Origin of the sequence: Bacillus sp. 123MFChir2 (assembly GCF_000383235.1) — a bacterium.
Classification (GTDB): domain Bacteria; phylum Bacillota; class Bacilli; order Bacillales; family Bacillaceae_G; genus Bacillus_A.
This window is the reverse complement of sequence record NZ_KB910941.1, coordinates 1-57,671: the sequence shown is the minus strand read 5'-3', so window position 1 is coordinate 57,671 and position 57,671 is coordinate 1. Positions and strand designations below refer to the sequence as shown.

The 57,671-nt window shown below is 36.2% G+C and carries 45 protein-coding genes and 5 pseudogenes (1 of these 50 running past the window's edge); 15 read left to right on the top strand and 35 right to left on the bottom strand.

What is annotated here, in order from left to right; all coding sequences use genetic code 11:
- On the bottom strand, positions 1-865 hold the 5' portion of the coding sequence (locus tag H280_RS0111450) for a hemolysin family protein (protein WP_020061267.1). The gene continues 446 nt to the left of window position 1, outside the view; only the first 865 of its 1,311 coding nucleotides appear in the window; the start codon lies at positions 863-865; its stop codon lies off the left edge, out of view.
- Between the two features lie 112 nt (positions 866-977).
- A complete protein-coding gene (gloA2, locus tag H280_RS0111445) occupies positions 978-1,364 on the bottom strand; it encodes an SMU1112c/YaeR family gloxylase I-like metalloprotein (RefSeq protein WP_020061266.1) in 387 nt (128 codons plus the stop codon).
- A 283-nt stretch (positions 1,365-1,647) separates the two neighbouring features.
- Here gloA2 and H280_RS0111440 point away from each other — a divergent pair, with 283 nt between their 5' ends.
- Together H280_RS0111440 and H280_RS0111435 are read left to right on the top strand one after the other, a co-directional pair.
- Positions 1,648-2,661, top strand: a complete 1,014-nt coding sequence (locus H280_RS0111440; RefSeq protein WP_020061265.1) for an LCP family glycopolymer transferase — start codon at positions 1,648-1,650, stop codon at positions 2,659-2,661.
- Between the two features lie 395 nt (positions 2,662-3,056).
- On the top strand, positions 3,057-4,313 hold the full coding sequence (locus H280_RS0111435) for a VanW family protein (protein WP_020061264.1): 1,257 nt from the start codon (positions 3,057-3,059) through the stop codon (positions 4,311-4,313).
- A gap of 1 nt (position 4,314) precedes the next feature.
- Here H280_RS0111435 and H280_RS0111430 read toward each other — a convergent pair whose 3' ends face one another.
- Both H280_RS0111430 and H280_RS0111425 read right to left on the bottom strand, forming a co-directional pair.
- The gene (locus H280_RS0111430) at positions 4,315-4,587 is read right to left on the bottom strand and encodes a hypothetical protein (protein WP_020061263.1); all 273 of its coding nucleotides are present in this window, start codon (positions 4,585-4,587) and stop codon (positions 4,315-4,317) included.
- A gap of 16 nt (positions 4,588-4,603) precedes the next feature.
- Positions 4,604-5,110: an RNase A-like domain-containing lipoprotein gene (locus H280_RS0111425; protein WP_020061262.1), complete on the bottom strand. Its 507-nt coding sequence runs from the start codon at positions 5,108-5,110 to the stop codon at positions 4,604-4,606.
- A gap of 620 nt (positions 5,111-5,730) precedes the next feature.
- On the opposite strand from H280_RS0111425, the gene H280_RS0111420 reads away from it, so the two are divergent.
- Positions 5,731-6,279: a TVP38/TMEM64 family protein gene (locus H280_RS0111420; protein ID WP_020061261.1), complete on the top strand. Its 549-nt coding sequence runs from the start codon at positions 5,731-5,733 to the stop codon at positions 6,277-6,279.
- Positions 6,280-6,327: 48 nt separating this feature from the next.
- Here H280_RS0111420 and H280_RS0111415 read toward each other — a convergent pair whose 3' ends face one another.
- From H280_RS0111415 to H280_RS0111405, 3 genes are all read right to left on the bottom strand, one after another.
- Positions 6,328-7,989, bottom strand: coding sequence for a M4 family metallopeptidase (locus H280_RS0111415; protein WP_020061260.1), 1,662 nt, complete (start codon positions 7,987-7,989; stop codon positions 6,328-6,330).
- A 343-nt stretch (positions 7,990-8,332) separates the two neighbouring features.
- On the bottom strand, positions 8,333-8,461 hold the full coding sequence (locus tag H280_RS25750) for an NprX family peptide pheromone (protein WP_020061259.1): 129 nt from the start codon (positions 8,459-8,461) through the stop codon (positions 8,333-8,335).
- 2 nt (positions 8,462-8,463) lie between these two features.
- The gene (locus H280_RS0111405; protein ID WP_020061258.1) at positions 8,464-9,735 is read right to left on the bottom strand and encodes a helix-turn-helix transcriptional regulator; all 1,272 of its coding nucleotides are present in this window, start codon (positions 9,733-9,735) and stop codon (positions 8,464-8,466) included.
- Between the two features lie 191 nt (positions 9,736-9,926).
- Between H280_RS0111405 and H280_RS0111400 the strand changes: the two genes are divergently transcribed.
- A complete protein-coding gene (locus tag H280_RS0111400) occupies positions 9,927-11,390 on the top strand; it encodes a nicotinate phosphoribosyltransferase (RefSeq protein WP_020061257.1) in 1,464 nt (487 codons plus the stop codon).
- 25 nt (positions 11,391-11,415) lie between these two features.
- Here H280_RS0111400 and H280_RS0111395 read toward each other — a convergent pair whose 3' ends face one another.
- Together H280_RS0111395 and H280_RS0111390 are read right to left on the bottom strand one after the other, a co-directional pair.
- On the bottom strand, positions 11,416-13,779 hold the full coding sequence (locus H280_RS0111395; protein ID WP_020061256.1) for a heavy metal translocating P-type ATPase: 2,364 nt from the start codon (positions 13,777-13,779) through the stop codon (positions 11,416-11,418).
- A gap of 23 nt (positions 13,780-13,802) precedes the next feature.
- Positions 13,803-14,180, bottom strand: a complete 378-nt coding sequence (locus tag H280_RS0111390; protein WP_020061255.1) for an ArsR/SmtB family transcription factor — start codon at positions 14,178-14,180, stop codon at positions 13,803-13,805.
- A 140-nt stretch (positions 14,181-14,320) separates the two neighbouring features.
- Here H280_RS0111390 and H280_RS0111385 point away from each other — a divergent pair, with 140 nt between their 5' ends.
- Positions 14,321-14,941: a class I SAM-dependent methyltransferase gene (locus tag H280_RS0111385; protein WP_020061254.1), complete on the top strand. Its 621-nt coding sequence runs from the start codon at positions 14,321-14,323 to the stop codon at positions 14,939-14,941.
- A 119-nt stretch (positions 14,942-15,060) separates the two neighbouring features.
- Here the strand turns inward: H280_RS0111385 and H280_RS0111380 are convergent, their stop codons facing one another.
- From H280_RS0111380 to H280_RS0111320, 13 genes are all read right to left on the bottom strand, one after another.
- A complete protein-coding gene (locus H280_RS0111380; protein WP_020061253.1) occupies positions 15,061-15,621 on the bottom strand; it encodes a class I SAM-dependent methyltransferase in 561 nt (186 codons plus the stop codon).
- A 106-nt stretch (positions 15,622-15,727) separates the two neighbouring features.
- A complete protein-coding gene (locus tag H280_RS0111375; protein ID WP_020061252.1) occupies positions 15,728-17,143 on the bottom strand; it encodes an amino acid permease in 1,416 nt (471 codons plus the stop codon).
- A gap of 89 nt (positions 17,144-17,232) precedes the next feature.
- Positions 17,233-18,366, bottom strand: a complete 1,134-nt coding sequence (gene ald / locus H280_RS0111370) for an alanine dehydrogenase (protein WP_020061251.1) — start codon at positions 18,364-18,366, stop codon at positions 17,233-17,235.
- Between the two features lie 403 nt (positions 18,367-18,769).
- The gene (locus H280_RS0111365; protein WP_020061250.1) at positions 18,770-19,369 is read right to left on the bottom strand and encodes an NTP transferase domain-containing protein; all 600 of its coding nucleotides are present in this window, start codon (positions 19,367-19,369) and stop codon (positions 18,770-18,772) included.
- A gap of 1 nt (position 19,370) precedes the next feature.
- Positions 19,371-20,327, bottom strand: coding sequence for an XdhC family protein (locus tag H280_RS0111360; RefSeq protein WP_020061249.1), 957 nt, complete (start codon positions 20,325-20,327; stop codon positions 19,371-19,373).
- Positions 20,324-20,794 (bottom strand): (2Fe-2S)-binding protein, encoded by a 471-nt coding sequence (locus H280_RS0111355; protein WP_020061248.1) that lies wholly within the window; start codon positions 20,792-20,794, stop codon positions 20,324-20,326. The genes H280_RS0111360 and H280_RS0111355 overlap by 4 nt, the downstream gene beginning before the upstream one ends.
- Positions 20,791-21,633, bottom strand: a complete 843-nt coding sequence (locus tag H280_RS0111350) for an FAD binding domain-containing protein (protein ID WP_020061247.1) — start codon at positions 21,631-21,633, stop codon at positions 20,791-20,793. Before H280_RS0111350 ends, H280_RS0111355 begins: the two co-directional genes overlap by 4 nt.
- Entirely contained in the window at positions 21,630-23,969 is a 2,340-nt protein-coding gene (locus tag H280_RS0111345; protein WP_020061246.1) for a xanthine dehydrogenase family protein molybdopterin-binding subunit, read from the bottom strand. The genes H280_RS0111350 and H280_RS0111345 overlap by 4 nt, the downstream gene beginning before the upstream one ends.
- Positions 23,970-24,469: 500 nt before the next feature.
- Positions 24,470-25,354 (bottom strand): hypothetical protein, encoded by an 885-nt coding sequence (locus H280_RS0111340; protein ID WP_020061245.1) that lies wholly within the window; start codon positions 25,352-25,354, stop codon positions 24,470-24,472.
- A 245-nt stretch (positions 25,355-25,599) separates the two neighbouring features.
- Complete coding sequence (locus tag H280_RS0111335; protein WP_020061244.1) at positions 25,600-27,471, bottom strand: glycerophosphoryl diester phosphodiesterase membrane domain-containing protein; 1,872 nt, start codon at positions 27,469-27,471, stop codon at positions 25,600-25,602.
- A gap of 502 nt (positions 27,472-27,973) precedes the next feature.
- Positions 27,974-28,459, bottom strand: a complete 486-nt coding sequence (locus tag H280_RS0111330) for a DUF1641 domain-containing protein (protein WP_020061243.1) — start codon at positions 28,457-28,459, stop codon at positions 27,974-27,976.
- A 12-nt stretch (positions 28,460-28,471) separates the two neighbouring features.
- Positions 28,472-31,414 carry a formate dehydrogenase subunit alpha gene (gene fdhF, locus H280_RS0111325; RefSeq protein WP_020061242.1) on the bottom strand — a complete coding sequence of 981 codons (2,943 nt, stop codon included), beginning with the start codon at positions 31,412-31,414 and terminating at the stop codon, positions 28,472-28,474.
- A gap of 399 nt (positions 31,415-31,813) precedes the next feature.
- A complete protein-coding gene (locus H280_RS0111320) occupies positions 31,814-33,532 on the bottom strand; it encodes a methyl-accepting chemotaxis protein (protein WP_020061241.1) in 1,719 nt (572 codons plus the stop codon).
- A 216-nt stretch (positions 33,533-33,748) separates the two neighbouring features.
- Here H280_RS0111320 and fdhD point away from each other — a divergent pair, with 216 nt between their 5' ends.
- From fdhD to H280_RS0111290, 5 genes are all read left to right on the top strand, one after another.
- The gene (gene fdhD / locus H280_RS0111315; protein ID WP_020061240.1) at positions 33,749-34,546 is read left to right on the top strand and encodes a formate dehydrogenase accessory sulfurtransferase FdhD; all 798 of its coding nucleotides are present in this window, start codon (positions 33,749-33,751) and stop codon (positions 34,544-34,546) included.
- Between the two features lie 433 nt (positions 34,547-34,979).
- Positions 34,980-35,486 (top strand): GNAT family N-acetyltransferase, encoded by a 507-nt coding sequence (locus H280_RS0111310; RefSeq protein WP_020061239.1) that lies wholly within the window; start codon positions 34,980-34,982, stop codon positions 35,484-35,486.
- Positions 35,487-36,264: 778 nt separating this feature from the next.
- Positions 36,265-36,942 carry a response regulator transcription factor gene (locus H280_RS0111300; RefSeq protein WP_020061237.1) on the top strand — a complete coding sequence of 226 codons (678 nt, stop codon included), beginning with the start codon at positions 36,265-36,267 and terminating at the stop codon, positions 36,940-36,942.
- Between the two features lie 69 nt (positions 36,943-37,011).
- Complete coding sequence (locus H280_RS0111295; RefSeq protein ID WP_020061236.1) at positions 37,012-38,388, top strand: HAMP domain-containing sensor histidine kinase; 1,377 nt, start codon at positions 37,012-37,014, stop codon at positions 38,386-38,388.
- A gap of 397 nt (positions 38,389-38,785) precedes the next feature.
- A complete protein-coding gene (locus H280_RS0111290; RefSeq protein ID WP_020061235.1) occupies positions 38,786-39,301 on the top strand; it encodes a GNAT family N-acetyltransferase in 516 nt (171 codons plus the stop codon).
- A 72-nt stretch (positions 39,302-39,373) separates the two neighbouring features.
- On the opposite strand, the gene H280_RS0111285 is transcribed toward H280_RS0111290, so the two are convergent.
- From H280_RS0111285 to H280_RS0111255, 7 genes are all read right to left on the bottom strand, one after another.
- The gene (locus H280_RS0111285; RefSeq protein ID WP_020061234.1) at positions 39,374-40,318 is read right to left on the bottom strand and encodes an alpha/beta hydrolase family protein; all 945 of its coding nucleotides are present in this window, start codon (positions 40,316-40,318) and stop codon (positions 39,374-39,376) included.
- Positions 40,319-40,323: 5 nt separating this feature from the next.
- Complete coding sequence (locus H280_RS0111280) at positions 40,324-40,869, bottom strand: helix-turn-helix domain-containing protein (protein ID WP_020061233.1); 546 nt, start codon at positions 40,867-40,869, stop codon at positions 40,324-40,326.
- A gap of 327 nt (positions 40,870-41,196) precedes the next feature.
- A complete protein-coding gene (locus tag H280_RS0111275) occupies positions 41,197-43,179 on the bottom strand; it encodes a methyl-accepting chemotaxis protein (RefSeq protein WP_020061232.1) in 1,983 nt (660 codons plus the stop codon).
- 563 nt (positions 43,180-43,742) lie between these two features.
- Positions 43,743-43,997: a hypothetical protein gene (locus H280_RS0111270; RefSeq protein ID WP_020061231.1), complete on the bottom strand. Its 255-nt coding sequence runs from the start codon at positions 43,995-43,997 to the stop codon at positions 43,743-43,745.
- Positions 43,998-44,296: 299 nt separating this feature from the next.
- Complete coding sequence (locus H280_RS0111265) at positions 44,297-45,865, bottom strand: flotillin family protein (protein ID WP_020061230.1); 1,569 nt, start codon at positions 45,863-45,865, stop codon at positions 44,297-44,299.
- A gap of 50 nt (positions 45,866-45,915) precedes the next feature.
- Positions 45,916-47,148: an RNA-guided endonuclease IscB gene (iscB, locus tag H280_RS0111260; RefSeq protein ID WP_020061229.1), complete on the bottom strand. Its 1,233-nt coding sequence runs from the start codon at positions 47,146-47,148 to the stop codon at positions 45,916-45,918.
- Between the two features lie 224 nt (positions 47,149-47,372).
- The gene (locus tag H280_RS0111255) at positions 47,373-47,915 is read right to left on the bottom strand and encodes a hypothetical protein (protein ID WP_020061228.1); all 543 of its coding nucleotides are present in this window, start codon (positions 47,913-47,915) and stop codon (positions 47,373-47,375) included.
- 364 nt (positions 47,916-48,279) lie between these two features.
- On the opposite strand from H280_RS0111255, the gene H280_RS0111250 reads away from it, so the two are divergent.
- Positions 48,280-49,542, top strand: a complete 1,263-nt coding sequence (locus tag H280_RS0111250) for a hypothetical protein (protein WP_020061227.1) — start codon at positions 48,280-48,282, stop codon at positions 49,540-49,542.
- Positions 49,543-49,586: 44 nt separating this feature from the next.
- Here the strand turns inward: H280_RS0111250 and H280_RS23495 are convergent, their stop codons facing one another.
- On the bottom strand, positions 49,587-50,045 hold the full coding sequence (locus H280_RS23495) for a GNAT family N-acetyltransferase (RefSeq protein ID WP_020061226.1): 459 nt from the start codon (positions 50,043-50,045) through the stop codon (positions 49,587-49,589).
- A 208-nt stretch (positions 50,046-50,253) separates the two neighbouring features.
- Positions 50,254-50,400 (bottom strand): annotated as a pseudogene (locus tag H280_RS25745) (sporulation protein YhbH); the annotation flags it as partial.
- Between the two features lie 250 nt (positions 50,401-50,650).
- Here H280_RS25745 and H280_RS0111235 point away from each other — a divergent pair.
- Positions 50,651-51,553 carry an Rpn family recombination-promoting nuclease/putative transposase gene (locus H280_RS0111235; RefSeq protein WP_020061225.1) on the top strand — a complete coding sequence of 301 codons (903 nt, stop codon included), beginning with the start codon at positions 50,651-50,653 and terminating at the stop codon, positions 51,551-51,553.
- A gap of 497 nt (positions 51,554-52,050) precedes the next feature.
- Here the strand turns inward: H280_RS0111235 and H280_RS25735 are convergent.
- A pseudogene (locus H280_RS25735) lies at positions 52,051-52,209 on the bottom strand (sporulation protein YhbH); the annotation flags it as partial.
- A 209-nt stretch (positions 52,210-52,418) separates the two neighbouring features.
- Here H280_RS25735 and H280_RS0111225 point away from each other — a divergent pair.
- The 3 genes and pseudogenes from H280_RS0111225 to H280_RS0111215 form a co-directional block, all read left to right on the top strand.
- Positions 52,419-52,670: pseudogene (locus H280_RS0111225) on the top strand (Rpn family recombination-promoting nuclease/putative transposase); the annotation flags it as partial.
- Between the two features lie 592 nt (positions 52,671-53,262).
- Complete coding sequence (ltrA, locus tag H280_RS0111220; protein WP_020061222.1) at positions 53,263-55,059, top strand: group II intron reverse transcriptase/maturase; 1,797 nt, start codon at positions 53,263-53,265, stop codon at positions 55,057-55,059.
- Positions 55,060-55,063: 4 nt separating this feature from the next.
- Positions 55,064-55,393, top strand: a pseudogene (locus H280_RS0111215) (Rpn family recombination-promoting nuclease/putative transposase); the annotation flags it as partial.
- 92 nt (positions 55,394-55,485) lie between these two features.
- On the opposite strand, the pseudogene H280_RS0111210 reads toward H280_RS0111215, so the two are convergent.
- The 3 genes and pseudogenes from H280_RS0111210 to H280_RS0111200 all read right to left on the bottom strand — a co-directional run.
- A pseudogene (locus H280_RS0111210) lies at positions 55,486-55,785 on the bottom strand (IS66 family transposase); the annotation flags it as partial.
- A 34-nt stretch (positions 55,786-55,819) separates the two neighbouring features.
- On the bottom strand, positions 55,820-57,151 hold the full coding sequence (locus tag H280_RS0111205) for an ISL3 family transposase (protein ID WP_269208750.1): 1,332 nt from the start codon (positions 57,149-57,151) through the stop codon (positions 55,820-55,822).
- Positions 57,147-57,566: a transposase family protein gene (locus H280_RS0111200; protein WP_231401778.1), complete on the bottom strand. Its 420-nt coding sequence runs from the start codon at positions 57,564-57,566 to the stop codon at positions 57,147-57,149. The genes H280_RS0111205 and H280_RS0111200 overlap by 5 nt, the downstream gene beginning before the upstream one ends.
- Positions 57,567-57,671: the final 105 nt, after the last annotated feature.

Here is a 57,671-nt window from a genome sequence, read left to right as displayed (position 1 = left end):
TTGTATATGCCATAATTGATTTTGCTTCTTGTTTTTCTCCATCCATGTAACGAATAAAGAAATCCTTCACATTCACCATTCCAAGCACTTCATCTTTATCTTCCCCGAATACTGGATATCTTGTATATTTTTCTTGCCGAATTATTTCAATATGGATTTCAAATAAATCTTCCGCATATAATCCAACAATTTCTGTTCGCGGCACCATAATCTCTTTCGCAAGACGATTGTCAAATTCAAAAATATTATTTACATATTTAAACTCTGCTTGATTAATTTCTCCGCTTTCATAACTCTCTGATAAAATGAGGCGAAGTTCCTCCTCTGAATGCGCTACTTCATGTTCAGAAGCAGGTTTTAATCCAAATAAACTTGTTACAAAACGAGCTGCATGATTTAATGTCCAAATAAATGGATACATAATGCGATAAAAATACATCAACGGTTTTGAAAACAGTAGGCTGACTTGCTCTGCTTTTTGAATGGCAAATGTTTTTGGTGCCAATTCCCCAACTACAACATGTAAAAACGTAATAACAGCAAATGCAATAATAAAAGATACGGTATTCGCAATTGGAGGAGAAATATGAAACGTAATCAATACAGGCTCTAATACATGTTTTACGGTTGGTTCACCTAACCACCCCAGTCCTAGTGCTGTAATGGTAATCCCGAACTGACACGCTGACAAATACTCATCTAAATTAGAAGTTACTTTTTTCGCCGCTATTGCTCCCCGTTTTTTTTCTCCGACAAGTTGATCAATGCGGCTACTGCGTACTTTCACAATCGCAAATTCAATTGCAACAAAAAAGCCCGTTAACGCAATTAAAACTGCAACTAGTATTAAATTCCCTATTTCCAAATATCTCCCTTAGCTGTAAGCAGCTAAAGTTACACCTCCCGTAAGATAAGTTTAACTCTTTTTAATTTCCCTCATTTCCTCACAAGAAAACCTGTATAAATTTCACAAATTTTTATCTCTCATATAGTTCAAGGGGCAAACCATCTGGATCTTGAAAAAATACAAAGCGCTTTCCAGTAATCTCATCAATTCGAATGCTTTCCGTTTGTATACCGTGCTGCTGTAAATGCACCACAGCTTCTTCTATAGATGAAACAGAAAACGCTAAGTGTCTTAGTCCTGCTGCTTCAGGAAAGCTTGTACGCTTTGGAGGGTTTGGAAATGAAAATAATTCAATTTGATATGTATCCCCTACACACAAATCCAACTTATATGATTTTCTTTCTTCTCGATATACTTCGCGTAAAATTTGAAAACCAAGTACTTCTGTATAGAATTTTTTTGATACTTCATAATTAGAACAAATAATGGCAACGTGGTGAACATCGGTAATATTCATCTTCTCTCTTCCTTTCTTGTATATTCTCCTTTGAAATGAAAAACCTATATACAAAACCACTTATAAATAGCGTTACTATGGAATTCCCCATATTTTTTGTTTTTTGTACAAATAACAAAAAGTACAACATATCTTTATAAAGCGATATGTTTCATATATTTCATTTTCATGTCAATTAAAATTTAATAGTGAAAACTCATTTTATTTATGTACAATAGGAAGTGTGTCTTTTTTAAGATTATCAGAAAATATCTGAATTGATTGTTTAAAGGAGAAATTATTAATGAAACCTGATTTAGAAACGATAAATAGAGCAGCACGAAAACGCTCTAAGAAAAAACGTGTATTATGGTTTGTTCTGATTCCTTTATTCCTTTTGATTATTGGAGGAGGCAGCTATTGCTTCCATATATATAATAAAGCACAGGCTGTTGCTAATGATGCTTACTCAGAATTAGGACGTGGCGATAAATCGGACAAACGCGAAAAAGCAGTAAAACCGATGACTGATAATATTTCAGTCTTAATTATGGGTGTCGATGAAAGTGATACACGAGCAAAAGAATACGGAACTGCAACTCGTACAGATGCATTGTTACTTGCAACGATTAATAAAAACGATAAATCTGTGAAACTATTAAGCATTCCTCGTGATTCTCGCGTATATATTCCATCAAAAAAGAAAGAAGATAAAATTACACACGCCCACGTATTTGGTGGCGTGGATAGTACAATTAATACAGTAGAACGCTTTTTAGATGTTCCTGTTGATTATTACGTAAAATTTAACTTTAAATCATTTATAAAAATTGTTGATTCTCTTGGCGGTATTGACGTAGACGTACCAGTTTCATTTACTGAACAAGACAGTAAAGACCAACCAGGTGCTATCCACCTTGAAAAAGGTCATCAACACTTAAATGGTGAACAGGCGCTTGCACTAGCAAGAACGCGTCATATTGATAGCGACTATATGCGCGGTCAACGTCAACAACTTGTTTTAGAAGCAGTTGCTAAAAAATCATTATCTGTAAATTCAATTAGTAAACTTGGCGAATTACTTGATTCAGTCGATCATGATTTAAAAACAAACTTAACTTTCGACGATATGATGGCCATTACGAAAAATTCAATGGACTCTGGTTTGAAGATTGATAAATTGCAAGTAAAAGGCGACGACAAATATATTGATGGTTTATACTATTACGTCCCTAACGAAAAGAGTGTTCATGAGATTTCTAAGGAACTACAAAATCATCTTGGTGTTACAGGTAAATTAGATCATAAGAAATTGTAAGAAAAACAGCTGTTGTAATACAACGGCTGTTTTTCTTTTGCCTTTCAATAAAATGAAACTTCCATCAGCGGGAGTTCTACTGTCCACGAATAGCGGAATAAAAATAACATAAAAACCACTTTTTTTAGGGCAGGAGACCAGAGCAACTGGCCATGCATAGCAGCGACTTATATGTTTAAAAATCAACTTGTATTTATATATCTAAATGTCATCCCCATCTTTTGGTGATGAACCTAATTAAAGGGAATTATATTACAAAAATGTAACATTTTTTATCAAAATATTACACATACAATAAAATTAATAGTATACTAATGTATAAGAATTACTACTTTTAACATTTATACATTAGAAATCATACTTATACTTTAAAATTTCTTTTCGGAGGGAAATGAATGAAATTACGCAATTTAATTATTGGTTCTGCGATTGCAGGTGGAATCGTCCTTTGTATTGGTGGTGTTAGTGCTTATCAATATGTTTCCAAATTAAATCATCAATTAGATACATACGTTTTACCTCACACAACATTCGAAGGTATTTCCATAGACGGCAAAACGAAAGAAGATGTTCAAAAGATCATTCAACAAAAAGTTGATGAGTTAAATAAAAAATCTGTGAACTATGCCCTGCAAGATGACAAACAGACATATACTTGGCAGGAATTAGGGGTTGAATATAACGGTACGGATGTTACAGATAAAATTTTCAAAGAACAAAAAGGCAATATTTCTAATCGTTATAACATGCAAAAACAAGCTGAAACAGGTGAATTAAAACGTGACTATAAGCTAGAGCCTTCTATAAACACCGCAAAATATGATGCATTTATTAAGGAAAAATATAATGATTCCTTAGTAGAGCCTGTTAATGCCAACTTATCTATCTCTGGAACAACCATTAATATTAGCGAAAGTAAAGATGGCGAAAAAGTTGATAAAGAGAAATTAAAAATTCTCACAACAGAAGCTATTACAACAAATAAGCAAGATATCCAAGTTCCAATGACAGCTGTGAAACCAGAACGCTCAACAGAGGATGTGAAAAATATGGGGATTCAAGAAGTAATCGCTGAATACTCTACTCCTTTGGCTGGGCGAAACTCAAGTCAAACATTTAATGTACAACGCGCTGTGAATACATTAACCGGAGTATTTGTTGCACCTGATGAAACATTTAGTTTTAACGGTCGCGTTGGCATAACGAATGCTGCACATGGTTATAAATCAGCAGCTGTATATGTAAACGGAAAAGTAGAACAAAGTGCTGGGGGCGGTGTTTGCCAAGTAAGTAGCACATTATATGGTGCTATATTACGAGCTGACTTAGGAGTTGTAGCGCGAAGTAACCACTCTTTACCGGTTCATTACTTACCTCTTGGTCAAGATGCAGCAGTTGCTGACTATGGTCCTGATTTAAAATTCAAAAATAATACGGGTAAATATATTTATATTCAAGCATTTACAAGTGGCAGTAATGTAACTGCTCGTATTTTCGGTACAAATACAGGTAAAAATGTAGAGGTTTCTTCAAAAGTAATTAGTGAAACTGATAAAAGCATTGTGGCTGTAACATATAAAAAAGTAACCCAAAATGGGCAAGTGCTTTCCAACGGTCAAATTTCAAAAAGCACATACAAAAAGGCGTCGTGATTCACGCCTTTTTGTTTTGTAATATAGAAATAAAGTTACTGATATGCCCTTTTACTTCTTCTATTGTCCACATACGATTTCCATACTGTTCAACTTCTTGCTGTACTTTCTCCCAATCTGCTCTTTGCTCTATTTGAACAAGTTCTTGTAGCAACTTTTCCTGCATTTCTTGTTCTTCCTGCTCTTTAAATTGTTGCATAAGATGCACCATTTCTTCTTCATATATACTTAATGTACAGTACGCTCTAAGAAAATATTGAAATGTTGAATACATAAATTCCCCGCCTTTCTTATTTCTCAGAAGGATAAGAAGTAACAATTTTAAAACCGAGCTGGCTCCCTTTATCTTTCTGCAAAACAGTCACTGTATTCTGAAGCCCATCCTTTACACGCATATCCTTTTTTAATACCGTTTTTCCAACTGCAAAGTTATGCTTCGTATTCAATACAAGACGATTTTCCTTGGATTCTTTCAACCATTTTTCAATTTCTTTTTCATGCTGCTTGATCGTATCTTTTACTGCTTTTGTTGCCGCTTCTTTATCATAATATGTACTTGCAGCAGACACATTATCTGTACGTAATCGTTCTTTCAGCTGCTCATCTGTTTTCCCAACGTGACGTTCTATCGTATGACCATTTTTCGGTGGTCCTTCCATTTCATCTAAAATTTTGTCACTAACGTTTATAGCTGATGCTGCTTGATTATCTTTCGGCTTCGCTTGACTTGAACATCCACTTAATACAAGTATCATCATAAGCATCATGCTTATAACAACATTCCATAACTTTTTCATCGTATCACCTCTTTCATGATTATTGTATTATCTTTAGAAAAAGTCAATTCTATTGTATATATAAATACAAGTTGGTTTTTTAACATATAAGTCGCTGCTATGCAGAACAAAACATGGCCACTACTTGCTGTCTATCTTTGTTTTAACTTTGCACGTGGCAGGAAAAGGAACTGACCGCTTCTACGCACGGCCAGACGCTCAGGGCCATCTAAAAAGAAAGGGGATTTATGTCAGTTTTTTAATTTGGATTTATATATATTCTGTTATCCCCTAGCCATTCTTTCTATTAAAATATGACTTTTCTTTAAATAAATCCATGATCTTCCACAATTCTATTGTCTTACTAAAAAAACTATGGTGTAATGCTATATAATGTGAAACTTCCATCAGCGGGAGTCTTACTACCCGCAAATAGCAGAATAAATCCAAGTTAATTTTTTAACATATAAGTCGCTGTTATACAGAATAAAACATGCTCCCTTTGTTTGAACTTTGGATGTGGCAGAAAAAGGCCCTGACCGATTCTATGCATGGCCAGGCACTCTCGCCCACCTAAAAAAGGGGGATTTCATTTTTGGGCTTAAATTTACATCTAAAAAAGCAAAGGAAAACTAATTCATATGTCAGAAACAATTCAGTCTTTTCTCATAGATCATCAAACAATGGCTATCCCACTTAGTATCTTAATCAATATTCTTATTAGCCTAGGAGCAGTTATTCCTAGTGTTTTTTTAACAGCCATTAACATTTCATTATTTGGAATAACAACAGGAACGCTCATCTCCATTGCTGGCGAAGCATTAGGAGCGATTATCTCCTTTTATTTATATCGGCTTGGTTTTCAAAAAGTTGCTCAAAAAAATATAGATAATCATCCAAAAGTAAGGCAACTTCTTTATGTACAAGGAAAAGAAGCATTCTTTCTCGTTTTATCGTTTCGCCTCATTCCCTTTATTCCATCTGGCATCGTAACACTATTTGCATCCCTTGGAACGATGTCTATATTAACTTTTAGCATCGCTAGTACTCTTGGAAAAATACCGGCGTTACTCATTGAAGTATATTCCACCTATCAAGTGATGAATGGAACAAATGAAGCAAAGTGGATTATTACAATTGCCGGCTCTATTGGTTTGTTTTATTTGTGGAAAACATGGAAGAAAAAATGAAAAAAGGAGCATTATGCTCCTTTTTCACTATATAAAGGGGAGTGATACCTAATTCACACCAACTGCATCATATGATTTCTTCACAGCTGTTACTTCAGCGGAATTTGCACCATATAAATCAGCAGCTGCTTGTACTAAACCTGCACGCGCTTGACTGAATGTTGTCGATTGCGTGAAATATAGTGTATTTGCACGATAGTAGATTGCCCCTACTTTATCTTTGCCAATACCATTCACTGTTACGCCATAATGTGTGCCACCGTTTGCTAATAAATACGCCGATTTATTGATAATACCGCTGTTTGTATGAACACCGCCATTATCGCTTGTTCCTGTATAGCGTTTAGAATAATGATCAGGATCTCCATATTTTGTTGGATCGCTCATTGAACGAAGAGCATCCCCAGATGTACCAGGTGTATAAATGTCTTCTCCAACTTCCCAATCTGGATTACGGTTATCATAGTATTCTACTAATGTTCCAAAAATATCAGAAATTGCTTCGTTTAATGCGCCAGACTCATTTTGGTAAATAAGATCAGAACTTCTCTCTGTCACTGCATGCGTTAACTCATGCCCGATTACATCTAAACTTCCAGATAACGGAGCAAATGTGTATCCATCTCCATCTCCATATACCATTTGTGATCCATTCCAGAAGGCATTGTTATAATTATTTCCATAATGAACCGTTGATTTTAATGCTCCACCAGCATTATCAAAAGAATTGCGGTTAAACGTATTTTTATAATAATCGTACGTTATTCCTGCATAATAATGTGCATCAACTGCCGCTGCATCACGACTAGCATTAAAAATATTATCTGCATCTAACCATAACGTTCCTGGAAGAGTTGTACGATTTTTCCCATCATATGTGTAAATAGTTGCACCGCGTGTATTGTCCTGTAAATAATAGCTAGATCCAGATAATGTTGTATTAATAGATTTTGTATCACCTAATACCCCTTTACCTGTTCCAACTTTATTTGTTCCTGTTACAGGTTTAACCGGTGCCTTATTATCCACATTCGCATTATGAATTGTATTGTATTTGTTCAATACCTTTCCATTCTCTGCTTCAATGAAATAATAATAGTTTCCTGGCTCTGGATCTAAGAAATTTAATTTTACAACATATGCGTATGTTGTTTCCTCACCATTTTGATATACATATAAGTCCGCTGATGACTCTACATCATATTTAGGATTTAGTCCCAAATCTTTTTGTGCAGCTGCAATTGCTTGTTTTCCGTCAATTTTATTTTTATTTTTCAGCTTCTCTTTCTTATCTAAATCAGGAGCAACTGTTCCTGATACAACCTTTAATGCACCATCTTTTCCAATATGAGCTAGTTGAGTAGACGCCCACACAGGTATACCTTCATACATTTGTTGCATGCGTACAACTGTTGTTTCCCCTACAGGATCTTTTATAACTTGCTGTACTTTAAAGGATTCTTCTGCACTTTTCCCCCCTAGTTTATAATCCTTTTTCGCAGAATTTAAGTAATCAAACACAACAGATTCTGCTTTTTTCCCAGATGCACCTGTTAAATCACCTGATACAAATTCTGGAGATTGTACCGTCTCATTGTATTTCTTTGTAGAGAGTACATTCTTTGAATCTGCAAAGGCAGAGCTTGTCCCTCCGAACGCTGTCACTGCCATTCCAGTTGCTAACACGAGCGCTAAACTCTTTTTCTTCATCTTCTCTTCCCCCTAACAATTTTTTTAAAGAGAGTAGATTTATAGTAGCATTAAGTTTCCACTATTAAAATACTGAAAATTAAAACAATTAATTTCTCAAGTATTTGCAAATTTTACATTACAATTATTTAGAACCCCCTTTTCAGCAGGATAAAGGGTTTCACAGTTACTCCATACAATTTCAATACTCATATTCACTTTGTTTCATGAAATAAATCGTAGTATTATTAATATCTTAATATTTTATTTCTCAAGTTTTGATGCACAATTAAAAACAAAGATAAAAAAATGACTCGAAAACCCGTTTTGTAACGGTTTTTCGAGTCATTTTTTAATAATTACCTTATACATTTACTGTTTCAACTATGTCAGCAGCTTGTCCAAAAACATCTGGTTTATTCGCGTATTGAGGATTAGCTATAACAACTAATGCCACCATTGTTAAAATCATACCGATTACTACTTTTTTCATCCTTATCCCTCCAGTATGGTTTCGAGCGCTTCAATTGCTAACTTATAATAATGATTGCTTTCTTTGAATCGTAAGGAATTATCGAAATACTTAGCGAGTTCTATATATACTTTCTTTAATTCTTTTTTATTTCCTGTATTTTTGAAAAAAGGGATTGCTTCTGTTTCTAAAAATACTTTATATACACTTGGTTCTGTAAAGTGCTTATAACGAAGCATAAGAAGTAAGTACAATTCTGTATTACCTCTTTCATCTTTCTTGGCAGAAGCAATACCCTTGTCAATCCACTCTTTTGCTTCTTCTAACTGTTCAAGGTGAATACATTGCAACGCCATCTCATACAACGTATCAACATAATTTACAGCATCTTCTTTTTGATATTGTAAACTTTTTGTATAATACTTTTTAGCATCTTCATACTGTTTCTTTCTATAATGTACATTGCCAATATTACTTAATACCATTGCCCTCAATATATCTTTTTCAGAAAAAGAATCCGCTTCACGCAGTATGCTCTCATAAATTTTTAACGCTTCATCATACTGTCCTTTCTCACTATAGCTTAACGCAACGATGATTTGACAATTGATCACATTTCGAAATTTATACTCATTTCGAAATCCTTCCATAGCAATATTAGCAAAATGAAGTGCCAAATGTGGAACTTCCAAATGAGTATATGCAAGTGCTAAATTATAATAAATTCCAGTTTCATAATAATCTTGTTCTTTTGCCATTATCTCTGTCTGAATTAAAAACCGTAATCCCTCTTGCCATTTATGCTGAAGGCAATAACACAAAGCCTGACTATACTGATATAACAGTTGCTGAAATGGAGAATATTTTTTATAAAGTTTTTTTAGCTTCTCCAACTCCTCTTTAAGGGCTGGTATATTTCGCTTCATAATTAAATATCGTGTATATAACAATTTATAATAATTCACAATTTCAAAGTCGACAATTTGTTGCATTTCTGCTTCTAGTTCTGTATATAACTCTTCAACTTTATGTTTATCTAAGTGAACTAGTGCCGTTAACCACTCCTCTAACTTTTCTTTTACCTCAGCTTCAATGTCTCTTAAATCCGACACTGCAATCTCGAGTCTCGTACATAATAACTGCAATATTTCTTCTGAGGCTTCAATTTTCCCATTTTCAATTTTACTTAAATATGAGACGGAACAAATGCCTTGGCAGAGTTCTTCTTGTGTCATTTTTTGTTGGAGTCGTTTATAAAAAATTTGCTTACCCATCTTTTCTAGATTTTGTTGCATAGTTCCCTCCTCCATTCTAAGTTATACCCTAGTAATTTAATAATACATAAAATTCACAAAAATATAAATTGATAAATAAAAAGATTCCGAATGATTTTTCATTTTCAGTTTTTCACATTTAAGATTAGATAATTAGCAACAAACTGCCAAAAAGAGGTATACTATAACCAAAATATGGAGGTGTTTACGTTATGGTACATTATGAAGACGATAGCTACGCCTTACACACAGACTTATATCAAATTAATATGGCTTATACATATTGGAAAGATCATATCCATAACCGCCGCGCAGTATTCGATTTATACTTTCGTAAGCTGCCTTTTGAAAATGGTTATGCAATTTTTGCAGGACTCGAAAAGATTATCGAGTATGTGAAGAGCTTTCAGTTTACAGAAAGCGATATTGCTTATCTAAAGGAACTCCAGTTTGAAGAAGGCTTTTTAGACTACTTACAAAACATGAAGTTTACTGGCTCTATTCGCAGTATGCAAGAAGGCGAAGTTGTCTTTCATAACGAACCTCTTTTGCGTATAGATGCACCACTTGGAGAAGCACAAATTATTGAAACCGCCCTTTTAAATATTGTGAACTACCAAACATTAATTGCTACAAAAGCAACGCGGATGAAACATGCTGCTGGTAATGATGAACTTCTTGAATTCGGTACACGCCGCGCTCATGAGTTTGATGCAGCGCTTTGGGGAACGCGCGCAGCATTCATCGGCGGCTTTTCTTCAACAAGTAACGTTCGAGCTGGGAAACGATTTGGTATTCCTGTTGCTGGTACGCATGCTCATTCATTTGTACAAGCGTATCGTGATGAATATGTAGCCTTCAAAAAATATGCAGAAACACATACAAAATGTGTTTTTCTCGTTGATACATACGACACGTTAAAATCTGGTGTACCAAATGCGATTCGCGTCGCAAAAGAATTTGGTGACCGCATTCACTTTTATGGCATTCGCCTCGATAGCGGAGATATGGCATACTTATCGAAAGAAGCGCGTAAAATGTTAGATGCTGCTGGATTTACCGATACAAAAATTATTGCTTCAAGTGACTTAGATGAATACACAATTTTACATTTAAAATCACAAGGTGCAAAAATTGACGTATGGGGTGTTGGAACAAAACTGATTACATCATTTGAACAACCGGCACTCGGCGCTGTTTATAAATTGGTTTGTATTGAAGATGAAAATGATACATTGAACGACACAATTAAAATTTCGTCCAATCCTGAAAAAATTACAACCCCAGGATTAAAGCGTATTTATCGCATTATCAATCGTATCAATCAGCATGCAGAAGGCGATTATATTGCCTTAGAAACAGAAGAACCACAAGAAGAAGAACGCTTAAAAATGTTCCACCCTGTTCATACGTATATTAGTAAATTTGTTACGGACTTTGAAGCAAAAGAGCTGCATCATGATATATTTGTGAACGGACAGCTTACTTATGAATCACCTGACATCCTTCATATTCAACAGCATGCAGAGAACAGCTTATCCTTCTTATGGGAAGAGTATAAACGGACACTTAACCCAGAAGAGTATCCTGTCGATTTAAGCCAAGCGTGCTGGGATCATAAAATGAATTATATTCAAACAGTGCGAGATCAAATTGCAAATTCGATGAAAAAATAAGGAGAGAAGCATCGCTTCTCTCCCTTTACAAACCTTTCACTCGTAATACACGCATCGCATTTAACACTGCCAGCAAAGTTACCCCAACATCTGAGAAGACTGCTTCCCACATTGTTGCAATACCGAATGCCCCTAATAAAAGAACAACTCCTTTTATCCCTAAGGCGAAAATGATGTTTTGCCATACAATGCTGCGCGTGCGTTTTGCAATTTGAATAGCCGCTCCTATTTTCGAAGGTTCATCTGTCATAATAACAATGTCAGCTGCTTCAATTGCGGCATCTGATCCTAGGCCACCCATCGCAATCCCAACATCTGCTCTTGCTAATACAGGTGTATCGTTAATACCGTCTCCAACGAACGCAATTTTTTCTTTCGGATGTTTTGTCGCATCAATTTTTTCAATTTCTTCTACTTTTTGCTGTGGCAACAGTTCTGCATGGACTTCGTCAATTCCAAGCTCTTTTCCAACTGCTTCTCCGACTAATTTGGAATCGCCCGTTAACATAACGATTCTTTTTACACCAAGTTGTTTTAACGATTGAATTGCTTTCTTCGCGTCTTCTTTAATTTCATCAGAAATGACAATGTATCCAGCATACAGACTATCTACAGCTACATGTACAAGTGTTCCAACCGTTTGCGGTTGCTGGAATGGAATATTTTCTTTGTTCATTAACTTTGCGTTTCCAGCAAAGATTTCTTTTCCGTTCACTTTCACAACTGTACCATGACCAGAAATTTCTTTATAATCTTCAATCATCTGTTCATTAACTACTTTTCCATATGCAGATCGAATGGACTGTGCGATTGGATGATTCGAATATACTTCTGCAAATGCTGCATACTCTAACAATTCTTCTTTCGTCACAAATTCACTTGGCTGCATATCTGTTACTTTAAAGACACCTTTTGTTAACGTACCTGTTTTATCAAATACAATATGCTTTACATCATTTAATGCTTCTAAATAGTTACTGCCCTTTATTAATATTCCGCTCTTAGATGCTGCGCCGATACCACCGAAGAAACCAAGTGGAATCGAAACAACCAATGCACACGGACAAGAAATAACAAGAAAGACGAGCGCTCTATAAATCCAATCTGAAAACGTTGCTCCCTCTATAATAAGCGGTGGAACAAAGGCTAGTATTGCAGCTGTAACGACGACAGCTGGTGTATAATAACGAGCAAATTTTGTAATAAAGTTTTCTGCCTGGGCTTTACGACTACTTGCGTTTTGCACTAAATCTAAAATTTTTGAAACAGTAGATTCACTGTACTCTTTCGTCACTTCAATTATTAAGACACCATTTTGATTTACACAACCGCTTAATACAGCGCTGCCGACCTCTACTTCACGAGGTACAGATTCTCCTGTTAACGCCGATGTATCTACCATCGATATTCCTTCGATTACTTTACCGTCTAACGGTACTTTTTCACCCGGTTTGACGATAATAAAATCACCAATTTGCACATCTTCTGGCGATACTTGTTTCGTTTCATTTCCTACCTTTAAGTTTGCATAATCAGGTCTAATATCCATTAATGAACTAATCGACTTACGGGAACGATTCACCGCAATGCTCTGGAACAGTTCACCTACTTGATAAAAGAGCATTACCGCGACAGCTTCTGAATAATTTTGAGTCCCAAAAGCACCAATCGTTGCAATCGCCATTAAGAAATTTTCATCAAACACTTGCCCGCGTACAATATTCTTTACAGCACGTAAAACAATATCACCGCCAATAATCATATAGGCAATCACGAAAAGTGGAATTGTGACCATTTGCGGCAATGAAACTAATGCAGCAATAGCAGTTAAAATCGCCCCAATCGATAACCGCCAAATCATTTTTTTCGTATTCGCTCCTCCGTGATCATGACTATGATGATGTTCGGTTTTCTCTTTTTCACGCACTACGTTCACTTCGGGTTCTAATTTCTGTACGACTTCTTTTATAAGTGCAACAGTTGTCTCTATCTCTTGTTTATTTGCGATTTCTACTCTTAATTTTTTAGAAACAAAATCAACAGATGCTGATGTAACTGTAGGCATTTCGCCTACTTTTGTCTCAATTTTCATCGCGCAGTTTGCACAGTCCAAACCTTCTAATATAAAAGTTTCTTTGGCCACTTTCGTTTTTTGTTCTTCTCTCACATGAATATGCGGTTCTAATTTATTGACAAGTTGCGTTGCTTCCATGACAACATGTTCTTCGTTTTGTTTCGCTGTTTCTACCGTCATTGTTTTCGTAACGAAGTTCACAGAACATGATGATACATCCTCTAATTCTCCTACACCTTTTTCAATTTTCATCGCACAGTTTGCGCAGTCTAATCCGTCTAACACAAGTTTCCGTTTTACCAATGCTTCCCCCATATTTCTCCCTCCTTGTGCTGCTTCTATTTTTCCTCGTTTACATGCTCAAATGCTTGCTCAAAAATATGAATAACGTGATGGTCTGCAAGTGAATAGTACACCACTTTTCCTTCTTTACGATTTTTCACAAGCTTCGCTTGCTTTAATACACGTAATTGATGGGAAATAGACGACTGCGTCATTCCGAGTAAATATGCTAAATCGCATACGCACATTTCCGCTTCAAACAAAGCATGTAAAATACGTGTGCGCGTACGGTCTCCTAATACTTTAAATAACTCTGCTACTTGACTTAAGCTATCATCCTGCGGAATCGTTTGTTGTACTTTTTCAACAACCTCTTGATGAATGACATTTTGTAAACATGTTTCTTCATTAGTTTCTACTTTTTGTTCAGTCACAATAGCTCACCTCTTCACTTGAACATATGAATAACTGTTCATATATGTTATACTTTCATTATATGAGTGACCGTTCATATGTGTCAATAATTTCTGCTTTTTATTTTTTTACATTGTATATAGAAATGGAGGGAAACGTTATGAAAAATAAGCAAAATCAAAAAATTTATAAAGTATGGTCTACCTTTTATGATTTGTTCATACAAAACCGTTTCTTTATTAAAGCAAGAAAACGTGCTTTTTCTCTTGTACCTTTTACAGAACATCAAAAAATATTATTAGTTGGCGTCGGTACAGGGCAAGATATCCCACTTCTTCCGAACAATACCCTCATCACTGGAATCGACCTCTCAAATCATATGTTAGCGCAAGCGAAACGGAAATATCCTTATCCTCATGTTGTATATCAACAAATGAATGCTGAAGAGCTCACATTTCTAGACAATTCATTTGACGTTGTTATTTTAAATCTCATTTTAAGTGTTGTTGAACATCCTCATATTGCACTTTCAGAAGCATTACGCGTTATAAAAGACGGAGGAAACATCATTATCTTAGATAAATTTCTTTCTGAAGAAAAACAACTATCTCCATTTAGAAAATTAATGAACCTATTTACTGAGAGACTTGGAACGACTATTAATCGCAAGTTGAGTGTTATTATTGGAACATTACCGCTTACCGTTCAATATGAAGAACCATCTATTTTTCATGGTAATTATCGGATTTTGCTTTTAAAAAATGAAAAAAGGAACCCTTGATTTATACTAAAGGGTTCTCTTTTATGCGTTCAGCATATCGAATATCACCGAAGAGTCTTTATATCATGTCGAATCGTCGATATATTCAAGAAATCGCTGATATATCGGCGATTTTTCATTTATTTAGACTTAACTGCATCGACAATCAATGAAACAAAACCAAGTTGTCCATCTTGATTGCGATGATCGAAACGCTTGGAACGATAAATAAAGCCGTCTTTTTCATTCCAGTCATTATGATGAAATTCTCCGTTTTCATCACAATACTCTAGTAACTTCACTTCAAAACCAGCTTCTTCAAACATTGAAGTCATCGTTTTATAGTTATGGACAATTTTGTGGCTCGCTGCCGGATGATCTAATGGACCTGGTCCGCCGACTTGTACGCCTGCTTGATAATCTTCATCTGGGAAAAACGCATCTGGTACCGCGGAGCGAAGATGGCCGCCTGGCTGTAAAAATTCATAACAAATTTTTGCTGCTTCTACTCCCTCTTCATATGTTAAATGCTCCCACACATGCTCTCCCAAGATTGCTGCGATAGAGTTTGGAGCAAATTGTTTCGTCCAATCTTCCCTTTTCAGTAAATTTAGTTCATTTTCTTGTGTATGTAACCACCCTGGATTATTGTTATATCCTTCTGCCCCTACTACAACTTTTACTTCTTCTTTTACATTCATTCTTTCTCCCACCTTTCGACATACAAGTTTCTACAAAATTTCCCAAAATTCCTTCAAAAGCATAAAAAAGCCTTACGCGCTCCCCAACGCATAAGGCTTTATCCCTTTAATTTGCTTGTTTTAAATGATCTTGCGAACTTTTATCTTGTTGCAGGTGGCTATGTTTCTTAGAGTATACGAAGTATACGATAACTCCTAGTACAAGCCAAGCACCGAAGTATAACCATGTTGTAAGTGGTAAATTAACCATTAAGAACAGACAACATGCGATTGAAATAATCGGCAATACTGGTACAAGAGGTACCATAAAGCCACGTTGTAATGTCGGATGTGTTTTACGAAGGATCAGTACAGAAACGCCCACCATCGCAAACGTTAATAACGCTCCAATATTAGCCAAATTTGACAATTCTTTTAAATCGATAAATCCGGCAATTAAAGCACTTCCGATACCTGTTAACCATGTTGAAAATACCGGAGCTTCTGTTTTTTTGTTAATTTTCGCAAATGATTTTGGAAGTAAACCATCACGGCTCATCGCAAAGAATACACGTGTTGTCGCATAAATATAAGCAAAAATTACGGCCATGATACCAATTACTGCGCCAATGGCAATCACACCAGCTACTTTATCTTGCCCAACAACTTCTAATACGTAAGACATCGCTTCTGGTACATTTAATTCTTTGTATGACACCATTCCTGTCATAACAAGACAAACTGCAATATAAATAACTGTACAAACAGCAAGTGATGCAATAATACCAATCGGTAAATCACGCTGTGGATTTTTTACTTCTTCAGCTGAAGTTGCTAACGCATCAAATCCTAAGAAAGCAAAGAATACTGCAGCTCCTCCGGCAAAAATCCCATTGATACCATACGGTGCAAATGGCGTCCAGTTTTCTGGTTTTACATAGAACACACCAACTGCAATAAACAATACAACAATACTAATTTTAATTAATACCATTGCATTATTTACACGTTTACTTTCTTTCGTACCGCGAGATAGTAACCATGTTAACACTAATGTAATGCCAACCGCTGGTAGGTTCACAATTCCGCCTTGAGATGGAATCGTTAACAATTGTTTCGGAATCTCTATTCCTAATCCACTTACTAAGTTATTAAAGTAACCCGTCCAACCGCCAGCTACCGCTGCTGTTGTTAACACATAAACTGACAATAATGTCCATCCCATTAAATGTGCAATAAATTCTCCAATTGTTGCATATGCATACGTATATACACTTCCTGATACAGGAAGCGCTGTGGCAACTTCTGCATAACATAATGCTGCAAAGCCACAAACAATTGCTGCAATCATAAACGAGAAAATAACAGCTGGACCAGCATCTCTTGCTGCTACTAATCCAGTTAATACAAGTACTCCTGTACCGATAATTGCTCCAATTCCTAACATCGTTAAGTCAAATGCCCCTAATGTTTTTGTCAAAGTTTTACTTTGACTTTGGCTTAACAATTGTGTCACGGATTTCTTTTTGAATAAGTTGGCCACGACCCTTGCCCCCTTCTAGTTAAAAAGAGCTAAGAGGCACTTCTCTTAGCTCTCATCTTGTTGTATGAAAATATTGTTCGATATTTAGATTAGCAAGATACTGCTTCTGCTTCTAATAATTCTTTTGCTGCTTTATATTCTACACCGTGTGCTTCTGCAACTGCTTCGAATGTTACAAAGCCTTCTAATGCGTTAATACCTTTTAATAATGCAGTATTTTCTAAACAAGCTTTTTTGTAGCCTTTGTTTGCGATTTGTACTGCATATGGTACTGTAACATTTGTTAATGCAAGTGTAGATGTACGTGGAACCGCACCAGGCATGTTTGCAACTGCATAGTGAACTACGCCGTGTTTTTCATAAGTTGGGTTGTCATGTGTTGTAATACGGTCAGTTGTTTCGAAAATACCACCTTGGTCGATCGCGATATCAACTACAACAGAACCTGGCTCCATAGACTTGATCATTTCTTCTGTTACAAGTTTTGGTGCTTTCGCTCCTGGAATTAATACTGCGCCAATTACAAGATCAGACTCTTTTACAGCTTGTGCAATATTGTAAGGATTAGACATTAAAGTTGTCACTTGGTTACCGAAAATATCATCTAATTGACGAAGACGATCTGCGCTTAAGTCGATAACTGTTACGTCAGCACCTAAACCAACTGCAATTTTAGCAGCGTTTGTACCAGCTTGTCCACCACCGATAATTGTTACTTTACCGCGCTTAACGCCTGGAACACCTGCAAGTAAGATACCTTTTCCACCTTTGTTTTTCTCAAGGAATTGTGCACCAAGTTGTGCTGCCATACGACCTGCAACTTCACTCATAGGTGCTAATAATGGTAGAGAACGGTTTTCTAATTGAACTGTTTCGTAAGCGATTGCTACTACTTTATTTTCAATTAACGCTTTTGTTAATTCTGGCTCTGGAGCTAAGTGTAAGTAAGTGAATAGAACTAAACCTTCACGGAAATATTTATATTCGCTTGCAACTGGCTCTTTAACTTTCATTACCATTTCCATAGACCAAGCTTCTTCAGCTGTTTCTACGATTTTTGCTCCTGCTTCTACATATTGCTCGTCAGGAAAACCTGATCCTAATCCTGCACCCTTTTGAATGAATACTTCGTGATTGTTACGAATTAAATGTACAACACCAGCTGGTGTCATAGCTACACGGTTTTCGTTGTTTTTAATTTCTCCTGGTACTCCAATACGCATTTGAAATGCCCCCTTATAATTAACAGAAAAAAGTAATTCTTTTTTCTTTTTTTAATAATGAATAACTTATGAATTTATTCTAGCATAACTTCCTACTCATGAAAACGCTATCATACGAAAAAATAAAAGTTTTTATATTTAAAATAGTGGAAATAATAGAAACTATTTTTATTACGATATATGTATTCTTATTCTATTTTGTCACGCTACACTTATTATTTCTAGAAAGTTTTTTAGCGAATAAATATTATACAAAAACCACATATACTCTCTATAAGTTAGGAATTAATGACTTATGATGTTCCTGCTTCATGTTTTTGCATATTAGTCTCTGCTATGCAGAACAAAACATAGCCAGTTGCTCTCGCCCATCGAAAAAGAAAAGGGTTTTTATGTTAGTTTTTCAATTTGCATCTATATATTTTATCATTTTCTGATAATCACTCCAGCTATCCACATCATAAAAAAGGGCCGGTTCTTCATACGATATCGTTATGCCCTCTACCTGTTGAAAAATAGCGCGCGCTCCTTGATCGCCTTCTAATGTTTGTAAGATAGGAAATGTTTTCTTCGCAAACAAAACAGGCGGTCTGACAATGCCGCGATGCTTTGCTGCGACATAATAGACCGTTTTATGTTGCTTATAACAATCTATTAATTCATTAATTATCTCTATTTTGATAAAGGGCTGGTCAGCAAGTAAGACAACAATCCCATCCGCTTTCATATGCATGGCTTTCTTCAACCCGCAGCGAAGTGAGTGTGATTGTCCTTGACTAGAATCAGCACAAGAAAGAATGTGTACGTTCTTATGTCGTAATGATTGCAGGGCCCAACTCGCATCATTTGCGACAATAATGATACCTGCGAGATTGGAAGACAAAGCTGTTTGGAGGGCTACCTTACCAAGTGGTTCATTATGGAAAGGAAGAGAAAGCTTATGAATTCCTGGTCCCATTCGTCTACTATTTCCCGCCGCCAAATATACACCAATGATTTTCATCTCACTTCCCCCGTAATTGTCCGATGATTTCAGCCATGATGCTAATGGAAATTTCACTTGGACCTTGTGCACCAATTGAAATTCCAACAGGAAAATGGAGATAATGAGGAATTGGTTTCCCTTCTAATAAGCGCTCCGTACGATGACGAGGGCCTAAAATACCTATATAACGAACTTTTTTTCCTAATAAGAGTGACAGTAATTGCCGATCTCTTTCAAAGTGATGCGTCATAATGACAAGAAAATCACTTTGATGTAGTGAAAGGTCTTTGATCATTTCTCCCGGAAACCCGACTATACATGCATCAGCATTTGGAAATTGATCCGTATTACATAAACCTTCCCGCCAATCACAAACTGTTACGAAGAAGTTCGTTTCTTTCGCAAAACGCACGAGCGGCTTTGCATCTTCTCCTGCCCCAAAAATAAACAGACGGGGCTTCGGTATAAAATGTTGGCTATAATATTCATCTTGTAACCCATTTTTCAAGTCAGTTGCCTGTGGAATCGTTCCTTCCCAATTCCCAAGCGTATTCCCATTATTAAATATAAGCGCAGTTTGCTCTAGCGAAAGGTTTTTCACCATCCAAGCAGAGGAACCATCAGTAAGGTGAATATACAAATCTTGTAAAATAACTTTATAGGTATCATCTATATGTTCTACTAATACATGAATGACACCATTACATCCTACTCCCCAAGACAAATCATCTTCTGCTTTCGTGTTGAATGTATGAATCGCCCACGTTTTATGCTCCATAGCATGCGTCGCATAGTAAAAAAGCTCTTCTTCAATGCACCCTGCACTTAGCATTCCAACTTTTGTACCATCTTCTTGAAAAAGCATCATCGTTCCTTCTTTTCGATATGCCGATCCTTCAACATGAATAATCGTCGCTAACGCACAGCGTGTCTCACAACATAACAACGCTTCTAATACATCGTATACAGAAGTCATTTTGACTCCCCTCGCTGCTTTTGCAGTGCAAACTTTACAGCTTCTTCAATCTCTTGATAACTCGTACACCGGCAAATGTTAGAACTTAACCATTCTTCAATGACGTGATCGTCTGCATCAGGCCTTCCTGTAACAAGTCCGTGGCAATTCATAATAAACCCCGGTGTACAGTATCCGCATTGGAACGCCCATTTCTCTTCAAAAGCTTGTTGAATAGGAGCTGATTGTAACCCCTCAATCGTTGTAACTTGCTTTCCAATCGCTTCAACAGCCAGCATAATACAAGACTTAATCGGTATCCCGTCAACAAAAACTGTGCAAGCACCGCAATCACCATTTTCACAGCCTGGCTTTGCTCCTGTTAAATCCAGTTCGTGACGTAATATATGTAATAGCGTATCAGCCATTCTTGAGGCGGCCTCTCGCGTTTCTCCATTTACATGTAGAATAAGTTGCACGTTCCTCATCCTTCGTCCCCCTCTGCAAAATTTCGCAATAGATCTTGCAGTACAGATTGAAATACAAATGTCCGATAAGCACGCGAACCTCTTATATCATCTAATACAGGAGCTGGAATATGATTTAGAGCACGTTCGATTCTTTTCTCAAATGGAATCTGCTTATTATTCAAAGCTGCTTCTATCTGAAATGAACGAAATGGAAAAGCGCATAAACCGCTGCACGCCATCCGAATTTCACTGCCATATTTTATTGCCGCAACTGTCACAAGGGGATAATCAATCTTTTCCAGTTGACGCTTTTTCACACTATAATACGGCGCTGTCACATACTGCCGCTCTGTAATGATTTGTACAAGAAACTCACCCTTTTGTAATTGCAATTTTTCCGCAAAAGCTTGATGTGCAGGGACATAGCGAATGCCCTCTATTCCTGCAATGACAAATGTACTATCAGCTAATAAAAATGGCAGCACAGCCTCCCTATATCGAATCCTCCCTGCAACATTTCCGCCAATTGTAATTTTGTTCCTTGCTGTGCGATCTGCGGCCCGGCCTGCCGTTTCCCCAAGGAGCGGAAATACTTTCGCTTCTTGAACATTTGTTATCGTTAATGTTGCACCAAGTAAAAGTTTGTCACCCTGCCATTCACAAACATTACATTCCGAAATATCTTTTATATCAATAACAGCCTTTGTTCGAATGCGCTGTGAGCGTCCCATCGTAATAATTTCTGTGCCGCCTCCATAGTAGAGCGGCTTCTTTTCCTCTTGATCTAGCTCATGAAATAACCGAATTGCCTCTTGAATAGAATCTGGACGATAATACTCAAAATCAAATGGTATCATTCCATCCCTTCTCCTTTTTGCTTCTCTTTCCAAATTAATTCTGGCGTAAGCGGTAAATTCCGCAGTGAAATACCAGCTGCAATAGATAAGCTATTCGCTAAAGCTGCCGGCATGCCAATTATTCCATGTTCCCCAAGTCCCCTAGAACCAAATGCAGCTTCTTCATGTGGTACTTCTACAAAATCGACTATATACTTTGGCTGTTGGCCATAATGGATGACTTTATAAGAACGAAACTGATGATTCAAATTTCTTTCCTTCGCATCATAATGAAATGTTTCTCGCGTTGCAAAACTAAGCCCCATGCTCATGGCTCCCATAATTTGCACCTCTGCTCCCTTTCTATTTAAAATGGTTCCTGCATCGGCAACTGTTACAGCATGCAACAAGCGGTATGTATAATCTTTAGGGTTATACTCCACTTCCACGGCCTGCGCTCCTACTCCCCATTCTGGTCCTTGTCTACCTTTCCCTGTCTCATAATCAATGTCTGTAATTCCTTCAATCACGTAACTCCCTCTTCCGACCACTTCTGTTCCTTTTACATGTCCATTTGCATCTACATATCCAAATGCAATTTTAGAAAAAGGTACGTATAGGTTCGGATTCGTTTTGACATAAACTTGTTTTCTTGCAATCTCTAATTCTTCTGCGGTGTACCCAAGTAAATTTGAAGCCGTTTGGCAAAGCTGCCTCATTGCGTCTTTTGCAGCCATTACAACAGCATTTCCAACAAGTAGTGTCGTCCGGCTCGCTGCTGTTTTCCAATGTTTTGGAGCGACTTGTGTATTGACTTCCATCATGATATGGACATCATCAGTATTCATATTCATTTTCTCTGCAACCATTTGCGCTAGCACCGTTTTTGTTTCCTGCCCAATTTCAACAGCGCCGCAATTAATATTGACACTACCATCACCGTTAAAGGTTAACACAGCACCTGCACCGGCATTATTTGGTGTAGTCGAATTTTTCCAGAAGCAGCTAACCCCTTTAGCACGTACAATACCATTTGATAGAACAACTTTATTTCCCTCTTCCCAATTGATAAGCGATTTTAACTTTTGCAAGCACGCCGTCACATCTCCGGTGTTACTTCGCGTTACAGGTACTTGTGTCGGTGTTGTATCCCCTGGTCTAATCGCATTTTTTAGACGAAACATAAGCGGGCACATCCCTAACTTCTCTGCAAGTATGTCGATTGTTCGTTCCATTACAAACGTATACTCTGAATGTCCAAAACCTCGAAACGACGTTGCATATGTATGGTTCGTATACATACCAAGTGAATCACACCATACGTTTTCAATCCCATATGGACCCGTGCAGTCCAGCCCAGCTGCCTTACTCATCGTTACCGCCCGATCAGCATAAGCACCGCCGTCAAATAAATACAAAATTTCGGCTGCTTGCAGCTTTCCATCTTTCGTGCATCCAAGCTTTACTTTTGCTTGTAAACCGATATGAACAGGAGATGTTATAAAATCTTCTTCTCTACTATTTCGAAGAGTAACACGTCTTCCCCCTACTGCTTTTGAAGCAATGTATGCTAAAAACTCAAGTTGCACCGCTGTTTTGCCGCCATATGCTCCTCCGACGAGCGGCACGTGTACAATGACTTTCCCTTCATCAATTTGAAACGCTTTACTTAACTGCCTCTTTATTTCAAAAGGAGCCTGTGAAGTAGAATGAACAATAACATCTCCGTTCGGCTTTATTTCTACCCTCGCACACCGCGTTTCCATCGCTGCATGATCAGATTGCCGAAAAGAAAATGTTTCACAGGCAGTCACGTCACTGCTAGCAAATCCTTTTTGAATATCACCCTTACGAATTTTTGTCCAGTTTGCAATATTTGTGTGCGGCTTTGGATATACTTTTTCTTCTAATTTATATCGTTCCACATGTTCATGGACTAATATGTTCGTGTCATTATAGGCTTGCAAAGGGGAACGAATAATTGGAAGCTCTTCGTATATAACGCGGATTCGTGCTGCTGCCTCTTTTGCAATTGCTTCTGTATCCGCTACAACAAGCGCAACAGGTTCGCCAAAATACCGTACTTTCTCAAAAGCTAACGGAGGACGATCAATAATACTAGAACCGACAAGAATCGGATAATCCGCTCCCGTTACCACAGCATGTACACCTTCTACTTTCTTCGCCCCGCGAATATCTATACTCTTAACATAAGCATGCGCATATGGGCTCGTAAGCAGTTTTACATATAGCGTACCAACCTCTATTTCATCATTGATATACTTCGCTCTTCCCGTTACTTTATCAGCACCCTCTTTTCGCTTCACACTTTTTCCTATGACACGATACCGTTCCATTCCCTGCCTCCTTTGCTCTCCTCTCCTACCATCCTATTTACACGACTAACAATTTAGTACAGATCTCTCCGTACAAAAAAAATGGAGCGAACTCAAAAGAGATGTAGATTTCTTTTGAATTCGCTCCTTCTTATCTGTTCAATAATATATCGACACTTCGACAATATTCAACATTCCAAATGTACAAAAAGGAGATAATGTTGGTTTGAAATAAAGATGTATTGTTTATAACAAAGATAAACGTGGAAAAAGAAAATGGAGAAATTCCCATATTTGATTTCAATAATAGGAGTATTGTTATTAGTTATCACAATATTTCTTAATAAGCCACGTAGATAACGCTTTTATATGCTGCTGTTATGAGATTTGAGTAAATAATACATATAGATACGCTATAGGAGACTCCAATTTTTTTCAAGACTACAATAAGTAAAAAAAAATACAATAAGCCGCCCATATGGACAACTCATTTACATAATTCTCGTTAGCGGAAGTTGTTTTTAAAAATATGTTGGATGGTTTAGCCATTCTTCAATATCAACGGAACCTTGAACTGATAGCAAACGATATAAATATCTATATGGTTTTCTAACATAAGTTAAATCAGGAATATCCTGTACAGATATATATCCTCTAATAAAGTCTTCAGCACTCTTTTTATCCAATACATATTCTAAGGCAATAAAATCTAACTCTCTAGGTGCTACAGCATAAGCTTCTGTATCTACTAATCCGGTAATTTCAGTTCCATTGCTTAAAAATTGTGTGGGATCCATGTCGACTAAAATAAAATTACTTTCTGTTGGAGTAGGAATCCTTTTTAATAACAATTGCATTTCAGGAAGAACCTCTAGTATTTTTTGGTTATTGTTATAAAATCTCTCAGTTAGCTGTTGCATTATGTTTATAAGTGTACTGTGAAAATCGTAAATAGATGTTTGATGAGTCCCTAATGGATTACCTATGTAATTAAAGCTTTTTTGATGGATGAGTGCTAATCCTTTCCCCAAGCTTTCTAATATGGAAGATGGTTGATTCAAAAAAGTATGTATCGTATGCCCATTTAACTTTTCTACTACCACGTATTCCTTATTATCTATAGTCATTTTTCGTAGAACCCTTGGTACAGGAAATGAACTTAGTTCCGCTAAGGAGTTATTAATAACTTCTAAACTAAATACATTTCGAGGATCAATCCCAAATAGCTGTTTACACCCCCACCAGAAGTCATTATGAGGTTCTTGAATCATTTGTGAGGAACGTACAATGACTTCCTCAGTTTCTGTCTTAATTAACAAAACATTACTGGCGTGATTTTCATATCCAGGATGTAATTCTGTTATCGATTGGATTGAACTATTAAATAAGATTTGTAACTTTTCCATGAATGAATGCTCCTTTTTTATATAAATTTAACATAGGAAGAGTATGAATACCCTATTCATACTCGGTTGACATAACGTAACATTATCAATAGCAAGAAAAAGCCGGATACTTACTCTCACAAAGAATTCGTCTTTTCCTTTTCTATGACTCTATTCATTTTTTATACATCCCTATCCTGCGTGGGTTTCAGGGTTCCCGTTTGTTACTGGATTAGCCGAAAAACTGTATAAAAATTTGCATACTCTTAGTTCCATCTTCCTACAAATAGCTTTGAAAATAAGTCTGCCGTTGTTTCCATAATTTTCTCAACCATATCCGTTTCATTTTCCTCTTGTTCTTTGAGCATTTTAATCGTTTCTCTTGCATCTTCTGGATAGTCTGTAATAATTCCATCCACATTCAATTTATAATACTTCTTTAAGCTTTCCATATCATTTACAGTCCAGACGTAAATCGGTCTATTTAATTTACGGGCCGATTGTACTAAGCGCTTATTCAACATATATTCTTCCGCTACATAAAAGTCTGCCGGAACATTTTTTAAATTTGCTGCATTTGCATATAGGACATATCCTACTTTTATATCTGGATTTGCACGTTTAAATTCTTTAATAAGTTGGTAATGCAATGTTTGAATAACACACTGCTTTTCAAATTCATTTTTTTCAATCGTTTTTAAAACCTTCTTTACAAAATCCTTTTCATCTTCATTTCCATGGAGCTTCACTTCTATATTAAGTTTAATCTTCCCTTTCGCAAGTTTAATAATCTCATCAAGTGTACTAATTTCGCCTGAGAATTCACCTTGCCTTAGCGTAAGCTTTTTAAGTTCATCCATCGTTAAATCTGACACATGTACATTTGCATTCGCAAGACGTTTTAATTTCAAATCGTGTATAACGGCTAATTCTCCGTCTTTCGTTTCCAGTACATCGATCTCCGCATAATCTGCTTTCGCATCAATCGCTCCTTGTACTGATTCTTTTGTATTCTCTACTCCCCTAGATATATAACCACGGTGTGCCATAATAATAGGTTCTTTATAAGAGTTCGTAATAAAGGTTACAATAAAAGCCAAAACCATTCCCATTACAACACCCACGCAAATATATACACCAATAAATTTCAATCGATGCTTTTGAAAAAAGCATTTCTCTGCTTTTACTTTCGAATAATCAAGGCCCTCTTCTAATAAAACAGCTTCAAGGGGAACTTTTTGTAAATATAACCTGATCAGCGCCATAATATAAAACGGAGTAACAATAAAGCTAAATATATAAAGTGTACTCGTTAAAAATGCAGATAGCGTCGATTGTGCTAATAAAGCAAATGTCCCTTCTGGATTTGTAAATTCATATATCCCAAGCAGTAATAATAAATAAACACCTGTAAACATTAGAAAAACAATGCCTATCGAAATAAAAAATCCAATGAAAAAGAACAGGACTTTCAAAAAGTTTTCACTTACTAACGTGGCACTTTGACGAGCAGCTACGCGAAACGGCTTTTCTTCTAAAACAATGATAGGTAACACAAAAATCCAACGAAGATTGACATAGGCAACTATGGCGAAAAAGAAATAATATCCAAATTGCCCCATTGTTGTTTTCAATAATTCGCCTGTAATAAAATTAGGAATCTGGATTTCAGGAAGAAGTGCAGATTTATAACCGATGCTTAAAAGGGGCAGTAAAACGACAACATACAAAATAAATCCTGGCAAACAATAGGTAAAAAAAGAAGGTAAATACGTTACCGTTTTATATAAAATAGGACGCAGTTTCACCTTTTGTCGCTTATGTGCAAAATATGAAATAATAATTAGCACTGCAAATTCGATAAAAATAAGAAAAAGTGCTAACACAGATAAAATGACAATCACTGCAATTCCGTAGGGTGTTTTTAAAAATGCAAGCAATTCATCATTTGTCGCATTGGCATATCCCCCCCAGTATAACAGCTTATTAAAAATAATACGGAATAATGGAATAAAAGCAATTACGGCTAAAAGTTTATACATGAGTTGAAACGATAGTACATTTCCAAAGGCAAATCTTACTGTCTGAAAGGAATGTTTCATTACCCCTGGTATAGATAATTTTTTACGATATAGCATAGGTACCTCCATATTTCGAAACAATATTTAAGTTTAAAAAACATAAAACCCTTTTTTAGGGGGGCGAGAACATCTGGCCGCGCATAGGTGCGGTCAGAGCCTGTTTCAGCCACATGCCAAGTAAAAGCAAAGAGAGAAAAACAGTAGCATGCTCCCTTTTTTCTACATAGCAAAAATCTTTAAATCGAAATATATTTATATATAAATTAAAAAACAACATAAAAACCACTTTTTTAGGGGAGAGACCAGAGAAACTGGCCATGCATAGAAGTGGTCAGTTCCTTTTCCTGCCACGTGCAAAGTTTAAAACAAAGGTAGAAAGCAAGTAGCGGCCATGTTTTGTTCTGCATAGCAGCGACTTAGATGTTAAAAAGTCAACTTGTATTTATATATATTGAAAAATGAAAATAGTTATATATTAAAATTTCATCTCTTTCATCATAATATATTCTACTAAACATGTAAAAGAGCGATAGATTCTAAATCCACCGCTCTTTTTTTATTAGTTCTTCTTTTCTAGTTCTTGACCAAATGCTTTCAAAAAATTAAATCCAAATGTAATCGCTCGGTTTATGTCTGGATCTCGTAATACTTTAAAGAAATCCATCACACCTGTTCTCTTGCCTTTTGCCAGTTCATCTGTTGCGTATTGTAAACCTGTAACTAAGCTAGATGTTACTTGCTTGGTCACTTCTGGGTCTACTGAAGATAGCGCTTCTCCTGCACCCATCACATTATTTAATGCATTTTTTACTGGTTCACGGTTTAGTTGTTCAATCGTAATTTTCGAAACATCTTCTTTCGCTGCCAGCAAGCTTACGGCAGCATCTAACAAACCAGCTTTCTGAAGCTGTGCTAACAAATGAATCGTTTCTTCAATTGCTTGTTGATTCTCTCCTAACTGTTGTAATAATCCCTCTGAAACTTGTTGTTTCTTTTGTTCCTCTGTTACAACTGTTTTTTGAATCATCGTAATTTCTTTTGCCACAATGCTCGCCCCCTAGTTTTCATCCACAAGTGATACGTATTGTTTTCGTTGCCATTTCTTTTGCACTTCGACACCATTTTGCGGATGACGCTCTTTATTTCGCGGATTGGAAGCAGGAAGTGGGCGATTTCCTTTTTCACGCAGCACACGCATTTTGACGCGCGTTTGTTTATATGCTGGTGTACATGTAAAAAGATCGGTTGCCGTTCCTGTTAAAATATTAATTGCTTCTTCATTTACTGTTGCATGCATCGGTAAGTATAGTTCGTTTCCAGTTACCCGATCTGTAATAAGCGCTGGAACCCTTATTTTTCCAAACGGTGATGCAAGTTCAACAAGACTTCCATCCTTTACATTTCGCTCCATCGCTAGCTCCGGGGAAATCTCCACAAATACCTCTGACATTTTCGATAAAATGCCTGCCGATTTCTTTGTCATATTCCCTTCATGGAAATGTTCGAGCATGCGGCCATTATTTAATAATAAATCATATTCTTCCGGCGCTTCGACTGGCGGTACCCATTCATCAAGTGATAGACGTGCCTTTTTATCAGGGAAATTAAATCCATCTACATATAATAACGGTGTATCATCTCCGTTATGACTACCCCAGCATAAGCTATTCCATCCTTCTAAACGATCATAGGTTGCCTGCGAATATAAAGGAGCAAGTGATGCGATTTCATCCATAATTTCACTTGGATGCTCATAGTTCCAATTTGCACCTAACGCACGAGCTACCTTCTGCAAAATCCACCAGTCTGGTTTTGATTCACCAAGCGGCGGCATAACTTCGTATAAACGCTGAATTCGGCGTTCTGTATTTGTAAATGTGCCTTCCTTTTCTAAGCTCGGTGCTGCTGGTAAAATGACATCTGCAAAACGAGCTGTTTTCGTTAAAAACATATCTTGTACAACAAGGAAATCAAGGTTTTCTAAAATGTGCTGCACATGATTCGCGTTAGAATCGACTAATGCCATTTCTTCTCCCATCACATACATACCGCGTAATTTCCCTGCTTCTGCTGCAATCAGCATCGCAATGTTATTTAATCCTGGCTCTTTCGGAATCGAAACGCCGTATGCTTTTTCAAATTTCGCACGCAGTGCATCATCAGCTATCGCTTGGTAACCAGGCAACCAGTTTGGTAATGTTGCCATATCACAAGCACCTTGTACGTTATTATGTCCGCGCAGCGGGTATGCGCCTGCACCGCGGCGACGATAGTTCCCTGTTACAAGAAGTAAATTAGAGATGGCAGCAGATGTCGTACTTCCACCTGTATTTTGCGTTACTCCCATACCCCAAAGTATACATGTGCCATCTGCATCACGAATCATTTTTGCCATTGCTATTAATGTATCTTTTGAAATGCCTGTTACACTTTCTGTATAATCAAGCGTATACTTCTCTATCATTGTTTTATATTCGTCAAAGTTCTTTACGTTTTCAGCTAGAAATGCTTGATCATGCCAATCTTGATCAATGATATATTTTGTTACACCTGCTAGCCAAACGTAATCTGTACCTTGACTTGGGTGCACAAATAAATCAGCACGTTCCGCCATTTCATGCTTACGCAAATCAGCTACAATTAATTTTTGCTCATGCAGTTTATGGGCACGTTTCACACGCGTTGCAAGAACGGGATGACCTTCTGTCGGATTTGCCCCAACAATAATGATAAGCCCTGCCTCTGCAATATCTTTAATTGTTCCTGCATCACCGCCCATACCTACAGTTTTAAATAAACCATCTGTCGCTGGTGATTGACAGTAGCGAGAACAGTTGTCCACATTATTTGTTCCATATACTTGGCGCGCTAACTTTTGCATTACATAATTTTCTTCATTCGTTACTTTAGAAGAAGAAATAAATCCAAACGCCTCACTGCCGTATTGCTCTTTAATATGACTCATATTTTCTGCAACAACTTCTAGTGCCTCTTCCCAAGTTGCTTCAACAAACATGTCTCCTTTACGGATAAGCGGCTTTGTAATCCGTTCTTCACTATTTACAAAATCCCATCCGAATTTCCCTTTTACACACGTTGAAATCCCGTTTACCGGTGCATCTGATGACGGTTGTACTTTTAAAATGTGACGATCTTTCGTCCATACTTCAAATGAACAGCCGACACCACAAAACGTACAAACGGTTTTCGTTTTATTAATTTTCGTTTTACGCATCGCTGCCTCTACTTCCGAAACAGCTAAAATACTGCTATAACCCGGTTCTACGTCTTTTACAAAATCAATCATTGGATTTAGCACATCTTGTTTTATCCCTGTCATAAAACCAGCTTCTCCAAGCATCGATTTTTCCATTAAGGCATTACATGGACAAACCGTTACACATTGTCCGCAACTTACACAAGAAGAATCATTAATGTTTGCGCCGTCATCCCAAATGACACGCGGGCGCTCTAAACTCCAATCCACCGATAAGGTTTCATTTACTTGTAAGTTTTGGCATACTTCTACACATTGCCCACATGCAATACATTGATTTGGATCGTAACGATAAAACGGATGGGACATATCGACTTCCGAAGCGCTCACTTTCGGTTCGTACGGATATTTCTGTTCTTCAATTCCCATCATATGCACTGTATTATGGACTTTACAATTTCCGTTATTATTATCGCAAACAGTACAATATAATAAATGATTCTCAAGTAGCCGGTCCATCGCTTCTGTTTGGGCTTCAACCGCTCGCTTCGACTTTCTCTCAATATACATGCCTTCTTCAAGATTTGTTGAGCATGCGCGCATCAGCTTTCCATTCACTTCAACAATACATGTATCACATGTCTGAATTGGATCAACTTCTGGTACGTGACAAATTTGCGGGTGTTCAAGCTCTCTTTCGTTTAATAACTGCAATATCGTTTTCTCATTAGATGAAATATACTCTGTACCATCGACAGTTACACGAATTTTGTGTTCTGACATCTTTACCCTCTCCTTACAACCAACCATACAACACCTTTTGAATACGTTTTCAAAACAGTGTTGCTATACGCTCTTTTTCAAAACAGAAAAAAGTTCTTAGAAGTAGATTCTTGATGTATAAAATAAACTTACAATTGATGTATATGACTACGATTCTATTATATCGTAGAATATAAATAATAACCAAGGGATGTATGTGAATACAAAATGAAAAATGGCATGAAAAAACCTTTTCTTTTTTGGGGAGGGAGCGCATGCCCATCAACTTAAGAAATTGGTTGTTCCCCAAAACAAAAAAATGAATTTCGGTACTTTAAAAATCACAAATTTTTCGTTTTGGGGGTACTTTAAAATCTTAGCTTGATAGCAATGTGGCGGGGCCCCATTTATAAATACTTTTTATTCTTTAATTTTAAATTGTGAAATTAATCCTTCTAATTCTTCGATTTTTTTCCTTATTCGCATCGATTGATTTGTTATTTCTGTAATGGATGATGCTTGTGTTTGAATGGCTTGTACGGTTTGATTTGTATCTTTCGCTACTTTTGTAGAAGTTTCTGATACTGCTGATAGTGAAGCGTTAATTTCTTCAGTTCCAGCAGACATTTCTTCTGTTGTAGCTGATACTTCTTGGATTTGACGTGTTATCTTATGAATATCTTTCATAATTGTTGAAAAGGCTTCGTCTGCTTCATTAGCAGCATCTCTTCCTTGTGTAGCTTCTTCGTGTCCTTTTCTCATGATTTGAACCGTATCTTTTGTATCTTGTTGGATGGATTTAATTAAATTATTGATTTCATTTGCGGATTGCTTGGATTGTTCAGCTAAATCTCTCACTTCAGCTGCAACAACTGCAAAGCCTTTTCCATTTTCTCCTGCACGTGCAGCTTCGATTGCAGCATTTAAAGCAAGTAAGTTTGTTTGTTCCGCAATATTCGTAATCGCGTGTAAAGCTTTATCGATGTGTTGTGTACGCATAATAAGGCGTTCTATTACTGCAGATGTTTCTTCGACAACTGTATGAACATTATTCATTTGCGTAATAGATTGTTTGATTACTTTACTTCCGTTATTTACACGATCTGTTGTGGTAACAGATACTTCAGCAACAGTTGCTGCTGATTCAGCTACTGTTTGAACGCCATTTGTTAGGTCATTCATTGCTGTTGAACTTTCATGAATATTAATAACTTGTCCTTCTATTTGTTTGTTTACTTCATTAATTGTTTGAACAGCTTCGTGAGATATGGTAGATGCTTGTTTTGTATTCTGTAACAAACTATCGGTAGAGGAAGTAACTTCGTGTGTTGTTACTTGTATTCTTTCGATTAATTGTTGTAAATTATCTAACATGTTATTAAAAGAGGTAACAATAGCTCCTAATTCATCATTTGCTTGATACGAAGTACGTATGACTAGATTTCCATCCGCTACTTGATTTATATCATGTTGTAATAAATCAATCGGACGTTTAATCGCTATTTTAATGATATATCCAATACATGTAATAATTACAGCCGCAATAACGGAAATAATAATAAACATCAGTATTGTAGTATCTGCACTGTTCGTATTATTTTTTTGTAATTGTTCTGCCTTGCTACTATTATAGTGCACAAGTTCGTGAATAGATTTAGTTGTACTTTGCATAGCGGGTTCAGTGTTTTTTACATAATAAGTATAAGCTTCTTCATTTTTATTGTTTAATGCTAAATTTTGCGCTTCTTGCGCTCGAGTTCTGTATTCTTGAAAGTTTTTTTTGAAATTCTCGTACAATTGCTTTTCTTCTTGTGACTTGACCTTAGAGTCCAATTTTTTTAATAACTCATCATTTTCTTTTTGCATTTGAGCTATATTATTTATTAATTCTTTGTTTCTTGTTTCATCAGTTGTAATCATAAGTTCCATAAAATTACAATTACGGTAGTAGAAATTAGATTCTATAGATTCTATCCAAAAAATTGGAAGTAACCTTTCATCATACATATCTGTAGAAGTTTCGGCCGTTTTCTTTAAAGAGATAACCCCTATAATGGATAAGAGAATACATGCAATACTAGCTGTAATCATTAATGTATTCAACTTCGTACCAATTTTACTGTTTTTTAGAATTGACATCAAACCACATCCTTACTAATTTATATATTACGTTATATATCTTATAATATAAAAATTAGTAAAGCTGTTGATCGATTTATATACAAAACGAATGCTTTTCTTTTTTTTATGCCTTATGATAAACGTGGGAGAATAATTATTGAACTACCCCCACCTATCGTTTCAGAGAAGTGAGGTGGAGGTCTTCTCGCCAAATATAATAAAGGGGAAAGTCATATGGAGTCTGTTCAAAGCACATATACAATGGTTCGTTATCAGGGTGGAACGTTTCATCAAAAAGATGATGAGGTTGTAACAGAATATCCACTTACAATTAAACTAAATGGTGAAGAATATGTAACAATTGTCTGTACACCTGATCATATTGAAGATATGGTCGTTGGCTTCTTAGTATCAGAAGGTATTATTCCTTCCTATAAACATATTGAACAATTATGGATTCAAAAAGAAAAAGGATTTGCGCATGTCACAACGACGCAAACAAATCCACTCTATCAAACTTGCTATAACAAACGATATGTGACATCGTGCTGCGGCAAAAGCAGACAAGGGTTTGTCTTTGTAAATGATGCCGCAAAAGCAAAAACGATGCACGATATTCATATTACCTTAAGGCCTGAAGATTGCTTTCGTCTCATGAAGGACCTGCAGCAATCCTCTATCACTTTCAAAGAAACAGGCGGTGTACATAACACTGCATTATGTGATGAAAAACAAATTCTCGTTTCACGAATGGATATTGGTCGTCACAATGCTTTAGACAAAATTTACGGATATTGCTTACAAAGAAACATTCCAATAACAGGAAAAGTAATTGCCTTTAGCGGACGCATTTCATCTGAAATCTTACTTAAAGTTGCAAAAATCGGCTGTGAAATTGTCCTCTCCAAATCCGCTCCGACAAAATTAGCACTAGAACTTGCTCATGATTTAGGAATTACTGTTGTTGGCTTTATTCGCGGTGATTCTTGTAATATTTACACACACCCGGAACGAATTGAAGGGTATCAGTAAGCATAAATAGAGCGCTCAAAAGGTTTCTCATATGAGAAATCTTTTGATATAAATTCACTTTATTTTTCGATATCTTTGTCTAGCTCCCTTTGTTTAAAACATGGCACGTGTCAGAAAAGGGCATTGACCGTTTCTATGCACGGCCAGTTGCTCTCTCCCTCTCAAAAAAGAAAGAGAGTTTTATGTCATTTTTTACTTATATGAATCCAATTTACTTTTTTACATATAGATTGCTACTATGAAAAAAAGGAACCTGCGCATGTGGCAGAAATAAGCCATGACCATTTTTATGCATGGCCAGTTGCTCCCGCCCACCGAAAAAGAAAAGGGTTTTATGTTAGTTTTTCAATTTGCATCTATATATACCTATTGAATAGTTAATAAAGTTAATATATAATTTCATTACATAAAAACCATTAGGGGGTTAACTAATATGAATATTCGTGTATTAACAAAAGAAGATGCAAGTATATATTTACAACTTTGCATAGAAGGTTTAACGCAAAATCCAGAAGCATTTGGTTCCTCTTATGAAGATATTATGAAACAAAAAGATCCCGTTGCTGCTATTGCAAAACGGTTAGATAACCCTGAAAAGTTTACGATAGGTGCTTTTCAAGAAGAGGAATTAATCGGTATTGCCACTCTTGAAATAAAACCACTTGTCAAACAGGAGCATAAAGCGAAAATTGGCTCTGTATACGTTTCTCCAAAAGCACGCGGTCTTGGTGCTGGAAGAGCGTTAATTGAAACTATCATTGAAAATGCCCCTAGATTAGATATAGAACAGATTATGCTTAATGTGGTTACTGGAAATAAACCGGCAAAGAAACTATATGAATCACTTGGCTTCCAAACATTTGGTGTAGAAGAACGTGCTTTAAAATATAACGGACAATATTGGGATGAAGAACATATGATGTTATTTCTCAATGCTTAAATCTTCTTTTAACATGAAAATACTCACTCTCCTGCAAATGAAGTGGGTGTTTCTCATGTATCATTATTTTTACATTACAAAAACCTCGCACTATGTAGTGCGAGGCTTTTCATCTATAACAAACCAATTTATTTTATAACAACCAAAAAAACTTTCTAGCACAAACAACGATAATCATCATTGATACCGCAATGCAGATTATAACTACATTTCGTTCTTGTTTCTGCTTTTCAAGATCTTTTTTGTTCACTATCTAAATCCCCTTTTATCTACAATCAAAAAAAAGACGTGAGATAGAAATTTTTCTTATCCGATGCGAGGTGAATACGAAAAATGTTCTCTATCCCACGTACACAATAGAATGGAATTTGCCATTTTGAAATCAAAATGACATGACGTTATGTCGCAACATAGGGTATTTTTGTGCTGCTACATTGCCTATTATAAAAGAAAAATGTGCAAAAGTAGTGCATTTTTTATGGCAATTGTCCTTTTCTTTACCATATGAACAGTGTTTTTTGTAAAGTTCATGTAGAATAATAATAGGAGGAAACTTCTATTCGTGAAAGTTTGACTCTCCTATCTTTTCCTTCTACATAAATTCATTTTAAATTTTTGGCATATAAGTCGCTGCTATGCGGAATATAACATGATCGCTACTTGCCTTGAAACTTCGCATGTGGCAGGAGAAGAAAGAGGTTTTTATGTCGTTTTTAAAATTCAGATATACAAACATTAATACAAGAGTAAATAATGAAAACTTGAGGTGTACATCGTTATGGCCAAACTATTATTAGTAGATGACGAAGAACGCATGCTTCGCTTATTAGATTTATTTTTAAGTCCGCGTGGACATTTTTGTATGAAAGCAACGTCAGGTCAAGAAGCACTTGAACTCGTTCAGCAAAAAGATTTTGATCTTATCTTATTAGACGTAATGATGCCAAACACGGATGGCTGGGAGGCTTGCTTTCAAATTAGGCAAATCAGTAATGTTCCTATTATTATGCTAACAGCACGTAATCAAAATTATGACATGGTGAAAGGACTCACATTAGGTGCTGATGACTATATTACAAAACCATTTGATGAACAAGTATTAATTGCTCGTATAGAAGCTGTCCTCCGTCGTACGAAGAAAGAAGGATTTATAAATTTTAACGGCATCGAGTGGGATAAAACGAGACATACCGTAACTGTATATGATGAAAAACTCTCTCTCACACCAATTGAGTTTTCCTTACTTGGACTCTTTTTACAAAATATAAACCGTGCTTATAGCCGCGATGAGCTTATCGAACTCATTTGGGGATTTCAAACAGATATTGAATATCGTACTGTTGATTCTCACATTCGTAATATACGTGAAAAACTTCGAAAAGCAGGATTTCCTATCGAAGATTATCTAGAAACTGTTTATAAAATAGGTTACAAATGGAAAAATGGGCCCTCGTAAGGATAAAGTGAAATTTCCGTCAGTGGGGGTCTTACTGCCTGTTAGTACAGAAAAAGGTTGTGAATCATAATGAATAAACTTTCTATAAAGCTTGGGACGTACTTTTTATTATTAGCTTTTTGCATTGAATCCGTACTCTTTGTATCCTTTCATACAACATTGGCACAAATGCGTGTAGATGAAGAAACTGCGGCCTTATTAGAAAAAGGAACTTGGTATCGTAACATTATCGAAAAACGCTATAGGGAAGGCATCTTTGAACGCGTAGCAGCAATGGAATCAAATTCACCTTCTCATACAAAACTTGTCATAACAGATGCAACAGGTCATATTATCGACTCTTCTGATCCTGTTACAGAAGATATACGCAAACAGCTTAAACAAAAGATTACATACATTCCTAGAGATGGCATGATCACAGAAGATAACTGGAAAGAATCAAAACATATTTCAACAGCCAGCCCCATTGTAAAACATGGAGTCGTAATTGGCTATGTCCATATGTTTTTAGAAACTGCCTCTATAAAAGCGATGATTTGTCGATTAACACAACAATTCGTTACCGTCGGTGCATTGACAGTAGCTCTTACAACAATTTTAGTATTTTTATTTTCAAGGGTTATTACAAATCCACTTATAAAGATGAAAAAAGCAACTGAAAAATTGATGAAACAAAATGAACCCATTACGTTAGATATTAAAAGTAATGATGAATTAGGCAGCTTAGCAAAAACAATCGAACAGCTTTCTAGTGAGTTAATATATATGAAAAAAGAACGAAACGAGTTTCTCGCCAGCGTCGCACATGAATTACTCACTCCGCTTACATATGTAAAAGGATACACAAAAGTTGCCAAAAGAGAGTCTTTATCTAAAGAAGAACGGGAAGAATATTTACAAATCATTGAAGAAGAAACAGAAAATATTACGGAACTCGTCCAAGACTTATTTGAACTGGCGCAGCTTGAACAACACCAATTTTCGATAAAAAAACAGCCAGTTTCACTTTTACCATTCGCCGAGCGTATGGTCGAAAAAATAAAACCATCTCTTAAAAAAAAGCAAATCGATATCTCTTTATATTGCCAAGAAGATTTATATGTGTGCATCGATGACCGCCGCATGGAGCAAGTTATGCTCAATTTATTACATAATGCACATCAGCATTCTCACGAGAATACTCATATTACAGTACGAGTATTAAAAAAGGAGCATACTTTTCTTATACAAGTGCAAGATGAAGGGGAAGGAATTCCATGTGAAGACTTATCACATATTTTTGACCGTTTCTATCGGGTTGATAAATCGCGGACACGAGCAACTGGAGGAAAAGGTATTGGTTTAGCTGTTGCAAAAGAAATTGTAGAATCACATGGTGGGTCTATACAAGTAACGAGCGAGATCGGAGTCGGAACTACATTTACGATAGAACTGCCTATTAAATAGCTATCATAAAACCTTTTTCTTTTTAGATGGGCGAGAGCGTCTGGCCGCGCTTAGTAGCGGTCAGGGCCTTTTTTTACCACATGCGAGGTTTTAAACAAAGGGAGCATGCAAGTGGAGGGCATGATGTTTTCTACATAGCAGTAACTTATATGTTGAAACATAAAAATTGATATATTACCCACTTCCCCTTTTATGGGTGGGTGAGAGCGTCTGGCCATGCTTAATAGCGGTCAGGGCCTTTTTCTGCCACGGGCAGTGCAAGCCACATGTTTCTCCATAGCAGCGACTTTTATGTAGAAATATTAAAACATTTCATATATCAAGCCTATTTTTTGAAAGTATTAGGATTTTAATATAAAATATAACATTACCACCAAAGAATTGGAGGATGATACAATTGGAAATTCGTGTATTAACAAAAAAAGACGCAGAAATTTATTTAGCACTTCGTGTCGAGGGATTAAAACAAAATCCAGAAGCGTTCAGTTCTTCTTATGAAGATATTATTAATAAGGAAGATCCTGTTGAATATAAAGCGCAAATATTAGACCAAAACGAAAATTACACGCTTGGTGCTTTTAAAGACGACGATTTAGTTGGCGTGGCAACTTTAGAAACAAAATCATTTTTAAAGCAAGAACATAAAGCAAAAATTGGTTCTGTTTATGTCTCTCCAAAAGCGCGCGGAATGGGCGCCGGAAAAGCTCTGATGCAAGCAGCAATTGAAAAAGCAAAAGAATTAGAAGTAGAACAACTTATGCTTGATGTTGTCGTTGGCAATGAAGGTGCAAAAAAGCTTTACGAATCGTTAGGCTTTAAAACATTTGGTGTACAAGAGCGTTCGTTAAAATATAATGACCAATATTGGGATGAAGAGCATATGATGCTGTTTTTACATGAAGAAAATGAATAGAGAAAAGGGATCCCTTTTCTCTATTTTCATTTTCGTTTGTCTTTTGATTTAATATTTATTCATTCTTTTTCCCTATGGAAGGTTATACTTTGCCAACCATTCCTTCATAACATTCAATAATTCCTCTTGAATCTCTTTATTCACAAGCCCCTTATATTCTTTCATTAGCCCTAACATGGTATGATTTTTCTCGATTTCTCGTAAAATATGATTCATATTAGGGATGATATGCCACTCGGCCTCACCTGCTACATATTCCGCAATATCTCTTGCCTGTTCTGGCGGTACTTGTATATCACGGTCTCCCGTAATTGCCAAAACCGGACACGTTACTCTCTCTAAATACTCTACGACATTATATTGAAATTGTTCACGTAGCCACTTTGCATTTACCTTTACCCCTTTGATTCGCAAAGCAGGCTTTGATGATTGTTGTATTTTTTCCATCTGCGCTTCATTTTGTTTCTGAATACGTTGTGGAAGTTTTAAAAAACGGTATAGCCATCCTCGAAATCCGGATGCTTCTTCTAATTCTTTCACTACCATTTTCATTTGCTTTGGCAGTAATGTTTTCGAAGGTTCAGCTGCACCGCTAAGTAAAATTAAATTAGCAACGGATTCTCTTACATAAATTGCTGGCGCAAGTAATGCTCCTTCACTATGACCTACAATGACGATTCGCTTTGGATCAATTTGTGGATGCTCCTTTAAAAAACGTACGCAAGCAACACCATCATCAATTAAATCTGTAACACCTGTTTTATAATAATCACCTTCACTTTTATGCGTACCACGCTTATCATAACGCAAAGTCGCAAATCCTAATGAAGTGAAATAATCCGCTAAGTCTTTATATAAACGTAGCGATAAACCGCGAACATTTCCATCTCGGTCTCCTTTTCCCGTTCCACCAATCAATAAAATAGCTGGATATGTCGCTGCATCATATGCTGGAATTGTTAGCGTTCCTTGAAGTGAAACTGCACTTTCAATTGTAACGAACAATTCTTTCCCCATATCGTTTATTCTCCCTTCTTATTTCTTTCAGGAATAACAATTGTTGAAATCGTTCTTCGCTTTCGCTCTGGAGATGGTTTACGCTCCATTGCTTTTAAAAATACTCCACTCATTTCCTGTGCAAACTCTTGAAACTCCTCATCACTCATATAAAAACTTGCTTGTCGATACCCGGCTCCATCTTTTTCAAAATCAACATGATCTTGCTGCAAATAATCTTTAAAACTTGCCATAACCTGGGTGGTGAACATCATAAAATACTGCATATGTTCTTCTTTCGTTACGTCTTGCAAATCCTTTTGTGAAACGCTAGCCATACTGAAATTTAAGGCATATAACTTTTCAATCGTTCCTCGTATTTGCGTTTCCTGAGCAACTTGCAATAAATGCGCTGTCGTTAGTTTATCTAAATGACGATATAACGTCGCTTGTGGAATATGCGGTAACTTTTTCGCAAGCTGCTTGGCTGTTAATTTCTCTCCTCCGATAAACTCTTGAATCAGTTGAAAACGAATCGGATGAAACAGTATATCAAGCTTTTTTTCTTTCATATAGCAAAACCTACTCCCTTTTATTACATCTTATGATTATATTATCAAATATGATAACGAATGTATATATAAATACAAGTTAACTTTTTAACATCTAAGTCGCTGCTATGCAGAACAAAATATGGCCGCTACTTGCTTTCTACCTTTGTTTTAAACTTTACACGTGGCAGGAAAAGGCCCTGACCGCTTCCATGCATGGCCAGTTTCTCTGATCTCCCTCCCTAAAAAAAGTGGTTTTTATGTCATTTTTTCAATTTGTATTTATATATATTTGTTAACAAAAAAATAAGTAAGACAATCACAATTGCCTTACTTATTTCTAGTATATTACACTTTAAACTTTTCAATCATAATTTGTAATTCTTCTGCCATTTTTGCTAAGTTTTGAGCAGAAGAACCAATTTCCACCATAGAGTTTACTTGTTCTTCTGAAGAAGCAGCTACGTTTTGCATACTTGCTGTATTTGTTTCTGCTGCTGCTGCAATTTCATCAATTGCATTCGTGACTTCATTTGCATCTTCTGACATATTTGTTGCCGTTTTTGCCATCGTATGAATTTGATATACGATATCATTAGTAACCTTTAATATTTCTGCAAAATTTATTTTTGTCTCATCAACAGCTTCAAGACCAGATTGTACTTCTATTTTTACTTCATTCATAGATTGTACAGTGCATTCTATATCATCTTTAATCTCTGTAATCAGTTTGGCAATTTCTCCTGATGATTCTCCTGATTGCTCTGCTAGTTTTCTAACTTCTTCTGCTACAATTGCAAATCCACGTCCTTGTTCGCCGGCTCTTGCTGCTTCAATTGCTGCATTTAAAGCTAATAAATTTGTTTGCTGTGCAATATTTTGAATCACTTCTAAAATCGCACCAATTTGTTTGGACTTTTCATCCAATAATTTAATAATCGTATCCGATTGTGAAACAGACTGATGAATAGATTGCATTTGCGTCGCTGTTTGTTGTACTAATCTTCCACCCTCTTCTGCCTTTTGTCTTGCATATGCTGAAGAATTTGAAATCGTTTGTGAACTATCTGTTACATTTTGAATAGCCGTATTTACTTGTTGTAATAGCGACGCTCCTTCTTCAACTCCTTGACTTTGTGACTGCGCACCAATGGATACTTGCTCCATCGCAATTGTAATTTGATCTGTCGCCTCATTTGCTTGTCGTACACTTGAAGTTAACTCTTCCGCTGAAGCAGCAACACGCTCTGCTGAGTTACTCATTTTAGAAATTACATCGCGTAAAGAAGCTGACATCTCATTAAAGGAAGCTCCTAATCTTCCAATCTCATCTTTAGAATGAATTACAATTTCTTCTGTTAAATCGCCTTGGCTAATTTTTTGTGCAGAAGTAACAATCTTTCTTAATGGATTTGTTATTGATTTGATAATGAAGTAAATAAGAATGGCACCTAACAGCATAGAAATGACAACTACAATGACTGTTTTAAAGAATACCGGTTCAGCTGCCTTAGTAATTTCTTCTTCATACACAACACCGATGATTTTCCAACCTGTTTTATTATTTGTATTGAAGGAAAGGATCTTATTCTCTCCTTTATCATCGTATGAAAAATACCCTTTATCTTTCTCATATGCAGGGTTAATGAAGGCTTCTGTAACTTTAGAACCACCTTTTCGAGTTGGATGACTGACAACTTGTCTGTTTTGATCTAAAACTACTGCGTATCCTTTTTCTCCAAGTTTAAACATTTTTGTCGTTTTTAATATGTTCTCAAGATTTAAGTTAACGCCAATAACACCTTTTCCATCTTTCGTCTTCTTCGCAACTGTTACTACCATGTTTTTTGTAGAAGAAGACTCATATGGTGCGGTAATAATTACTTTATCCACAGATTTCATAGCATCTTTATACCATGGGCGATCCGTTGGTTTATATCCTTCAGGCATTTGCATATAAGGCTCTCTTAAAAACATCCCATCTTGCGTGCCGATATAAAGCCCTTCTACTTCCGGATGAATCTTTATATATTGCGTGAATTTCGCTTTTACGTTTTCTACATTTCCATCTTTATACGTATCCTCTGTTAATATATCCGCAAAGTAAGCAGCATCCACAGATTTCGCATCTAAATTTTGCGTAATAACGGTATCTAAAACATTAATATTTTCATTTGCTTTTGCAATAATTTGATGTTCAAAATTTGTTCTTGCCGTTTGATATGACACACCGCCAATAATAACGCCAGGTACAATTAAAATAAGAAGGAAAGATATCATCAATTTCCTTGTTATACTTATGCTGTCCATTCGTTTCAATAAACTCCTCATACATAACAACTCCTTATCTTTTATTTTTTTAAATAACAAAATCACACCCTATACTCCATCTATCTAAATATTTAAAACTTACTTTAAATTTTATACATTATATCACTATAAAACAATATACAAATGTTTTTTATTAATATTCCGAAAATTTATGTTTATAAAATAAGAACATATGAGGAGATTAACATCGCAGCTATCTCAGTAGTGACATACTCTTGCATGTGGCAAAAAAAGTACCTGACCACTTCTACGCTTGGCCAGGTACTCTCGCTCTTCCCTATGGTTTATGTTAATTTTTCAATTTGTACTTATATATTAATATACAAAAAACGACATCTATATGATGCCATTTTAATTTTCCGACATATAGATTGCTGCTATGCAGAAAAAAAGGAGCTTCCACTCGCTTTCTGACTTTGTTTAAACTTCGCATGTGGCAGTAAAAGGAACTGACCGCTTCTATGCATAACCAGATGCTCTCGCCCACCTAAAAAAGATGGTTTTATGTCAGTTTTTTAATTTGGATTTATATATATGATGCCGTTTTTCATAATCTACTTTCTTTATTCACAGCCAGTAATCAACCAATCGTCTTCTAATTTACACAACAATGTTTGTTCATTTACTTCCTGGCCTAACTTTACTTCGACAGCTAATATATTACCGCTAAAACCAACTGCGGCTTCTTCTAATGTTCCATCACTTTTTTTAATAACAAATAATTTTTCCCACTCATATACGTAAGACGATTGTTGAATAAGTATTTCTTCAATCACTCCATTGCATGGGCTATAAACATTTTCAATTACATCTTTCATCTAAACTTTTCTCCTCATTACATTTCAGTGTTATATTTCTCACCTATTCTAACATTGTTATGAAAATCAACTCATATTTTAAAAATTCTTTTATTTACATATATCTATTTTAATTTTTCAATATACAAATTGCTGCCATACCTTGTAATTTTGAAGATAGGCTACTTGCCCATTTGCCAATAAAAAGCTTAAAAACAAAAAAGAACACATATTATATATGAATAATATGTGTTCTCCTCTATCTAATATGAAATAAAAGCGATTCCCAGGAATTCCTTTTAAATAGTTACAAAAAATCCCTATAGGGTTTCATTATTTTCCAGATTTTTCCATTCCGGACTCGGAATAGCAGCCTTTATCTCTCCGCTCTGCTGCATTGCACCTTTCCCCGCAAAACTTTCTAACAACTCTTTTAAATCAATTCCCGAAGAAGCCTTCAAAGTTTCTTGCATCGTTGCCATTAAATCAGTCGCATAGCCGGCAACTTTACCAGCACCGCTGTTTTTTCCACCGCCGCCAGTATCAACAACAGTAATTTTATCGATATTACTAAGCGGGCTTGCAATCTCTTTTGCATAGCTTGGTAACATTTTTAATACCATATCCATAATTGCCGCTTGGCCGTATAATTCAAATGCCTCAGCAATTTTTTGTTTTGCTTCCGCTTCCGCAAGACCTTTCAATTTAATAACATCCGCCTCTGCTGTACCTTGCGCTTTTTGTACTTCTGCTTTTGCTTGCCCTTGTGCCTTTTCAATTTCGGCTTTCGCTAAACCTTCTACTCGTACTTCTTCTGCACGCGCTTTTGCTTCTGCTTCAATTTTATATTGCTGGGCATCTGCTTTTTTCATTTGTTGCACTTTTTCTGCCTCCGCCGCTTGCTCAACTGCATAACGATCAGCATCTGCTTTTTTCTTCACTTCTGCATCGTATTGCTTTTCACGACGAGCAATTTCTTTTTCTTCTAATTCAATTTGTTTTTCACGCTCAATAATTTTCACTCGCATTTGCTCTTCTGTTACACCTTGCTGAGCCTTCGCTTGCTGTAATTCATAGGAAAGATCAGCATCAGCACGTGCTTGTTCTTGTTCCCTTTTATATGATTGCACCTTTAACTCTTTATGTTTCTCTGCTTCCGCAATTTGCGCATCACGCTGATACTCTGCTTCTTTTGCTTCTTTTTCAGCACGAGCCTTTTCAATCCGTGCTTCTTTTTCTCGTTCTGCGTTTGCAATTTGCGCATCACGCTTCACCGTTGCAATTTGCGGCTGACCAAGTGCATCTAAATATCCGTTTTTATCACTAATTTCTTTAATGGTAAATGATACGATGCGCAGCCCCATCTTCTTCAAATCAGTGGAAGCAACTTCGTGTACTTTCTGCGCAAACTGCTCCCTGTTACTATACGCATCTTCTACTGTCATCGAAGAAAGAATCGCTCGTAAATGTCCTTCTAAAACTTCCTTCGCCTCTACTTTCAGTTCTTCTGTTTCTTTTCCTAAATATTGCTCTGCTGCTGTTGATACTTCCTCAATTGTAGAACCTACCTTAATTATCGAAACACCATTTACTGTTACTGGAACACCTTGCTTCGTATATGTATCGCGTGTTCCCACTTCTAACTTATAGTTTAATAAACTAAGAGGTTCGGCTTGTTGCATAATTGGTACAACAAACGTACCGCCGCCGCGAATAATTTTAATCTTCTTTCCATCATCTGTTGTCACAACATTTTTCCCGCTGCCGAGTCCACTTCCTGTTACAATTAACGCTTCATCGGGACCAACAGTACGATATTTTGTAACAAAGACTAAAATCAAAATCGCTAATATTGCTAATAAAACACCACCAATAATTAATGGAACCATAGTAACTCCTCCTTCAAAAAATATACATAAAAGTATTCATGTGTGGTCATTCATAGGAAATACAACCCTCTAAATCTCCACTTTAGTACACTTTTTCTTGCATTTACTCTTTTTAGATGTTTCTCTTTTGTTTGGATATTAATTTGTAACTTATCTGGGTACATTGCAGAAATATAGCCAACATGAGTTACCTTTTTGGTGTCTGTGTATTGTACAATATCTCTATGTTTAAACCCATAAGTTTCAGAATGTATCGCTTTCGTTTTCTTTCTGATTGGTTTAATGACCCAGTCTTTTATGTTTGTATCATGGATCTCTAACCCACAAATAACTAAAGCGTCATTAGAATGTGCCTTTTCAATACTCCAATCTATTCTCCTATTTGCAGTATCTCCACCACTTGTTAAAAGCAAAGTACCATACTGAGATAAGTGTTGTTGTAACCAGTTTTTACCTTGCATAACGTGTTGAGCAAAGTCTAGCCGTAAACTCTTTCCGTTAATCAGTTTTTGATACTTATCAACAAACTTTTCTTCTTTACCTTCTGTCTTTTGGTGACATTTACTACACAGTGTAATCAGGTTATCTAATGTATTAGAGCCTCTTAACCTCCTAGGGACAATATGATGTACTTCTAACATACAGTTTGATTTTCTGCATTCCATACATTCATATTTGTCTCGTATAATTACAGCCTTTCTCATGTTTTCATCTAGCCGATTGGATTTTTGACATTGCCAGTTGTATAACTTCTTGTCATCAGTCAATGCTCGTATGTCTATCGCAACATCTTCTAAGTGAATACTTGCAATGTCTATCCATTTTGAAATCTTATTTACAAACCTAATAATCGTTTGTCTCTTTTGAAGTATACTAGGTGCGATTCTTCCTTCTCTTCTACTACTTGCACGATTACCAAATTTTGCTTGACGATACCGTTTGTGATTTCTTTTGTATCGTCTATATCCTCTTCTTTGCTCCATTAGCTTTGATACATCTTTTCGATGTTCAATAGTAGCTTTAAAGATTGGTTTGTTTTTTGTTTTACATTCTTGTACTAACCCAACCCCAACATGTAAACTACCATCGTCTATCCCCAACCTAATTTTATAATCTACATCTTCCACTGACTTATGAAGTTGAATTACCATTGGGTATTTTGCAACAAGTTTTGCTCTTTTCTTCCTAATTAAGTACCATCCATTGTTGACACTTGTAGGAGCTAATTTTCCTCCTTCTACATCCAATACAAAACAATATTCTTTGTTTTTATTTTTAGTCATCTCTGACCAGTCATCCTTCCACACTCTTAGAGCAACGGACTAAAGCGTGTATCCGAGGGTAAGTCTTCAACTTACTCATCAATCGTAGTTCATCATGCAATTTAACTTTCGTCAAAACGCACTCACTTAGGCTTGAAACCGAATCAATAGTAAGTATACGAGCATATTTGCCCACGTTTGTATACTTTTTTATATAAAAATGACTACTATTGATTTAGTCCTTATCATTTCGGTTTCTTTAAAGAAACCGCTAAATTTTGTACATGTAAAACACCATCTTCCACTGCTTCAACAATGACATCTGATCCTTGTAAAATATCTTTCTTTCCTATCGTTTTAGCTGGCATCGCATTGCTACCAAATTGAGAAGCTAACAAAACCTCTCCTAGCCCTTCTTTCGGAATCGTAATAATCACTTCTCCTTTGCAGCCAATAAACTCTTCCATACGGTGCATTGTATTTTGCTCCGCTTTAGAAATTGGCGCCAAAACTAGCATTTTCATTGTAATTACACCAACAAGTGCGAGGAAAAATGAAATAACAAAAATAGCAACACTACTCCAAGGAAATATATATTCTAATATGTAACCAAATCCACATAGCATTGCCAGAAAGCTAAATAAGAGTGTAAAAGGCGAAGTAGCTCCGCTTGATATACTAAAAAGAGATTCTAAAATATCACCGAAAAGCAAATAAAGAATGGCAATAGCTCCAGTTATAACAAGTCCATATAAATAAATGGTTTCAATTGGAACGTTAAATAACATACTGCTTCACTCCTTTCAACATAAGTGAAACTTGTTATATTTAATATGTATTCCCTCCCCCTTTTAGATGTCTTAAATTTCAGTCATTTAAACTTTTGAAAAAGGAGTCTTATTACAGACTCCCAAAAAAAGAACAGGAGAAAGCTATAGTGACAGCCTCCTCCTGAAAATCAACTAATATATGGTATATTTATATAATACAAGATTTTACACAAAAAGTAAAGTCATGTATATATTGGAAGCTATTTCTCTTACAATATCCCACTAATGAAGAAAATAGACAGTGGATTTTGATGCATGTATGGACAAACAAATAATCCTTTCTCATGTGAACTGAATATCTTAATCACATAGGAGGGAAAGCATGAAAGAAAAACAACTCATTCTTACTATACTTGGAAGCAGTGGCGGCGCTGCTCGCGCATTTTTATCTCTATTACATCATGCCGTGAAAGACATTCATAATCCGTTATACTCTCAGTTGCAAAACTGTTCCATTCATTTAATTGATATAAAACAAAAACCAAAATCTTATTTTCAGGATATGTATCCTGCGTTATACGAAAGTTTTACATTCCATGTGTTTGATCTAAGCGATAACACATTATTTCGAAATCATCTACAGAAAACGGGGACAAGCATAGTCATTGATGCTTCCTTAGCAGATGCAGTAGAAATGCTAACATGCTGCAATGAAGCTAATGTACATTATATTAATACAGCATTACAATCACCGGCAATCGATGCGAATGAGCATATTAAACGCTTCAGTTTATTAGAAAGACAAAATTTCTTTGAAAAGCATAAACCTACCTTCACACAAATGACAGGTATTATTTGTTCCGGTATGAATCCTGGCGTTGTCCAATGGATGGCCGTTAAGTTAATGAAGCAAAATCCTGAGGAAATCCCCCTAGCTTGTTTCATCGTCGAACACGATACAACTTTCTACCAGGATCCAACTCTTATTAAAGAAAAAACTGTATACTCGACATGGTCGCCTGCGGGATTTTTAGAAGAAGCTATTTTAAACTATCCTCTTTTTATGAAACATCAAACTCCGATGCTCTTCTGTAACACTGCTTATGAACAAGAATTTAAAGTAACGTTAGGAGATAAACAGTTTTTCGGTTGTTTAATGGGACACGAAGAAGTAATTAATCTCGGAAAATTGTACGATATGGAAGTCGGTTTTTTATATCGTATTAATGATTATATGACGCAAGTAATTCATGATAATCAACAGAACATTGATGAACTATGGAACTGGGATCATCACGTATTAAATCCAGAAACTGGACAACTCCTCGGTGAAGATTTAATCGGTGTATTACTTGTCTATAAAGACAAAGAAGTCTATATGTACAATACAACTGCCACCCAACATGTGTACACACAATACGGAACAAACGCAACCTACTTTCAAGTCGCATGCGGCGTTTACGGTGCACTTGCTAGCCTCTTACTCGACAATTTACCACTTGGCTGTTACTTTGTAGACGAACTTCTTTTAAATACAGATTCAAAATATGGTGATTATCTTTCTTATTATATGAAAGATTTTGTAATAGGGGAAAATCATGCGACAGATGGGTTATTATTTGATCGTATAAACAAGATTGAGTAGGTTTTCTACTCAATCTTGTTTCGTTTTGCTTAGAAATTAACTATTTAATAAAAGAAAAAACTCCTTTTCAAAACCTGTATCTCCCAAAAATCTAAAGCTAATCTATTCTCTACATCCACATTCACGTGAACGAAAGAAATCCCTTCTTGATTCAACCATCTCATTAAATGTTCTACTACATTTTTAGCAATTTGCTGTCTTCGATATTCTTTTCTTACATAAATCTCATCAATTTGACCATATAGTGTATTGGTAACTAGGTCTTGTTTAATAGAAGCTATGCCATAACCAATCATGTTTTGGCATTCATCAGTTACTACAAAAACAGCGCCATATTTTGATTGGACAAATTGTTCTAATTGCTCATAAATGCCCATTCTATCGCTTTCGTCTAATTCACATTCTGCTGTTTCTATAGCATTCATATTCCATAATTCTATAATATTTTTTATAAACTCCTGATAACCTAATCCTTTATGAAGTTGTTCGATACGTATGTTCACTTTAATTCCCCCTTTATAAGCTACTCTAAATTATATTTTAATAAATTCTGTGTTGTAGTATAAAGATGGAGTTAGTTGAGAACATGAGATTCCAATATAAAAATTTTCATTTTATAAAGTATGATTTGCTAAATTGAACTGGGTCTGATTCAAAGTTGCACTTAAAGAGACTCAGTCATTACAAACAAAACCCCCCATACTTAGGGGTTCAAGCCATCTTCTCATTCGATTCTTCACGGAAAAAGCTCTTCATCGCATGAAACACGTCAGCTTTTTGTTTTAAAATATAATAACGAAACTTCTCATCTTTTACGTTTTTATATGCTGACATGAGTGTACTGTGGCGGTTGGGTTGAGTCCTCCATCATATACCCTTAATGTTGTTACTGGTTGAACATAGCATCTATATTCATTGTTGGGAAAATAATTGAAGAAGAAGTTCCTTTTCTCGTAATTTCTGAAACCATACTTCTTAAATATGAATATAAGATAGCAATTGCATTCACTTTATAAACTGAATTAGGCTCACAACAATAGTATTTGCATAGGTAAGGAATTATCTTATAAAATAAAGAAAGAAATGACAGACAGGGAGAGGAAAACCCATGTCCAACCAATTAGTAAATTTACGAATCGATTTTGCTTTTAAACAGTTATTTGGAACCAAAGGAAATGAAGAAATTTTAACAGGGTTCTTAAATGCCATTTTAGAGGAATCTTTGGATGCCCCGATTACATCTCTACAATTGGAAGACCCGCATCTTCATAAATCGTACCAAGATGATAAGTTATCCATTTTAGATTTACTAGCAACACTTGACAACGGAACACAAGTGAATATAGAAATTCAGCTCCGAAATACACATGATATGATAAAACGATCTTTATATTATTGGAGTAAGCTCTACACATCTCAAATGCAAGAAGGGATGCCCTATCGTTCACTTCGGAAAACAATCACCATTAACTTATTAGATTTTTTATTATTTGCTGATGACGATTCATTTCACACTATTGGCCAATTATGGAATACAAAAACACAACAAGTATTAAGTGACGATATCGAAATCCATTTTGTAGAGATTCCAAACTTAGTGAAACAATGGCGTGAAGAAAAAGTAAATCCATGGGAAAATACATTTGTCCGTTGGATGTTACTGTTGCCGGCTCACGAAGATGAACATTTAACCCAAGTATTGGAGGAGATTGCGATGAACCAAGATCCAATTTTACAAAAGGCCATGAATAAATGGGAAAATATGAGTCATGATTCTTCTTTCCGAACAGCTTATGAAGCTCGTGAGAAAATACTTCTAGATGAGCAAGCTAAAATAGCTCATGCACGAGAAGAGGGATTAGAAGAGGGACTAGAAAAAGGGCTAGAAAAAGGAATTGAACAAGGAAAAATGCAATTAATCCGTGGTATGCATAAAAATGGTATGCCGTTAGAAGACATTGCAAAATTCACTGATCTAAGTACAGAAGAAATACGAAAATTACTATTGTAATACACATAATAAAAAGGCTTTGCGAAAGTCCGCAAAGCTTTTTATTATGTGTATATAGTCACTGAACTCTCAGCCATATAGTCCTTAAAAATCCACCTGCAACCTATATTTTTATACTCTACATTGAATAAAAAGACTTACGTGAGGAATCGGGAAACCTATCATATCATGCCTGTGAAGACTCAGACAGAATAACGTATCCTTTCATTTTAGGGATAAATTTTTTACTTTGTTGCTTATTTATCTTCTTATCCCTCCATCTAACTATACAAACAAACCATCTTCATCCCAATCACCGAACACGTTTATTTCTCCAAATTACCGTCCATAATAATAAACAAAGACGAACCCTGTATTCTTAAGATTCAAGCTCTTTCCCAAGGGTATCAAACTCGGTGATTAGGGTAGAGTGGTATATAATAGTACTTATTTCCTGCAAGTTAATTAACTGATTTCCCTATATATTACCACGACAAAAAACCCCTACACTTAGGGGTTCAGGCCATCTTCTCATTCGATTCTTCACGGAAAAAGCTCTTCATCGCATGAAACACATCAGCTTTTTGTTTTAAAATATAATAGCGAAACTTCTCATCTTTCACATTTTTATATGCTGACATGAGTGTACTGTGGCGGTTGTACTGGTTGAGTCCTCCATCATATACCCTTAATGTTATTACTGGTTGAACATAGCAGCTATATTCATTGTTGATAAAATAATTAGCGAAGAAGTACCTTTGCTCGTAATTTCTGAAACAATACTTCTTAGCCATGAATATAAGGTAGACTCACAATAGTAGTATTTGCATATGTAAGGAATTATCTTATAAAATAAAAAGAAATGATCGTCAGGGAGAGAAAACCCATGTCCAACCAATTAGTAAATTTACGAATCGATTTTGCTTTTAAACAGTTATTTGGAACCAAAGGAAATGAAGAGATTTTAACAGGGTTCTTAAATGCCATTTTAGAGGAATCTTTGGATGCACCGATTACATCTCTACAATTGGAAGACCCGCATCTTCATAAGTCATACGAAGATGATAAGTTATCCATTTTAGATTTACTAGCAACACTCGATAATGGAACTCAAGTGAATATTGAGATCCAGGCGCGACAAGAAGTCGCTTCATAATAGTGCGCATCCATAAGGATACGCTATTCTAGTTGTCAAGAATATTTCCACCCGAAACAGCGTTGCTAGTAATGGCAGGGTTGGTTGCATGAAGGAACGCATAAGGAAGCGATGAACGTCCATTCAATCCGTGCTAGGAAAAGATGAGAAAGGTAAACGACAGTGAATCTTTGTAAGCTTCGTTACGATGAATCCAATGAAAGACGTTGATACATTGGAAATGCGGATTAGAAAAGTGAACTTTGGATGTCACTGAGAGACAACCTACATGTCCGCCGGAGTAGAGAAGGTACCTTCCCTCATCGTATCTATGTGAAGTGGAACTTGGTAAGCCCTATATAATCTGTACGTTGTACAGTAAGGATGCCGTAAGGCAAAATGACGTTATAGAGGGTATGGGATGTTGGAAAAAGCGAAGGTCGCAAAGTCGAAAGGCAACAGGAATTCATAACTGTGCGAATAGTATCCAGGGCATAACCTAATGATGTAACCCGACAGGGTGCAGACTTCCAACAGGTCTTCAACACGAAAAAAAAGCGAAAAGAAACTTCTGCCGAAAGGAAGGAATCTAGTTATGGATACAGCTCACAAGGCGTCGGCTATTCCTTCACTTACAGATTGGTTTACAATCCATTGGGGAGAAATTGAGAGGTATGTAAGGAAGTTACGACAACGAATTTTTCGTGCCAAACAGCAAAATCAAAGAAGAAAAGTGAGAAAGTTACAAAGGCTCATGCTTCGAAGTAGAGCAAACCTATTGTTATCGATCAAAAGAGTCACACAAGTAAATCGAGGGAAACGAACTGCGGGTATCGACGGAGAACGGGTATTAACACCAAAATCTAGAGTGAAACTGTTTCACCAAATGATGTATCAAAGCATCCAATTGCATCTCCCAAAAGCTGTGAAACGTGTATATATTCCAAAACAGAATGGAAAATTACGCTCACTGGGCATTCCAACAATCAAGGATAGAGTGTGGCAAAACATAGCCAAAAATGCACTAGAACCGGAATGGGAGGCAGAATTCGAACCTATTTCATATGGATTTCGCCCTAAGCGTAGTGCGCATGACGCCATAGCGAATATTTTTAATAAACTAAACTCTAAAAGCAAGAAGGTTTGGATATTCGAAGGGGATTTCACCGGATGTTTTGATAATCTAAGTCATGAGCATATCTTAGAGAAAACTGATAAGTTTCCAGCTAAAAGGATTATCAAGAGATGGTTACAATCTGGATATATAGATAATCAGGCTTTCCACCCAACTACAGTGGGTTCACCTCAAGGAGGAATCATTTCACCACTATTAGCTAACATCGCCCTACATGGTATGGAGAAGGAGCTGGGAATCAGCTACAGTAGGAGTAATACCAAAAGGCAAGGTATTACCTATCATACAAATATCAAATGTACAAAGGCTATGATTCGTTATGCAGATGATTTTATCGTTGCTTGTCAAACGAAAGAGGAAGCCGAATCCCTTTATCAAGAGCTAACACCTTATCTTGAGAGACGAGGTATTACATTAGCGACAGATAAGACTCATGTCACTCACATTACGGAGGGGTTCCGTTTCCTAGGGTTTCATATTAAGCAATATAAACAAGACAAAAATAAATTGTTAATTAAACCCTCTAAAGAAAGCATACAAAAAGCCAAGAAGAAGATGAAAACTACCTTTCAAAAATTAAAAGGAAAACCTGTTCAAACACTACTTGCTGAATTAAATCCAATTATTAGGGGATACGCGTATTACTGGATGCATGTAGTATCAAAAAGGGTATTTTCATCAATGGATTATTTTATATGGGGGAATATTGTACGTCATGTAAAAAGGCTACATCCAAAGAAAAGCTGGAAATGGATTATGAAACGATATTTTCGAAAACCTCATCATGGTGGTCATGATAAATGGGTTCTTACTTGTCCAAAGACAAAATATCAAATTTTTAAAATGATTTGGACTCCGATTATCCGACACATTGGGGTGAAGTATAAGAACAGTCCCGATAATCCTGAACTCACTCATTACTTTATCAAACGTGATAGAATAGATTTCGATAACAATAATACGCTAGCTCGAATTAAAATCGCAAAGAAACAGAAATATATCTGTCCAATCTGTGAAGAGGCTCTACAAAACGGAGAAGCATTAGAAGTACATCATAAAGTTCCTAAGGCTTATGGGGGAACAAATGAATATAGTAATCTCCAGCTTCTACATATACCATGTCACATCCAATATCATCAAAAACATCCTATCTTTCGAGAGAGAGCGTATATTTACAAGAAATTGAACAAACGTATCTCATTAACTCCTCAAGAGAGAATTCAGTTAATAGAATGGCACGTGATTGATGAAGAGTGACCAGCTGTTTTGGATAAAAAGAAGGCTTGAGCCGGATGTTTGGAAACGGACAAGTCCGGTTCTGAGGGGAGAAAGGGTCCGTGAGGACTCCGACTTACCCGACCTCCGAAATACACATGATATGGTCAAACGTTCTTTATACTATTGGAGTAAACTCTACACATCTCAAATGCAAGAAGGGATGCCCTATCGTTCACTTCGGAAAACAATCACCATTAACTTATTAGATTTTTTATTATTTGCTGATGATGATTCATTTCACACTATCGGCCAATTATGGAATACAAAAACACAACAAGTATTAAGTGATGATATCGAAATCCATTTTGTAGAGAGTAAGCCCGAATTATAAAAAAATAAGCGCACCTTTCGGTACGCATCACGAATTAGCCGTATTTTTTCAATCAAAAATACGGCTAATTTCATTTATTTGCTACATTCCAGCTGAATCTTTTTTGACCAAGGCATGTATTGATCTAAAGTTTCAGGATTTTGATGGATTCCGAGATTCGGTAGATCCGTGAAAAGTTTCTTGATGTATTCGTAGAAATCAACGCCGTTACTTTTGGCTGTTTCTGCGATACTCAAACAAATGGCGTTCGCTTTTGCGCCAGCTTCGCTGACCGAAAAAAGCCAGTTTTTTCTGCCTAGAACGTTTGGACGGATGGCGTTTTCAGCTGGATTATTATCGATTTCAATGCGCCCATCATTCAAAAATGCTCTGATGTAAATGTCAACCTAAACATGGTTCTTTCCAAAGTTAGTTGAAAAGAACCGTTTTCTCATATTCTAGTAGTAAGATTTTTTTTCTCAATAAATCGAACAAGCAACGACCATACATGGTGCGCTTCACCAACTTTAATTTATTGATTTTCCCTTCGGCTAGACCATTATTGTATTCATAATCGATGGCATTTTTCACAGCTGTCAAATCTCTTTCTATTCCATTGATAAAGCTATTGAGCGGTTGAATATCTAGCGCAGTCGCTCGTTCAATCCAGCTTTGCAGTGCATCGTTCTTTTTTTGTTTCAGGATTTCCCTAAAGTCATTCACCAAGTTTATGACGGATTCGATTTTCGGATGCAACTTGTAAATTTCTTTTATTTGTTCTTCAGATAATTTGATTTTTGTTTTCTCTGAATAGAACAAAAGAGCGATAACCTCTTTTCGTTTCACGAATTCAAACTCCGTATCATGTAACAGTCGAGGGTCTTCAAATAAAGATTTTTTCAGTTTGGAAACATAATGGCGTACAGTAGAGGCAGAACCTTTGTATCCTTTTTTTCGAAGTATGGCACCAATCTGAACAGATGTATACCGATTGGTTACGTACTGTTTTATTTCTTCTGCATAGGGATCTAGCATGCTCGTTCTCGTTTGCCCTAAGCTTGCATGTACTCCTGTTGTTTCTGGATTCAAATATTTGGAGATAGTTCTGCGATCTAACCCGAGTTGACGTGCGATACTTCGCTTGGAGTTTCCTTGTTTATACAGCTCTCGTGCTTCACATATCTGTTTTTCTTTCTGCAACTTTTTGTGTTCATGAGATATTTTCATTGTGCTCATCAGATACTCTACTTGTTCGCTTAATCCTATGGATAAAATCTTTTTCACTGTTCTGATATCCATCTGTAAAGCTTTCGCTATTTGGTGAAATGTATAGCCGGTATCCATTAAGCCATTCGCTATTTTGACTTTTTTTGTGAATGGTATGTTTAGATTATTCGCGTTCATAAGGGATGCTTTCTTTGAGGTTGTCACTGGGATTTTGACATTCGTTTTTATGATGGACTTGAAAAATTCTGTACAATACTTTGTCAGATTTTGAAGCAAGTGAAAGCGATCGCTTATTTGAATAGCCTTCGGATGGGCCTCCGCAATGGAATGAGCATACGTAATAGAACCATCTCTAGAGACAATCTCCAGATTTGGAAAAGTTTTCAGCCAACTTGTCACTTCTTCACCGTTTCTAGAATGAATTAAGTCAACCACTCGATGTGTATCTAAATTTATCATAATCGTGCCATATGTATGTCTCTTTTTTAAAGCAAAATCATCGATACAGACTCTTTTTACATGGGTTTTATCAATTTCGATTGTTTTTTTTTAGTAGATTGCAAATGGTACTTTTTCCAACCTTCGCAATGCCACGGTTCAATATTTTTTCAGCTACAAGCGAACTGACATTTTGGGCGATTTTCATGATTTCTTGTTCCAAGCGAGTGGATTTTTTCGCTTTATAGGGTAAAAATAAGAATTGTTCAGCAAATGTTTTGCGATGGCATTGCGCATTATGACAGAACATTTTGCGGTTATTGATCACGTATACAACCTTCTTCCCTTGAATGGGCAAGTCATGAAACGTCCTTTCATAGCGAGAATGAACTTTGATCGAAGCCGTATTGCAGGAAGGGCATATTACTGATAACCTCTCCGAGGTAATCTGAATAAATAGTGTATCCTCTACAATTTCATGTGAAAGATATCTAAGTTTTTCATCTAACATTTTCACCACATTATCCACTTTACAGCACCATCCCTCACTTAAATAATAGGAACAGTATGGACAAATTGTTAGAATTTCAACCAACTTTGGAAAGAACCATATTTA

Coding starts and splice junctions, on each gene's coding strand:
- H280_RS0111340 (WP_020061245.1), bottom strand. CDS start 25,354: ATGGAAAAGTTACAAATCTTATTTAATAGTTCAATCCAATCGATAACA.
- H280_RS0111200 (WP_231401778.1), bottom strand. CDS start 57,566: ATGTTAGATGAAAAACTTAGATATCTTTCACATGAAATTGTAGAGGAT.
- H280_RS0111300 (WP_020061237.1), top strand. CDS start 36,265: ATGGCCAAACTATTATTAGTAGATGACGAAGAACGCATGCTTCGCTTA.
- H280_RS0111280 (WP_020061233.1), bottom strand. CDS start 40,869: ATGAAAGAAAAAAAGCTTGATATACTGTTTCATCCGATTCGTTTTCAA.
- H280_RS0111425 (WP_020061262.1), bottom strand. CDS start 5,110: ATGAAAAAGTTATGGAATGTTGTTATAAGCATGATGCTTATGATGATA.
- H280_RS0111310 (WP_020061239.1), top strand. CDS start 34,980: ATGAATATTCGTGTATTAACAAAAGAAGATGCAAGTATATATTTACAA.
- H280_RS0111345 (WP_020061246.1), bottom strand. CDS start 23,969: ATGGAACGGTATCGTGTCATAGGAAAAAGTGTGAAGCGAAAAGAGGGT.
- H280_RS0111420 (WP_020061261.1), top strand. CDS start 5,731: ATGTCAGAAACAATTCAGTCTTTTCTCATAGATCATCAAACAATGGCT.
- H280_RS0111335 (WP_020061244.1), bottom strand. CDS start 27,471: ATGCTATATCGTAAAAAATTATCTATACCAGGGGTAATGAAACATTCC.
- H280_RS0111415 (WP_020061260.1), bottom strand. CDS start 7,989: ATGAAGAAAAAGAGTTTAGCGCTCGTGTTAGCAACTGGAATGGCAGTG.
- H280_RS0111395 (WP_020061256.1), bottom strand. CDS start 13,779: ATGGGGGAAGCATTGGTAAAACGGAAACTTGTGTTAGACGGATTAGAC.
- H280_RS0111400 (WP_020061257.1), top strand. CDS start 9,927: ATGGTACATTATGAAGACGATAGCTACGCCTTACACACAGACTTATAT.
- H280_RS0111265 (WP_020061230.1), bottom strand. CDS start 45,865: ATGGTTCCATTAATTATTGGTGGTGTTTTATTAGCAATATTAGCGATT.
- H280_RS25750 (WP_020061259.1), bottom strand. CDS start 8,461: ATGAAAAAAGTAGTAATCGGTATGATTTTAACAATGGTGGCATTAGTT.
- H280_RS0111355 (WP_020061248.1), bottom strand. CDS start 20,794: ATGAGGAACGTGCAACTTATTCTACATGTAAATGGAGAAACGCGAGAG.
- H280_RS0111250 (WP_020061227.1), top strand. CDS start 48,280: ATGAAAGAAAAACAACTCATTCTTACTATACTTGGAAGCAGTGGCGGC.
- H280_RS0111440 (WP_020061265.1), top strand. CDS start 1,648: ATGAAACCTGATTTAGAAACGATAAATAGAGCAGCACGAAAACGCTCT.
- H280_RS0111430 (WP_020061263.1), bottom strand. CDS start 4,587: ATGTATTCAACATTTCAATATTTTCTTAGAGCGTACTGTACATTAAGT.
- H280_RS0111270 (WP_020061231.1), bottom strand. CDS start 43,997: ATGAAAGATGTAATTGAAAATGTTTATAGCCCATGCAATGGAGTGATT.
- H280_RS0111385 (WP_020061254.1), top strand. CDS start 14,321: ATGAAAAATAAGCAAAATCAAAAAATTTATAAAGTATGGTCTACCTTT.
- H280_RS0111435 (WP_020061264.1), top strand. CDS start 3,057: ATGAAATTACGCAATTTAATTATTGGTTCTGCGATTGCAGGTGGAATC.
- H280_RS0111255 (WP_020061228.1), bottom strand. CDS start 47,915: ATGTTATTTAACGTTCCAATTGAAACCATTTATTTATATGGACTTGTT.
- H280_RS0111380 (WP_020061253.1), bottom strand. CDS start 15,621: ATGAATGTAAAAGAAGAAGTAAAAGTTGTAGTAGGGGCAGAAGGATAT.
- fdhF (WP_020061242.1), bottom strand. CDS start 31,414: ATGTCAGAACACAAAATTCGTGTAACTGTCGATGGTACAGAGTATATT.
- ltrA (WP_020061222.1), top strand. CDS start 53,263: ATGGATACAGCTCACAAGGCGTCGGCTATTCCTTCACTTACAGATTGG.
- gloA2 (WP_020061266.1), bottom strand. CDS start 1,364: ATGAATATTACCGATGTTCACCACGTTGCCATTATTTGTTCTAATTAT.
- H280_RS0111275 (WP_020061232.1), bottom strand. CDS start 43,179: ATGAGGAGTTTATTGAAACGAATGGACAGCATAAGTATAACAAGGAAA.
- H280_RS0111285 (WP_020061234.1), bottom strand. CDS start 40,318: ATGGGGAAAGAATTGTTCGTTACAATTGAAAGTGCAGTTTCACTTCAA.
- H280_RS0111235 (WP_020061225.1), top strand. CDS start 50,651: ATGTCCAACCAATTAGTAAATTTACGAATCGATTTTGCTTTTAAACAG.
- H280_RS0111405 (WP_020061258.1), bottom strand. CDS start 9,735: ATGCAACAAAATCTAGAAAAGATGGGTAAGCAAATTTTTTATAAACGA.
- H280_RS0111295 (WP_020061236.1), top strand. CDS start 37,012: ATGAATAAACTTTCTATAAAGCTTGGGACGTACTTTTTATTATTAGCT.
- fdhD (WP_020061240.1), top strand. CDS start 33,749: ATGGAGTCTGTTCAAAGCACATATACAATGGTTCGTTATCAGGGTGGA.
- H280_RS0111360 (WP_020061249.1), bottom strand. CDS start 20,327: ATGACTTCTGTATACGATGTATTAGAAGCGTTGTTATGTTGTGAGACA.
- iscB (WP_020061229.1), bottom strand. CDS start 47,148: ATGACTAAAAATAAAAACAAAGAATATTGTTTTGTATTGGATGTAGAA.
- H280_RS0111350 (WP_020061247.1), bottom strand. CDS start 21,633: ATGATACCATTTGATTTTGAGTATTATCGTCCAGATTCTATTCAAGAG.
- H280_RS0111320 (WP_020061241.1), bottom strand. CDS start 33,532: ATGTCAATTCTAAAAAACAGTAAAATTGGTACGAAGTTGAATACATTA.
- ald (WP_020061251.1), bottom strand. CDS start 18,366: ATGCGTATTGGAGTACCAGGAGAAATTAAAAACAACGAAAACCGTGTA.
- H280_RS0111365 (WP_020061250.1), bottom strand. CDS start 19,369: ATGAAAATCATTGGTGTATATTTGGCGGCGGGAAATAGTAGACGAATG.